The 53,450-nt window shown below is 71.2% G+C and carries 52 protein-coding genes, 4 pseudogenes and 1 riboswitch (1 of these 57 running past the window's edge); of the genes and pseudogenes, 40 read left to right on the top strand and 16 right to left on the bottom strand.

What is annotated here, in order from left to right:
• Nucleotides 1–815, top strand: the 3' portion of a protein-coding gene (locus ACZ6ZQ_RS24335; RefSeq protein ID WP_469770613.1) for an ABC transporter permease. 187 nt of this gene lie to the left of the window's left edge; only the last 815 of its 1,002 coding nucleotides appear in the window; the start codon falls outside the window, past its left edge; the stop codon is at nt 813–815.
• 125 nt (nt 816–940) lie between these two features.
• Here the strand turns inward: ACZ6ZQ_RS24335 and ACZ6ZQ_RS24330 are convergent, their stop codons facing one another.
• Complete coding sequence (locus ACZ6ZQ_RS24330; protein ID WP_469770612.1) at nt 941–1,234, bottom strand: type II toxin-antitoxin system Phd/YefM family antitoxin; 294 nt, start codon at nt 1,232–1,234, stop codon at nt 941–943.
• 112 nt (nt 1,235–1,346) lie between these two features.
• Here ACZ6ZQ_RS24330 and ACZ6ZQ_RS24325 point away from each other — a divergent pair, with 112 nt between their 5' ends.
• From ACZ6ZQ_RS24325 to ACZ6ZQ_RS24310, 4 genes are all read left to right on the top strand, one after another.
• Nucleotides 1,347–1,982: an ATP-dependent Clp protease proteolytic subunit gene (locus ACZ6ZQ_RS24325; protein ID WP_469770611.1), complete on the top strand. Its 636-nt coding sequence runs from the start codon at nt 1,347–1,349 to the stop codon at nt 1,980–1,982.
• A 7-nt stretch (nt 1,983–1,989) separates the two neighbouring features.
• Nucleotides 1,990–2,298 carry a hypothetical protein gene (locus ACZ6ZQ_RS24320; protein WP_469770610.1) on the top strand — a complete coding sequence of 103 codons (309 nt, stop codon included), beginning with the start codon at nt 1,990–1,992 and terminating at the stop codon, nt 2,296–2,298.
• A gap of 363 nt (nt 2,299–2,661) precedes the next feature.
• Nucleotides 2,662–2,813: riboswitch (cyclic di-AMP (ydaO/yuaA leader) on the top strand.
• Between the two features lie 3 nt (nt 2,814–2,816).
• Nucleotides 2,817–3,293, top strand: a complete 477-nt coding sequence (locus ACZ6ZQ_RS24315; protein ID WP_469770609.1) for a C40 family peptidase — start codon at nt 2,817–2,819, stop codon at nt 3,291–3,293.
• Nucleotides 3,294–3,381: 88 nt separating this feature from the next.
• Complete coding sequence (locus ACZ6ZQ_RS24310) at nt 3,382–3,915, top strand: DUF6328 family protein (RefSeq protein ID WP_469770608.1); 534 nt, start codon at nt 3,382–3,384, stop codon at nt 3,913–3,915.
• Between the two features lie 108 nt (nt 3,916–4,023).
• Here ACZ6ZQ_RS24310 and ACZ6ZQ_RS24305 read toward each other — a convergent pair whose 3' ends face one another.
• Entirely contained in the window at nt 4,024–4,467 is a 444-nt protein-coding gene (locus ACZ6ZQ_RS24305; protein WP_469770607.1) for an ATP-binding protein, read from the bottom strand.
• A 244-nt stretch (nt 4,468–4,711) separates the two neighbouring features.
• Here ACZ6ZQ_RS24305 and ACZ6ZQ_RS24300 point away from each other — a divergent pair, with 244 nt between their 5' ends.
• Both ACZ6ZQ_RS24300 and ACZ6ZQ_RS24295 read left to right on the top strand, forming a co-directional pair.
• On the top strand, nt 4,712–5,569 hold the full coding sequence (locus tag ACZ6ZQ_RS24300) for a helix-turn-helix domain-containing protein (RefSeq protein ID WP_469770606.1): 858 nt from the start codon (nt 4,712–4,714) through the stop codon (nt 5,567–5,569).
• Nucleotides 5,570–5,584: 15 nt separating this feature from the next.
• A complete protein-coding gene (locus ACZ6ZQ_RS24295) occupies nt 5,585–5,803 on the top strand; it encodes a DUF397 domain-containing protein (protein WP_469770605.1) in 219 nt (72 codons plus the stop codon).
• A 13-nt stretch (nt 5,804–5,816) separates the two neighbouring features.
• On the opposite strand, the gene ACZ6ZQ_RS24290 is transcribed toward ACZ6ZQ_RS24295, so the two are convergent.
• A complete protein-coding gene (locus ACZ6ZQ_RS24290) occupies nt 5,817–6,974 on the bottom strand; it encodes an 8-amino-7-oxononanoate synthase (protein WP_469770604.1) in 1,158 nt (385 codons plus the stop codon).
• Between the two features lie 145 nt (nt 6,975–7,119).
• Between ACZ6ZQ_RS24290 and bioB the strand changes: the two genes are divergently transcribed.
• The 5 genes from bioB (at nt 7,120) to ACZ6ZQ_RS24265 (ending at nt 11,768) form a co-directional block, all read left to right on the top strand.
• Nucleotides 7,120–8,292 (top strand): biotin synthase BioB, encoded by a 1,173-nt coding sequence (bioB, locus tag ACZ6ZQ_RS24285; protein ID WP_469770603.1) that lies wholly within the window; start codon nt 7,120–7,122, stop codon nt 8,290–8,292.
• Nucleotides 8,285–9,583 carry an adenosylmethionine--8-amino-7-oxononanoate transaminase gene (locus ACZ6ZQ_RS24280; protein WP_469770602.1) on the top strand — a complete coding sequence of 433 codons (1,299 nt, stop codon included), beginning with the start codon at nt 8,285–8,287 and terminating at the stop codon, nt 9,581–9,583. Before bioB ends, ACZ6ZQ_RS24280 begins: the two co-directional genes overlap by 8 nt.
• 252 nt (nt 9,584–9,835) lie before the next feature.
• Complete coding sequence (gene bioD, locus ACZ6ZQ_RS24275) at nt 9,836–10,552, top strand: dethiobiotin synthase (RefSeq protein WP_469770601.1); 717 nt, start codon at nt 9,836–9,838, stop codon at nt 10,550–10,552.
• Nucleotides 10,553–10,557: 5 nt separating this feature from the next.
• Nucleotides 10,558–10,902: a VOC family protein gene (locus tag ACZ6ZQ_RS24270; protein ID WP_469770600.1), complete on the top strand. Its 345-nt coding sequence runs from the start codon at nt 10,558–10,560 to the stop codon at nt 10,900–10,902.
• A 185-nt stretch (nt 10,903–11,087) separates the two neighbouring features.
• Nucleotides 11,088–11,768, top strand: a complete 681-nt coding sequence (locus ACZ6ZQ_RS24265; protein ID WP_469770599.1) for a class I SAM-dependent methyltransferase — start codon at nt 11,088–11,090, stop codon at nt 11,766–11,768.
• Here the strand turns inward: ACZ6ZQ_RS24265 and ACZ6ZQ_RS24260 are convergent.
• Together ACZ6ZQ_RS24260 and ACZ6ZQ_RS24255 are read right to left on the bottom strand one after the other, a co-directional pair.
• Nucleotides 11,762–12,133 carry a fic family toxin-antitoxin system, toxin component gene (locus tag ACZ6ZQ_RS24260; RefSeq protein ID WP_469770693.1) on the bottom strand — a complete coding sequence of 124 codons (372 nt, stop codon included), beginning with the start codon at nt 12,131–12,133 and terminating at the stop codon, nt 11,762–11,764. The two genes, ACZ6ZQ_RS24265 and ACZ6ZQ_RS24260, sit on opposite strands and share 7 nt — an antisense overlap.
• Before the next feature lie 124 nt (nt 12,134–12,257).
• Nucleotides 12,258–12,542, bottom strand: coding sequence for an antitoxin (locus ACZ6ZQ_RS24255; RefSeq protein WP_469770598.1), 285 nt, complete (start codon nt 12,540–12,542; stop codon nt 12,258–12,260).
• A 78-nt stretch (nt 12,543–12,620) separates the two neighbouring features.
• Here ACZ6ZQ_RS24255 and ACZ6ZQ_RS24250 point away from each other — a divergent pair, with 78 nt between their 5' ends.
• From ACZ6ZQ_RS24250 to ACZ6ZQ_RS24235, 4 genes are all read left to right on the top strand, one after another.
• Nucleotides 12,621–12,755 carry a hypothetical protein gene (locus ACZ6ZQ_RS24250; protein WP_469770597.1) on the top strand — a complete coding sequence of 45 codons (135 nt, stop codon included), beginning with the start codon at nt 12,621–12,623 and terminating at the stop codon, nt 12,753–12,755.
• Nucleotides 12,756–12,823: 68 nt separating this feature from the next.
• Nucleotides 12,824–13,249, top strand: a complete 426-nt coding sequence (locus tag ACZ6ZQ_RS24245) for a GNAT family N-acetyltransferase (protein WP_469770596.1) — start codon at nt 12,824–12,826, stop codon at nt 13,247–13,249.
• Between the two features lie 264 nt (nt 13,250–13,513).
• Entirely contained in the window at nt 13,514–14,854 is a 1,341-nt protein-coding gene (locus ACZ6ZQ_RS24240; protein WP_469770595.1) for a hemolysin family protein, read from the top strand.
• A complete protein-coding gene (locus ACZ6ZQ_RS24235; RefSeq protein WP_469770594.1) occupies nt 14,851–15,873 on the top strand; it encodes a hemolysin family protein in 1,023 nt (340 codons plus the stop codon). Before ACZ6ZQ_RS24240 ends, ACZ6ZQ_RS24235 begins: the two co-directional genes overlap by 4 nt.
• Here the strand turns inward: ACZ6ZQ_RS24235 and ACZ6ZQ_RS24230 are convergent.
• A complete protein-coding gene (locus tag ACZ6ZQ_RS24230; RefSeq protein ID WP_469770593.1) occupies nt 15,861–16,142 on the bottom strand; it encodes a holin in 282 nt (93 codons plus the stop codon). The genes ACZ6ZQ_RS24235 and ACZ6ZQ_RS24230 overlap by 13 nt on opposite strands.
• A 100-nt stretch (nt 16,143–16,242) precedes the next feature.
• Here ACZ6ZQ_RS24230 and ACZ6ZQ_RS24225 point away from each other — a divergent pair, with 100 nt between their 5' ends.
• The 4 genes from ACZ6ZQ_RS24225 to ACZ6ZQ_RS24210 all read left to right on the top strand — a co-directional run bounded on the left by ACZ6ZQ_RS24225 (nt 16,243) and on the right by ACZ6ZQ_RS24210 (nt 19,374).
• A complete protein-coding gene (locus ACZ6ZQ_RS24225) occupies nt 16,243–17,046 on the top strand; it encodes an SGNH/GDSL hydrolase family protein (protein WP_469770592.1) in 804 nt (267 codons plus the stop codon).
• 164 nt (nt 17,047–17,210) lie between these two features.
• Entirely contained in the window at nt 17,211–18,644 is a 1,434-nt protein-coding gene (purB, locus tag ACZ6ZQ_RS24220) for an adenylosuccinate lyase (RefSeq protein ID WP_469770591.1), read from the top strand.
• A 13-nt stretch (nt 18,645–18,657) separates the two neighbouring features.
• The gene (gene mug, locus ACZ6ZQ_RS24215) at nt 18,658–19,230 is read left to right on the top strand and encodes a G/U mismatch-specific DNA glycosylase (RefSeq protein WP_469770590.1); all 573 of its coding nucleotides are present in this window, start codon (nt 18,658–18,660) and stop codon (nt 19,228–19,230) included.
• A 21-nt stretch (nt 19,231–19,251) separates the two neighbouring features.
• Nucleotides 19,252–19,374: a hypothetical protein gene (locus tag ACZ6ZQ_RS24210; protein WP_469770589.1), complete on the top strand. Its 123-nt coding sequence runs from the start codon at nt 19,252–19,254 to the stop codon at nt 19,372–19,374.
• A 107-nt stretch (nt 19,375–19,481) separates the two neighbouring features.
• Here ACZ6ZQ_RS24210 and ACZ6ZQ_RS24205 read toward each other — a convergent pair whose 3' ends face one another.
• From ACZ6ZQ_RS24205 to ACZ6ZQ_RS24195, 3 genes are read right to left on the bottom strand one after another with little or no spacing between them, the layout of a single operon-like run.
• Nucleotides 19,482–19,919, bottom strand: coding sequence for a hypothetical protein (locus ACZ6ZQ_RS24205; protein WP_469770588.1), 438 nt, complete (start codon nt 19,917–19,919; stop codon nt 19,482–19,484).
• Nucleotides 19,920–19,959: 40 nt separating this feature from the next.
• A complete protein-coding gene (locus ACZ6ZQ_RS24200) occupies nt 19,960–20,697 on the bottom strand; it encodes an ABC transporter permease (RefSeq protein WP_469770587.1) in 738 nt (245 codons plus the stop codon).
• A gap of 3 nt (nt 20,698–20,700) precedes the next feature.
• On the bottom strand, nt 20,701–21,630 hold the full coding sequence (locus ACZ6ZQ_RS24195) for an ABC transporter ATP-binding protein (protein WP_469770586.1): 930 nt from the start codon (nt 21,628–21,630) through the stop codon (nt 20,701–20,703).
• 108 nt (nt 21,631–21,738) lie between these two features.
• On the opposite strand from ACZ6ZQ_RS24195, the gene ACZ6ZQ_RS24190 reads away from it, so the two are divergent.
• From ACZ6ZQ_RS24190 to ACZ6ZQ_RS24180, 3 genes are all read left to right on the top strand, one after another.
• Nucleotides 21,739–22,956 carry a sensor histidine kinase gene (locus ACZ6ZQ_RS24190; protein WP_469770585.1) on the top strand — a complete coding sequence of 406 codons (1,218 nt, stop codon included), beginning with the start codon at nt 21,739–21,741 and terminating at the stop codon, nt 22,954–22,956.
• Between the two features lie 33 nt (nt 22,957–22,989).
• Nucleotides 22,990–23,643: a response regulator gene (locus tag ACZ6ZQ_RS24185; RefSeq protein WP_469770584.1), complete on the top strand. Its 654-nt coding sequence runs from the start codon at nt 22,990–22,992 to the stop codon at nt 23,641–23,643.
• Between the two features lie 89 nt (nt 23,644–23,732).
• Nucleotides 23,733–24,890, top strand: coding sequence for an ROK family transcriptional regulator (locus ACZ6ZQ_RS24180; protein ID WP_469770583.1), 1,158 nt, complete (start codon nt 23,733–23,735; stop codon nt 24,888–24,890).
• Between the two features lie 30 nt (nt 24,891–24,920).
• On the opposite strand, the gene ACZ6ZQ_RS24175 is transcribed toward ACZ6ZQ_RS24180, so the two are convergent.
• Together ACZ6ZQ_RS24175 and sigJ are read right to left on the bottom strand one after the other, a co-directional pair.
• Nucleotides 24,921–25,685, bottom strand: a complete 765-nt coding sequence (locus ACZ6ZQ_RS24175; RefSeq protein ID WP_469770582.1) for a GntR family transcriptional regulator — start codon at nt 25,683–25,685, stop codon at nt 24,921–24,923.
• A gap of 241 nt (nt 25,686–25,926) precedes the next feature.
• Complete coding sequence (gene sigJ / locus ACZ6ZQ_RS24170; protein WP_469770581.1) at nt 25,927–26,808, bottom strand: RNA polymerase sigma factor SigJ; 882 nt, start codon at nt 26,806–26,808, stop codon at nt 25,927–25,929.
• 187 nt (nt 26,809–26,995) lie between these two features.
• Between sigJ and ACZ6ZQ_RS24165 the strand changes: the two genes are divergently transcribed.
• The 5 genes and pseudogenes from ACZ6ZQ_RS24165 (at nt 26,996) to ACZ6ZQ_RS24145 (ending at nt 35,221) form a co-directional block, all read left to right on the top strand.
• Entirely contained in the window at nt 26,996–27,826 is an 831-nt protein-coding gene (locus ACZ6ZQ_RS24165) for an alpha/beta fold hydrolase (protein ID WP_469770580.1), read from the top strand.
• A 202-nt stretch (nt 27,827–28,028) separates the two neighbouring features.
• Entirely contained in the window at nt 28,029–29,591 is a 1,563-nt protein-coding gene (locus ACZ6ZQ_RS24160) for an alkaline phosphatase D family protein (protein ID WP_469770579.1), read from the top strand.
• Between the two features lie 182 nt (nt 29,592–29,773).
• Nucleotides 29,774–30,928: pseudogene (locus tag ACZ6ZQ_RS24155) on the top strand (SWIM zinc finger family protein); the annotation flags it as partial.
• A complete protein-coding gene (locus ACZ6ZQ_RS24150) occupies nt 30,925–33,696 on the top strand; it encodes a DUF6493 family protein (protein ID WP_469770578.1) in 2,772 nt (923 codons plus the stop codon). The pseudogene ACZ6ZQ_RS24155 and the gene ACZ6ZQ_RS24150, both read left to right, overlap by 4 nt.
• A gap of 76 nt (nt 33,697–33,772) precedes the next feature.
• A complete protein-coding gene (locus ACZ6ZQ_RS24145; RefSeq protein WP_469770577.1) occupies nt 33,773–35,221 on the top strand; it encodes a GNAT family N-acetyltransferase in 1,449 nt (482 codons plus the stop codon).
• Here the strand turns inward: ACZ6ZQ_RS24145 and ACZ6ZQ_RS24140 are convergent.
• A complete protein-coding gene (locus ACZ6ZQ_RS24140; protein WP_469770576.1) occupies nt 35,127–36,362 on the bottom strand; it encodes a trans-sulfuration enzyme family protein in 1,236 nt (411 codons plus the stop codon). The two genes, ACZ6ZQ_RS24145 and ACZ6ZQ_RS24140, sit on opposite strands and share 95 nt — an antisense overlap.
• Before the next feature lie 61 nt (nt 36,363–36,423).
• Here ACZ6ZQ_RS24140 and ACZ6ZQ_RS24135 point away from each other — a divergent pair, with 61 nt between their 5' ends.
• A complete protein-coding gene (locus ACZ6ZQ_RS24135; RefSeq protein WP_469770575.1) occupies nt 36,424–36,933 on the top strand; it encodes an Lrp/AsnC family transcriptional regulator in 510 nt (169 codons plus the stop codon).
• Nucleotides 36,934–36,991: 58 nt separating this feature from the next.
• Nucleotides 36,992–38,686 carry a DUF885 domain-containing protein gene (locus ACZ6ZQ_RS24130; protein ID WP_469770574.1) on the top strand — a complete coding sequence of 565 codons (1,695 nt, stop codon included), beginning with the start codon at nt 36,992–36,994 and terminating at the stop codon, nt 38,684–38,686.
• Between the two features lie 188 nt (nt 38,687–38,874).
• Here ACZ6ZQ_RS24130 and ACZ6ZQ_RS24125 read toward each other — a convergent pair whose 3' ends face one another.
• Nucleotides 38,875–40,059 carry a PucR family transcriptional regulator gene (locus ACZ6ZQ_RS24125; RefSeq protein ID WP_469770573.1) on the bottom strand — a complete coding sequence of 395 codons (1,185 nt, stop codon included), beginning with the start codon at nt 40,057–40,059 and terminating at the stop codon, nt 38,875–38,877.
• Between the two features lie 149 nt (nt 40,060–40,208).
• Here ACZ6ZQ_RS24125 and ACZ6ZQ_RS24120 point away from each other — a divergent pair, with 149 nt between their 5' ends.
• Together ACZ6ZQ_RS24120 and ACZ6ZQ_RS24115 are read left to right on the top strand one after the other, a co-directional pair.
• A complete protein-coding gene (locus tag ACZ6ZQ_RS24120) occupies nt 40,209–41,696 on the top strand; it encodes a long-chain-fatty-acid--CoA ligase (protein WP_469770572.1) in 1,488 nt (495 codons plus the stop codon).
• 469 nt (nt 41,697–42,165) lie between these two features.
• Nucleotides 42,166–42,414 carry a hypothetical protein gene (locus ACZ6ZQ_RS24115; protein WP_469770571.1) on the top strand — a complete coding sequence of 83 codons (249 nt, stop codon included), beginning with the start codon at nt 42,166–42,168 and terminating at the stop codon, nt 42,412–42,414.
• Between the two features lie 334 nt (nt 42,415–42,748).
• Here ACZ6ZQ_RS24115 and ACZ6ZQ_RS24110 read toward each other — a convergent pair whose 3' ends face one another.
• On the bottom strand, nt 42,749–43,441 hold the full coding sequence (locus ACZ6ZQ_RS24110; protein ID WP_469770570.1) for a TetR/AcrR family transcriptional regulator: 693 nt from the start codon (nt 43,439–43,441) through the stop codon (nt 42,749–42,751).
• A 128-nt stretch (nt 43,442–43,569) separates the two neighbouring features.
• Here ACZ6ZQ_RS24110 and ACZ6ZQ_RS24105 point away from each other — a divergent pair, with 128 nt between their 5' ends.
• The 3 genes from ACZ6ZQ_RS24105 to ACZ6ZQ_RS24095 all read left to right on the top strand — a co-directional run bounded on the left by ACZ6ZQ_RS24105 (nt 43,570) and on the right by ACZ6ZQ_RS24095 (nt 45,422).
• The gene (locus ACZ6ZQ_RS24105) at nt 43,570–44,331 is read left to right on the top strand and encodes an SDR family NAD(P)-dependent oxidoreductase (protein WP_469770569.1); all 762 of its coding nucleotides are present in this window, start codon (nt 43,570–43,572) and stop codon (nt 44,329–44,331) included.
• A 40-nt stretch (nt 44,332–44,371) separates the two neighbouring features.
• A complete protein-coding gene (locus tag ACZ6ZQ_RS24100; protein ID WP_469770568.1) occupies nt 44,372–44,788 on the top strand; it encodes a DUF4345 domain-containing protein in 417 nt (138 codons plus the stop codon).
• A gap of 145 nt (nt 44,789–44,933) precedes the next feature.
• Nucleotides 44,934–45,422 (top strand): type 1 glutamine amidotransferase domain-containing protein, encoded by a 489-nt coding sequence (locus tag ACZ6ZQ_RS24095; RefSeq protein ID WP_469770567.1) that lies wholly within the window; start codon nt 44,934–44,936, stop codon nt 45,420–45,422.
• Between the two features lie 475 nt (nt 45,423–45,897).
• On the opposite strand, the gene ACZ6ZQ_RS24090 is transcribed toward ACZ6ZQ_RS24095, so the two are convergent.
• Entirely contained in the window at nt 45,898–46,548 is a 651-nt protein-coding gene (locus ACZ6ZQ_RS24090) for a class I SAM-dependent methyltransferase (protein ID WP_469770566.1), read from the bottom strand.
• 202 nt (nt 46,549–46,750) lie between these two features.
• Between ACZ6ZQ_RS24090 and ACZ6ZQ_RS24085 the strand changes: the two are divergent.
• A pseudogene (locus ACZ6ZQ_RS24085) lies at nt 46,751–47,662 on the top strand (transposase); the annotation flags it as partial.
• Here ACZ6ZQ_RS24085 and ACZ6ZQ_RS24080 read toward each other — a convergent pair.
• On the bottom strand, nt 47,619–48,035 hold the full coding sequence (locus tag ACZ6ZQ_RS24080) for a MarR family winged helix-turn-helix transcriptional regulator (protein ID WP_469770565.1): 417 nt from the start codon (nt 48,033–48,035) through the stop codon (nt 47,619–47,621). The pseudogene ACZ6ZQ_RS24085 and the gene ACZ6ZQ_RS24080 sit on opposite strands and share 44 nt — an antisense overlap.
• A 115-nt stretch (nt 48,036–48,150) precedes the next feature.
• Between ACZ6ZQ_RS24080 and ACZ6ZQ_RS24075 the strand changes: the two genes are divergently transcribed.
• The 4 genes and pseudogenes from ACZ6ZQ_RS24075 (at nt 48,151) to ACZ6ZQ_RS24060 (ending at nt 53,359) form a co-directional block, all read left to right on the top strand.
• Nucleotides 48,151–49,707 (top strand): MFS transporter, encoded by a 1,557-nt coding sequence (locus ACZ6ZQ_RS24075; protein WP_469770564.1) that lies wholly within the window; start codon nt 48,151–48,153, stop codon nt 49,705–49,707.
• A 342-nt stretch (nt 49,708–50,049) separates the two neighbouring features.
• Nucleotides 50,050–51,265, top strand: a pseudogene (locus ACZ6ZQ_RS24070) (aldehyde dehydrogenase family protein); the annotation flags it as partial.
• 94 nt (nt 51,266–51,359) lie between these two features.
• A pseudogene (locus ACZ6ZQ_RS24065) lies at nt 51,360–51,605 on the top strand (Lrp/AsnC ligand binding domain-containing protein); the annotation flags it as partial.
• Between the two features lie 125 nt (nt 51,606–51,730).
• Entirely contained in the window at nt 51,731–53,359 is a 1,629-nt protein-coding gene (locus ACZ6ZQ_RS24060; RefSeq protein ID WP_469770563.1) for a hypothetical protein, read from the top strand.
• The last annotated feature ends 91 nt before the right edge of the window (nt 53,360–53,450 follow it).

The following is a 53,450-nucleotide window of genomic DNA, read 5'->3' as shown; positions in this document are numbered from 1 at the left end:
ACGAGGGGGCTTTCGACGTGCACCGCTACGCCGACGAGGCAGCGGCCCGGGGCGCGATCGAGGACCGGGTCGTATACGGAGCCATGGTCGTGACACCACAGGGCCTGAAGGTGCTCACGGCGTCCGCCGCGAGCCCGGTGGTCGCCCAGCTCCTCAAGGAGTCCGCAACGGCCGGCGCTCCGTCCGGCACCCAGGTGCGGTCCGAGGATGTCGTCGCGGCTCCTGCCGGCGACCCGAGGGGCAGCGCACTGGCCTCCAGCATCCTGCCGCTCGCGCTGGCGGGAGTGGCGGCCGGGGGCGCCGTCACCGTACTGGGTCTGCGCGGGGCGAGGGCCGCGGCCGCGCTGGTGGGAGCGTCGATCCTGGCGGGCATCGCCGCGACGGCCCTCGCGGACAGCTGGCTCGGCGTGCTCACAGGAGACTGGTGGGCCGAGGCGGGGGTGTTCGCCCTGACCGCACTGGCCATCGGTGGCGCTGTCGCGGGGCTGGCCGCGCTGATCGGAACCGCCGGGATCGGTCTGGGCGCACTGCTGGTCGTCCTCATCGGCAACCCGTTCTCGGGCGTGGCCAGTGCCCCGGAGCTGCTCCCCGAACCGGCAGGGCTGATAGGCCAGTGGCTGCCTCCGGGCGCGAGCGGTTCACTGCTGCGGTCGGTGGCGTACTTCGACGGCAGCGCGGCGGGCGGGCCCGCGCTGACGCTGGCTCTGTGGGCAGTGCTGGGCCTGACCGCGGTGCTGATCGGCGGGCGGTCGAGCAGGCCGGTGAGCGCGACCACCACCCGGTCCGCCCCCTCCGAACCGGCCCCGGTCCGCTGATCCGTCAGGACTCCCGGCTCCCCCGGTCTCACGACCGAGCGCCTCGCGAGCGAGCCTCTTGAGCAACCGCGCGTCCCCGCCGTAGCGGGGGGGCGCGCGGTCCTGTCATGACGGGCGAGGATGTCTCACGCGCCGCGGCCGTCCCGGCCCGGGGCGCGGTGTTCCGCCGCGATGCCGAAGCGGCCGCGTTCGCCCGGAGCGGACGGCGACGACGTGCGCAGCGTCGAGACCGAGGTGATCACGGGGTCCTCGGCCGGCTGCTCAAGGCCCTCCAATCGCTCCAGGTCAGCAGCGGATACCAGAGCCACGAGCGGCTTTCCGTGGCGGGTGACGACCACGCGCTCGCCGCCGTACACGACACGGTTGATCAGCTCGGCGAGCTCTGCGCGGGCTTGCGTCACCGGAATCTCATAGGCCATGCTCCCATTCTATCGGTCTGTACGTCCTGTACATTTTTTGCAGAGCCCCGTGCTCCGGAAGACCGTGCAAGCCATGAGATCCACGAGAGCCGCGCACGAGGAGAGGCACGCCATGAACCGTCCTTCCGCCCGCCACGTCCTGCCCGAGTTCACCGAGCGCACCAGCGCCGGGCTCCGCTCCCTCGATCCGTACTCGAAGCTGCTGGACGAGCGGATCATCTTCCTCGGCACACCCGTCGACGACACCTCGGCCAACGACGTCATCGCCCAGTTCCTGCACCTCGAGTACGCGGCCCCTGACCGGGACATCTCGCTCTACATCAACTCCCCCGGGGGCTCGATCAGCGCCAAGTCCGCGATCTACGACACGATGCAGGTGGTGACCTGCGACGTGGCGACGACCTGCCTCGGCCAGGCCGCCTCCACCGCCGCCGTGTTGCTCGCGGCGGGCACGCCCGGCAAGCGAATGGCCCTGCCCGGCGCCCGGGTCGTCGTCCGGCAGCCCGCCCTGCCCGAGCCGCTCCAGGGTCAGCCGACCGATCTGGACATCCAGGCACAGGAGTTGCTCCGGCTGCGCGAGCAGCTGGCCGCCATGCTCGTCCGGCACACCGGTCAGAGTGCCGAGCGCATCGCCGCCGACCTCGAACGCGACACCGTCTTCGACGCGGCAGCGGCCAGGCAGTACGGCCTCGTGGATCACATCATCAAGAACCGCAAGGCGTCCGCGATTTCCACGGGCGTGAGGTGAGCCGGCCATGCTGCCACCGGAGCTCCCGCCCCTGCCCGCACTGACGCGCGCGGAAAGCGAGTTCATCGACTGCTATCTCGAAGTCGTCGACCAGCTGGGACGGATCAACCCGGCCCACGGCACACACACCTATGGCGCGCTCCGCGCCGCGCAGGCACTGGCCGCACGGGCCACGGCCCTCAGGGACTCACTGGCGCTGATGCACGCGCGCGGCGAGAGCGAGCTGCACTCGCCCACACTGACACGCGCCCTGCGGGTGTTGGACGGGGAGCGGAGGGCCTCGCGAATCACCGTGCCGCCCGGGCCGACGAGTTGACGGCCGGCCACACGGCAGCCCGGAAGGCCGCTCACGCCATGCCGGAGGCGTACGAGTGGGTGTCGCCCATCCGGACCAGTCGCAGCTTCAACATAAGTATCGGGCGAGTTGCGCACAGCGTTGAGCCATCTGATCGAATGCGGCGTTCCGTTGCTGGTACGGCGCTCGTCATGCGGCCACCCGAACTCCGCCAAACGGCCCTGTCCACTCCAATGGATCAGTGGTGAGGAGCCTCACAAATCGTCGTTTCAACTCGGAAATCCGACAGAAAGTGCGTCAAGATCCCTGGGACGACAAGCCCCCGCCACCGCGGCGGGGCGGTCCGGGCGGACGCCGAGTCCTGCCGCCGCACCGGATGCCTGGTCGACATGAGGGCTTCGGCAGGAGTGGAGGACCCGAGCAGTACGGGCCGGCCGCATGGCCGGTCCTCGGGGTGAAGCCGCTAGCGCGGCCGGGCGTTCTTCGCCGGTCCGAACCCGACAGGTCATCCTTCACAGGCGGCTGACGAAGGGTTGCGCATGACTGCGCAGACACATGTCCCGTCCCTGTTGTCCCGGACGGGTGCCGTCTCGGCTCTCACACTCGCCGCCGTCGGCGGCTCACTGATCCTGCCGGGCGGCGTCTCCGAGGCCCAGGCGGCCTCGGCACACGCGACGAAGGCCCTCAAGGTGGCTGCGTCGAAGAAGGGAGCGCCGTACAGGTACGGGGCCACAGGTCCGTACCGGTTCGACTGTTCGGGGCTCATTCTCTACTCGTTCAAGAAGGCCGGTAAGCGCCTGCCGCGCACGGCGCAGCAGCAGTACAACCGCACCCGGCACATCTCCGCTCGCCAACGGCAACGCGGTGACCTGGTCTTCTTCCATGCCGGCGGGTATGTGTACCACGTCGGTATCTACGCGGGCGGCGGCAGGATCTGGCACTCACCGAAGACCGGCTCCGTGGTGAAACTGAGCAAGATCTGGTCCAAGAACGTGCGGTACGGGCGCGTGCGCTGACCCTGTGGGATCGCGTCGCGCGACCGGCTGAATGCGCCGATCGGCTCAGCGGTGGCATGTTCCGCGGGGCGCGGGCTACTCGTCAAGCATGCCTGATGACGAAAGCCTCCGCGCCTCGCGGGACGAGACCGAGACGGAGCGGGCCGACCGCAACTTCGTCGAGCTGCTCCAGGAGCTCCGGGTCATCCAGACCGGCGTTCAGATCCTGTTCGCCTTTCTGCTGACGCTGGCCTTCACGGCCCGCTTCCCTTCGCTCGACTCGTTCCAGCGCGGCACGTACGTGACGACGCTGATGCTGGCCGTGGTCGCGGCGGCGCTGTTCACCGCGCCCGCCGCATTGCACCGCGGCCTGTTCCGCCGAGGTGCCAAACGGGAGATCGTCGACATCTCCTCCCGGCTGGCCGGCATCGGCCTGGCGGTGCTCGCCCTGGCGCTGACCTCGGCGGTACTGCTGGTCGTCGACGTCGTGCACGGCACGCCCGAGGGGGTGACCGCGGCGGCTGCGACGCTGCTCGTCTGCGCGGGGCTGTGGGGCCTGCTTCCCTGGCTCGTGGGCCTGCACATCACCTCGCAGGAGGGCTCGCAGGAAGACCCGTCGTCAGCGCCCGACGCAGGGCGGTGAGAGCCCGCGTAACCGGCCTCCCCCACGGTCCGGGCGGTACGCGGCCGGACCGTGGCCACCGGCCGGGCCACCGCGGCGCCGCCGCCCGGCCGGTTGGCCGCCACCCGGTCAGTTGGGGTTCTGCACGGGGGCGGCGGCAGTCCAGGGCAGCACGATCCAGATGGTCTTGCCGCCCTCCGGGGTGGGGCTGACGGACAGCCGCCCGCCGCACTCCGCGGTGAGCCAGCGGATGATCACCATGCCCCGGCCGTTGTCCTGCTGGACGGCCGCGGGCAGCCGCTGCGGCCATCGGGGGTGACTGTCGGTGACGCCGATGCGCAGCTGCTCGTCGCGCTCCAGCCGGACGTCGACCGTGAAGGTCGGCGACTGTCCGAAGGTGTGCTGCACGGCGTTGGTGGCGAGTTCGGAGACGATGAGCCGGACGGTGTCGGCCACTTCGGCCTCCCCCGGCAGTCCCCACTCGGTGAGGATGTCGAAGACGAATCTCCGCGCGGCGGGGACCGAGGCGGGATTGCTCGGCAGAGTGACGGATGCTTCCTGGTGATCTGCCATGGCGGGCTGTCCCTTTCCCACCGGGGCCGGATTGCGGCACGGAGCGGATGAATGTGCCGGAACAGCCTCGGATTGTGCTTCGCGCCAGACTGCCACTCTTGCCGTCGCCGGTGGTGCCGATCCACCAGGATATGCATATATCTGTCGCTCAAAGCGGTGAACTCTGCGACGCGAGACCGTATTTGGGCCCATACTCGGCGCTGCGATTCGCCGGGGTATCCGGCGGCCGAAGGAGGAGACGGGGATGCGGCACGGTCCCGCGGTGCGCCGGCGCAAGCTCGGGGAGGAGTTGCGCGGGCTGCGGCTCGGCGCGGGCCTCACCAGCCGGGAGGCGGCGCGGCTCGTGGGCTGGCACCAGTCAAAGGTGAGCCGGATAGAGACGGGCACGAGCGGGGCGAAGCCGGCGGACGTGGCCCGGCTGCTCGATGCGTACGGGGTCGTCGACCAGCGGCTGCGTGAACTGCTCGGGACGCTGGCCGGTTCGGCGGACGGCGGAGGTACGGGCTGGTGGCACGCCTATCGGGGGGTGATCCCGCCGCAGTACCGGGACTTCATCAGCCTGGAGTCCCAGGCGAGCACGGCCCGGACGCTGGAGACGTCGGTGGTGCCGGGGCTGCTGCAGACCCCCGACTACGCGCGGGCCGTGACCCGTTCCGCGCTCGAAGGGCTGCCGTCGGCCACCGTGGACTCACTGGTGGAGGTGAGGATCGCCCGTCAGCAAGTGCTCCGTGCGGAGCGGCCGCTGGAGTTCAGCGCGGTGCTGGACGAGGCGGTGCTGCGGCGGCAGGTGGGCGGCCCGCGGGTCATGCGCGGTCAGTTGAGGAGGGTGCTGGACATGGCCCGGCTCCCCCATGTCCGGCTGCAGGTGCTGCCGTTCTCGACCGGTGGCTATGCGGGACTCACCGGACCTTTCGTTATCTTCTCCTTTCCGAGCACTTCTGATCTGGATGTGGTTGTTCTTGACCACTTGACGAGTAGTCTCTATCTGGAGCGGAAAGAAGACCTTGATGTGTACGGCGCCGCGTTCCGCACCATGCAGGCGCATGCGCTCTCGCTCCACGACTCGTTGGATCTCATCGCCGGGATCGGTGACGGCGCGTAGGGAAGGCACCCCCCAATGTCTGCTCACGACGCACGCATACACACCCCGCTGCGCACCCCGTGGCAGCGCAGCAGCCGCAGTGTCGGAATGAACAACTGCGTCGAGACCGCCCGCTGCGCCGACGGCGCGCTGGCCGTGCGGGACTCGAAGAACATCCATCTGCCGGTGCTGCTGTTCTCCCCCGCCGCCTGGACCGGCTTCGTGCGCGGGCTGGGAGAGGACTCGGCCGGCTGACGGACCCACCGGCTCAGACGGCGGGCGCGGTCCCCAGGATGGTGGCGACCGCCGACTCGACCTGCTGAGGCGTGAGATCGGCCCGCGCGGTGAGCCTGATCCGGGAGATGCCGTCCGGCACGGACGGCGGCCGGAAGCAGCCGACGGCCAGTCCCTGGGCCCTGCAGTCCGCCGCCCAGCGCACGGCCGACTCCGGCGACGGCGCCTGTACGGAGACCACGGCCGCGTCCGGCCGCGCGGCGGTCAGTCCGGCGCCCGTCAGCCGGTCGTGCAGCGTCGTGGCGACGGCACGGGCCCGGTCCGCGAGGGCGGGTTCACGGCGCAGCAGCCGCAGGCTCGCCAGGGCCGCGCCCGCCGCGGCCGGAGCGAGGCCGGTGTCGAAGATGAAGGTGCGGGCGGCGTTCACCAGATGGTCGATGACCCGCGCCGGGCCCAGGACGGCACCGCCCTGGCTGCCGAGGGACTTGGACAGGGTGAGGGTGGCCACGACGCCCGTGGCGCCCGCGAGTCCCGCCGCGTCCAGGGCACCCCGGCCACCGTCACCGAGGACTCCGAGGCCGTGCGCGTCATCGACGACCAGTGCCGCGCCGTGCGCCCGGCACACGTCCGCGAACCCGGTCAACGGGGCGGCGTCGCCGTCCACGGAGAAGACCGAGTCGGAGACGACCAGGGCGCGCCTTCCCGGGTGCGCGTCGAGCGTCTTGCGCACGGCGTCCGGGTCGGCGTGCGGCACCACAGCGGTCTCGGCCCGCGAGAGCCGGCAGCCGTCGACGATCGAGGCGTGGTTGCCCGCGTCCGAGACGATCAGGGACCCGTGGTCGCTCAGCGCCGTCAGCGCGGCGAGATTGGCCGCGTACCCGGAGGAGAACACGAGCGCGGCCTCGAACCCGCAGAACTCGGCAAGCTCCCGCTCCAGTTCGGCGTGGAGTTCGGTACTGCCGGTGACCAGCCGGGAGCCGGTGGCGCCCGCGCCCCAGCGCCGGGCCGCCTCGGCCGCCGCCGCGGTGATCTCGGGCCTGCGGGTGAGACCGAGGTAGTCGTTGCTCGCGAGATCGAGCAGGGCGGTGTCGGCGGATCGCGGGCGGAGCGTACGTACGAGCCCGGCGTCCGCGCGGCGCCGCGCCGCGCCGTCGGTCCAGTGGAAGGGATCCTGGGGCAAGGCCTGGGACATGAGGCTCCGGTCCTTTTGTAGGCAGCGCACAGACCCTATCCCTGGACAGGCGAGGTCAGAGTGTGGCCATACACACACCTCATTCGGCGTCTGTTGTCGAGTTCCTCCTTGGCCGGGGAGTGTCCGGTAGGCGAGGATCTGCGCCATGGACCTCCTGAACACGCTGGTGGACAAGGGCCTGCGGCGTGAGCTGCCGACCCGCGAAGAAGCGCTCGCCGTGCTGGCGACCTCCGACGACGATCTGCTCGAAGTGGTAGCCGCGGCCGGAAAGGTACGCCGTCAGTGGTTCGGACGGCGGGTGAAACTGAACTATCTCGTCAACCTGAAGTCCGGTCTGTGCCCGGAAGACTGTTCGTACTGCTCCCAGCGACTCGGCTCCAAGGCGGAGATCCTCAAGTACACCTGGCTGAAGCCGGACGAGGCGTCGCAGGCTGCGGCCGCCGGGGTCGCGGGTGGCGCGAAGCGGGTCTGCCTGGTCGCGAGCGGCCGGGGCCCGACGGACCGGGACGTCGACCGGGTCTCGCAGACCATCGAGGCGATCAAGGAGCAGAACGAGGGCGTCGAGGTGTGCGCCTGCCTCGGGCTGCTCTCCGACGGCCAGGCGGAGCGGCTGCGCGCCGCGGGCGCAGACGCCTACAACCACAACCTCAACACGTCCGAGGAGACGTACGGGGACATCACGACCACGCACACGTACGCGGACCGCGTGGACACCGTCCAGAAGGCGCACGCCGCCGGTCTTTCGGCCTGCTCGGGCCTGATCGCGGGTATGGGCGAGAGCGACGAGGACCTGGTCGATGTGGTGTTCGCGCTGCGCGAGCTGGACCCGGACTCGGTGCCGGTGAACTTCCTGATCCCGTTCGAGGGCACGCCGCTCGCCAAGGAGTGGAACCTGACGCCGCAGCGGGCGCTGCGGATCCTCGCCATGGTGCGGTTCGTCTGCCCGGACGTGGAGGTACGGCTCGCGGGCGGCCGCGAGGTCCATCTGCGCACGCTCCAGCCGCTGGCGCTGCACCTCGCCAACTCGATCTTCCTGGGCGACTATCTGACCAGTGAGGGCCAGGCCGGCAAGGCGGACCTCGAGATGATCGCGGACGCGGGCTTCGAGGTGGAGGGCACGGACACCACGACGCTTCCGGAGCACCGGGCGAACGCGGTGGCGGGCGGCTGCGGCTCGCACGGTGGCGGTGGCTGCGCGCCCTGCGGCGACACGCCGCAGGAGACCACGGAGGCTCCCGCGGAAGTGGCGGTGGCCCGCACGGATCTGGTGGCGGTGCGCCGCCGCGGCGCCGGGACGGACCTCGCGCCCAATGCGTAGCTCCGACGCGCGCGAGCTCGTGGCCCTCGACCGGGCCCATGTCTGGCACCCGTACGGCCCGATGCCGGGCCGTACGGACCCGCTGGTCGTGGAGTCCGCGTCGGGAGTACGGCTCCGGCTCGCCGAACCGGCGCACGGCCGCGGCGAGTTGGTCGACGGCATGTCCTCCTGGTGGTCGGCGATCCACGGCTACAACCACCCGGTGCTGAACGAGGCCGCGCGCGGCCAGCTGGACCGCATGAGCCATGTGATGTTCGGCGGGCTCACCCATGAGCCCGCCGTCCGGCTCGCCACCCGGCTGGTGGACATCACCCCGGAGCCGCTCCGGCATGTCTTCCTCTGCGACTCGGGCTCGGTCTCCGTCGAGGTCGCCGTGAAGATGTGTCTGCAGTACTGGCGCTCGGTGGGACAGCCCGCGAAGCGTCGGCTGCTGACCTGGCGCGGTGGGTACCACGGTGACACCTGGCAGCCGATGGCCGTGTGCGACCCGGACGGCGGGATGCACGAACTGTGGTCGGGCGTGCTGCCCCGGCAGGTCTTCGCGGACGCTCCGCCGTCCGGGTACGACTCGTACGAGGAGACGTACGCGGATCACCTGCGGGAGCAGATCGGGCGGCACGCGCACGAGCTGGCCGCGGTGATCGTGGAGCCGGTCGTGCAGGGCGCCGGGGGGATGCGGTTCCACTCCCCCGGGTACCTGCGGGTGCTGCGGAAAGCCTGCGACGAGCACGGCGTACTGCTGATCTTCGACGAGATCGCGACCGGGTTCGGGCGCACCGGCACGCTGTTCGCCGCCGGGCACGCGGGCGTCTCGCCCGATGTCATGTGCCTCGGCAAGGCGTTGACCGGCGGCTATCTGACGATGGCGGCGACGCTGTGCACGGGCAGGGTGGCGGACGGGATCTCGCAGGGCGAGGTTCCCGTTCTGGCCCACGGGCCCACGTTCATGGGAAACCCGCTGGCGGCGGCGGTCGCGTGCGCGTCGATCGACCTGCTGCTCGGCCAGGACTGGGGCCGGGAGGTCAAGCGTCTGGAGGCGGGCCTGCGCGAGGGGCTCGCCGAGGCGGCGTCCCGGACCGGGGTGCGCGACGTCCGCGTCCTCGGCGGAATCGGCGTCGTCCAGCTCGACCACCCCGTGGACATGGCCGCGGCGACGGAGGCGGCCGTTCGCGAAGGCGTGTGGCTCCGGCCGTTCCGCGATCTGATCTATACGATGCCGCCGTACGTGACCGGCGACGAGGACCTCGCCCGCATCACGCGAGCGGTCTGCGCGGCCGCCGCGGCGGGGTGACGGGCTGACGGGGGGCGGCGCCCCCGACCCCGGTACCGCCTGCGGCGGCGCGGCTCCGAATCCGGCCGGCACCGTCCGGTGAGCCGGGGTGTCCGTCCTCGAACGCCGGACGGGCTCGGAACGAGCCCCGCTGGGGGTCCCCCATGCCCCGGGGCGCAGGGGGAGTTCGAGGCGCGGGCGTTCGGGGGCAGCGCCCCCCGATTCCCCCCGGGCGCAGGACATCACGAACTCAACCGCAAGGAGCAGCAGCGCATGGGCGTCATCGTCGTCAGCGGAACCGGGACCGAGATCGGCAAGACCGTGGTCACCGCGGCCCTCGCCGCCGTCGCCGCGGCGCAGGGCCGGACGGTGGCGGTGCTGAAGCCCGCGCAGACCGGGCTCGCGACCGGTGAGGCCGGTGATGCCGAGGAAGCCGCCCGGCTCGCGGGCTCCGGGGTGACCGGCATCGAACTCGCCCGGTTCCCCGAACCGTTGGCACCGGCGACGTCGGCGCGACGGGCGGGCATGACCCCCGTGGGCCCGCGACAAGTCGCCGAGGCCGCCGAGAAGCTCGCCACGGAGCACGATCTCGTGCTCGTCGAGGGCGCCGGCGGTCTGCTCGTCCGGTTCGACGAACAGGGCGGCACGCTCGCCGAGGCAGCCCGGCTGCTGCGCGCCCCCGTGCTGGTCGTGGCCCCCGCCGGGCTCGGCACGCTGAACGCGACCGCGCTCACCACCGAGGCCCTTCGCGCACGCTCGCTGGAGCCGCTGGGGGTCGTGGTGGGCAGCTGGCCCGCCGTGCCTGATCTCGCGGCGCGCTGCAATCTGGCGGATCTGCCGGAGTCGGCGGGCACGGAACTGCTCGGCGTCGTACCCGAGGGCTCGGGCTCGCTGTCGCCGTCGGCGTTCCGCGCGGCGGCGCCGAACTGGCTGGCGCCCGCGCTCGGCGGTGTGTGGGACGCGGCCGCCTTCGGCGCGACCGTACGCTGATCACCATGCGAGCACGAGTGCAGGAGATCGTCTTCGACTGCGCGGAGCCCGCGGCTCTCGCCCGGTTCTGGTCCGCGCTGCTCGGCGGCGAGCCGGTGGTGCGGAACGCGGGCTGGGCGTACGTCGATCCGCCCGGTTTCGTACGCGTCGCCTTCCAGCGCGTGCCGGAGGGCAGGACCGTCAAGAACCGGCTCCACCTGGATCTGGAAGTGGCCGACATCGAGACCGCGGCCGACGAGGCGGTAGGGCTCGGTGGGGCTCCGGTCGGGGACGTGGTCACCGACGCGCAGGGCCGGTTCCAGGTCATGCGGGACCCCGAGGGCAACGAGTTCTGTTTCGTGGCCGAGTGACATGGTGGGGCCCAGTGACATGGTGACGGAGCCGAGTGACATGGTGGCGGGGCACAGTGACGGGGCGCAGTGACGGGGCCTGGTGACACGGCCGGCTGCAGGTGCTGACTGACCCGGGCCGTCCGGGGGGACAATCACCGTATCCGTCCATCCGTACCGGTACACCGGACGTCGGAGGAGGCCCCATGCCGCTGCGCAGCTCCAGAGTTCCCCGGGACGCCGTGCACCATCCCGTCTTCGCGCGTTTCTACGCCCGGTTCAGTGTGTCCGCCGACCTGCGCGGCGGGATCGCCGCACACCGCGACGAGCTGCTGTCAGGTCTGTCCGGCCGGGTCATCGAGATCGGCGCGGGCAACGGGCTGAACTTCACGCACTACCCCGGCGCCGTGTCCGAGGTGGTCGCCCTGGAACCGGAACGCACGCTGCGGCAATTGGCGGTGACGGCGGCCAGGCACGCGGACGTGCCCGTCGATGTGGTGCCGGGCGCCGCGGAGGCGCTTCCGGTGAAGAGCGAGGCGTTCGACGCGGCGGTCGCGTCCCTGGTGCTGTGCAGCGTCCGGGATCTGCCACGCGCTCTCTCAGAGATCAGACGAGTCCTGCGCCCCGGCGGTGAGCTGCGGTTCTTCGAGCACGGGGTGGCGCCGGGCGGAGCGATGGCCAGGGTCCAGCGGGGCCTGGACCGTACGGTGTGGCCACGGCTCTTCGGAGGTTGTCACACGGCCCGCGATCCACTCGCCGCGATCGAGGCGGCCGGGTTCCAGCTGGGTGAGTACCGGCGGCTGCGGGTTCCGGAGAAGGGCCCCCAACTCCCCACGTCCTTCTGTGTGCTCGGTGTCGCGCGCCGGCCGCACGTGGACCGTCACTGACTCCATCGCCGCAGTTCACCGGCGATGTCCCGGACATCGGCCGTGCCTTGTTTCACCAGCCGGGCGAGGTCGCGGACGCGTTCGGGCGACGTGACGACCTTCAGCCCGCACGCGGCGAGATAGCCGTACGCGACCGCCGAGGCGAACATCGCGTTGGAGTGCTCGAGTGCGGGGACGTGCAGAAGGAGCTGCAGCAGGGAGGCGGCGCGGCTGTGCGGATCGTCGTAGACCGGGGTGCCGAATATCTCCGCTTCGTGCCGGCTGACGGCGGCGATCAGTGCGCCCCAGTCGGTGACCTGCGGATCGCCGGGCGTCTTGTGCTCGGCGACCATGAGAAGCCAGGCAAGGTCGATCGACAGGTTGATGTTGCCATGTGACGGTGTATCAGCGGATTCGTCGTTGTCCATGGGTGTCGGCTGTCTCAAGGGTAGGCGGTCGCACAGGGGTTCCGCGAGGCACGGGCGCCCCGGCAGATGAACCTGCGCGCAGTCAACGCTTGCCCTGGCCCCCTCGTTCTGCCTGCCTGCCTTGCTCGTCCGCGCGTTCGGCGCCGGTCGTGCCGCCCGCCGCCCCGAACTCCTCCGCGAACACCGACTCGTACTGCTTCATGAAGTCGGCGGCGGCCTCGACGAAGGTGCGGCCCACCTCGCCCGCGTCCTGCTTGACGAGCTCCTCGATGTAGCGGTTCACGCTCAGACCACGCTGGTGTGCCCGCCGGCGCGCGGCCTCGGCGGTGGTCTCGTCCACGCGCACGTTCAGCTGAGTCTTCGCCACACCCTCAAGCTAGCGCGGCGACGCTAGCACCGACAAGGCCCGGGGGAGCCCGCACGCTCAGGGGAACGGGAGCCGTCGATGCCCACGACCCGGGAGGCAGTCGTGTCCACCGAGCTCAACCTGCTCGTACAAGCCCCGACGATCACCGACGACCGCCGGGCCGCGGCTTCGGAGTTGCTGCCGCGGGTCCTGAGCACGGACCCGTATCGCTGAGCACGGGAACGAACCGCATCGTGGAATCCGGTCGACTGCCGCGCTCCCGCAGTGGTCGGATGGCGGCCATGACTGATCTTCGGATACGGGCCGCGTCGCCGGCCGACCTCGGCACCGTGCTCACCTTCTGGAAGGTGGCCGCGGAGGGCACCAGCATCAGCGACGACCCGGAGGGCGTCGAGCGGCTCGTCGTCCGCGATCCGCAGGCGCTGATCCTCGCGGAGCGCGACGGCGAGCTGGTGGGCACGGTGATCGCGGGGTTCGACGGCTGGCGCTGCCATCTGTACCGGCTCGCGGTCCACCCGGACCACCGGCGGCGCGGCGTCGGCAGGGCGCTCCTCTCGGCGGCCGAGGAGCGTTTCGTACACCTGGGCGGGCGGCGCGGGGACGCGATGGTGCTGGACCGGAACGCGTCGGCGCACCACGCATGGCGGGCGGTCGGCTACGCCCCCGAGCCTCAGTGGAGCCGTTGGGTGAAGCCACTCGCCGAGTGAGGTCCCCCCGCACACGCGGGTGAGCAGCCGGGTATCCGTGCACGGGACGGCCGGCACCATCTGGCGCGATCCGGGACAGCCGGGACAGCCGGGATGATCGGAGCGATTGGGCCACGACTTTGCCCGTCCTTTACCATGGGTGCTCCCCTCGACAGCTTCAGCAGTGAACGAAAGGTGTGAGCGTCCGCCCATGGGCGAGCCTCCCAGTTGCAGATATCGCGCGGTCCTCCTGTCCCTGGCCGACCATGGGACGGAGGTGAACCGATGACCGAGGTGCTGCTTCTCGTCGTTGCGGTGTTGCTCTGCCTCGCCTGCGGGGGCTTCGTCGCGGCGGAGTTCTCGCTCACGACGGTCGAGCGCTCCGACCTCGAACGAGCGGTGGAACGGGGCGAGCGCGGCGCGGCGAGCGCGCTGACGGCGGTCCGGGAACTCACCTTCCAGCTCTCCGGCGCCCAGCTCGGCATCACGGTCACCAATCTGGTCGTCGGCATGCTCGCCGAGCCGTCCATCGCCAAGCTGATCAGCGGGCCGGTCGAGGCGCTCGGCTTCTCACCGTCGGCCGCCTCGTCCCTGGCCCTCGTGATCGGTACGGGTCTGTCGACGATCGCGCTGATGGTCGTCGGCGAGCTCGTCCCCAAGAACTGGGCGATCTCGTCGCCGCTAGCCGTCGCCAAGGTGGTCGCGCCCCCGCAGCGGGTCTTCTCGGCGGCGTTCCGCCCGCTGATCGGCCATCTGAACAACACGGCCAACCGCATCCTGCTCCGGCTCGGCCTGGAGCCGACCGAGGAGCTGGCCTCGGCGCGCAGCCCGCAGGAGCTCGTCGCCCTGGCCCGGCACTCCGCCAAACAGGGCTCGCTGGAGGCGGACACCGCCGAGCTGTTCGTCCGCACCCTGAGTCTGGCCGAGCTGACCGCGGAGAACGTGATGACGCCGCGCGTCCAGGTCACGGCCCTCGAGGTGCAGGCGACCGCCGAGGACGTCGCCAACGCCACGCGAGCCACCGGTCTGTCGCGCTTCCCCGTGTACCAGGGCAGCCTCGACACCGTCGTAGGAATCGCTCACATCAAGGACGTGCTGGCCGTTCCGGCCGAGCGTCGGCCGCGCCACCCGGTGGCCGAGCTGCTGCGCGAGCCGCTGCTCGTACCGGAGACCCTGACGGTGGACCGGCTGCTGGACCGGCTGTCCGGAAAGCGGACGATGGCCGTGGTGATCGACGAGTACGGCGGCACGGCCGGGGTCGTGACGCTGGAGGACATCGTCGAGGAGGTCGTCGGCGAGGTCCGCGACGAGCACGATCCGCATGAGACGCCGGACCTCGCGAGGGCCGGCGAAGACGCGGACGGCCGCGCCCTCTGGTCGGCCGACGGGGCCGCCCGTACCGACCAGCTGGAAGCCATCGGGCTGCGGGTGCCGGAGGGACCGTACGAGACCCTCGCCGGGCTGCTGGCCACCGCACTCGGCCGGATTCCGGCCGTCGGAGACAGCATCGAGCTCTCCGGCTGGCGGCTCGACGTCGTGGACGCCTCCGGGCGGCGCGCGGCGCGGGTGCTGATGCACGCGCCGCTGTCGTCGGACGGCCCCGACGAGGAGAGGACGGCGCGATGACCGCGATCCAGCTCTTCATCGGCTTGCTGACACTCGTCGTCAATGCCTTCTTCGTCGGCGCGGAGTTCGCCCTGATCTCCGTACGGCGCAGCCAGATCGAGCCGGAGGCGGAGGCCGGGAACCGGCGGGCGCGCAGCGTCATCTGGGGTCTGGAACACGTCTCGGCGCTGCTCGCCGCGGCGCAGCTCGGCATCACGCTGTGCACGCTGGTACTGGGTGTGGTCGCGGAACCGGCCATCGCTCATCTGCTGACGCCCGTCTTCGACGCCGTCGGCGTGCCGCACGGCCTGGTCCACCCGATCTCGTTCGTGATCGCGCTCTCCGTGGCCACGTATCTGCACATGCTGCTCGGCGAGATGGTGCCGAAGAACATCGCGCTGGCCGAACCGACGCGGGCCGCGCTGCTGCTGGGTCCGCCGCTGGTGGCGCTGGCCCGGGCACTGCGCCCGGTGATCTTCGCGATCAACGCCTTCGCGAACGCGCTGCTGAAGCTGCTGCGGGTGAAGATCAGGGGCGAGGTGGCGGCGACCTTCTCGGACGACGAACTGGCCCGGATGGTCCGGGACTCCGGAGACGCCGGTCTGCTGGACGACCGGGCGGCCGAGCGGCTGCGCGACGCCCTGGAGCTGGGGCGCCGGCCGGTCGCCGATGTGGTGATGCCGGTGGAGCGGGTGGTGTATGCCCAGGTCGGCACCACGCCCGAGGAGCTGGAGCGGCTGGCGGCGGAGTCCGGCTTCTCCCGTTTCCCCGTCGTCGACAGCAACCGGCAGATCCTCGGCTACCTGCATGTGAAGGATGCCCTGGACGACATTCCGCGCGATATGCCGTTCCCGGTCTCGGCGATGCGGCCCATCGCCCGGGTGCGCGCCGTGACCCTGCTCGACGACGTGCTCACGGCGATGCGGCGCAGCCGCACCCATCTCGCGGCGGTGCTGGACGAGGACGGCGGGCTGGCCGGCCTGGTGACGATGGAGGACGTACTGCGGGAGCTGGTCGGGCCGCCCGGTCAGGGCAGCTGAGGAGACGGCGCCGGCGGCGGCGCCGCCGTGGCCGGCCGGTCGGTGGTCTCGGTGATGCCGGGACCCCGCCGGCCCAGCCCCGAGGCGCCCAGCGCCGTGAGGACGGCGAGGAGGGCGGCAAGGCCCGCCGTCGCGAGGGCCGCGGGCCAGTCGACGTCGAAGAGGCTGGTCGCCCCGGCCACCAGGACCGCGGCGAGCGACTGCGCGAAGGTACGGATGGCACGCTCTGCGGTTGCGGCCCAGAAGGCGCCGCTCCATAGGTTCGTCATGTACTGGACATACCCAGAAACGGCGGCGACGACGAGGGCCGCACCCCCCTGACCACCCGGACGGTCCGGCGTGCATACCGACCGGTATGATCGCACGGTCATGACAACGAATGCCACCTACACCAGCCTCGTCGCGGTCGGCGACTCGTTCACCGAGGGCATGTCCGACCTGCAGCCCGACGGCTCGTACCGGGGCTGGGCCGATGTCCTCGCCGCGAGGCTCGCGGGCCGCACGCCCGGTTTCCGGTACGCCAATCTCGCCGTGCGCGGCAAGCTCATCGGGCAGATCGTCGAGGAGCAGGTGGACCGCGCCGCGGCGATGGAGGCGGACGTGGTGACGCTCGTCGGCGGGCTCAACGACACCCTCCGCCCCAAGTGCGACATGGGCCGGGTACGGGGGCTGCTGGAGGAGGCCGTGGAACGGCTGGCTCCGGCATGCGGACAACTGGTGCTGATGCGCAGCCCCGGGCGCCAGGGTCCGGTCATGGAGCGGTTCCGTCCCCGCATGGAGGAGCTCTTCGACCACATCGACACCCTGGCGGCGCGCCACGGCGCGCTGGTGGTGGACCTGTACGGCGCAGAGGTGCTCGGGGACCAGCGGCTGTGGGACGTGGACCGGCTGCACCTGACCGCCGAGGGGCATCGCAGGGTCGCCGAGGCCGTGTGGCAGACACTCGGCCTCGCCGCCGAGGAGGACTGGCGGGCGCCGCTGCCGCCGGCGGTGCGCCAGGGCTGGGCGGAACGGCGGACGGCCGATGTGCGGTTCGCCCGGCAGCATCTGGTGCCGTGGATCGGGCGGCGGCTCACCGGGCGCTCGTCGGGAGACGGCAGGCCGGCAAAACGGCCCGAACTGCTGCCGTACGAGCCCACGGCCGGGACTCCGCTCGACGGCGCGCCCTCTTAGGGCTCCATCAGGGCTCTCGTAGGACATGTCCGGTGGATCTTGCCGGGTTCGCGACGCCCTACGCCTCCGACGCGGAGGGTCTCGTACGCCGCGCAGGTCTCGTAGCAAGCCACAAATCGGGGCGGGGCGCTGGCCTGCGTAAACCGCCAGTAGAATCCGTACACGTGACTGCAAAGCCTCGCATCCCCAACGTCCTGGCCGGCCGCTACGCCTCCGCGGAGCTCGCCGTCCTGTGGTCTCCCGAGCAGAAGGTGAAGCTGGAGCGTCAGCTCTGGCTGGCCGTGCTGCGTGCCCAGAAGGACCTCGGGATCGAGGTGCCCGACGCCGCCCTCGCCGACTACGAGCGCGTCCTCGACCAGGTCGACCTGACCTCGATCGCGGAGCGCGAGAAGGTCACCCGGCACGATGTGAAGGCGCGTATCGAGGAGTTCAACGCCCTCGCCGGTCATGAGCACGTGCACAAGGGCATGACGTCCCGCGACCTCACCGAGAACGTCGAGCAGTTGCAGATCCGTCTCTCGCTGGAGCTGATGCGGGACCGCACGGTCGCCGTGCTGGCCCGTCTCGGGAAGCTGTCCGGGGAGTACGCGGAGCTGGTGATGGCCGGCCGCTCACACAATGTCGCGGCGCAGGCCACGACGCTCGGCAAGCGGTTCGCGACGGCCGCGGACGAGCTGCTGGTCGCGTACGCCCGGCTGGAGGAGCTGCTCGGCCGCTACCCGCTGCGCGGCATCAAGGGCCCGGTCGGCACCGCCCAGGACATGCTCGACCTGCTCGGCGGGGACGCCGCCAAGCTCGCCGAGCTGGAGCAGCGCATCGCGGGCCACCTGGGCTTCGCGCATGCCTTCACGTCCGTCGGTCAGGTGTACCCGCGCTCGCTGGACTACGACGTCGTCACGGCGCTGGTGCAGCTCGCCGCCGCACCGTCCTCGCTGGCGAAGACGATCCGGCTGATGGCCGGTCACGAGCTGGTCACCGAGGGCTTCAAGCCCGGCCAGGTCGGCTCGTCCGCGATGCCGCACAAGATGAACACCCGCTCCTGCGAGCGCGTCAACGGCCTCATGGTGATTCTGCGCGGCTATGCCTCGATGACCGGTGAGCTGGCGGGCGACCAGTGGAACGAGGGCGACGTCTCCTGCTCGGTCGTGCGCCGGGTCGCGCTCCCGGACGCGTTCTTCGCGTTCGACGGTCTGCTGGAGACGTTCCTGACGGTGCTGGACGAGTTCGGCGCGTTCCCCGCGGTCGTCGCCCGCGAACTCGACCGCTACCTGCCCTTCCTCGCCACCACCAAGGTCCTGATGGGTGCGGTGCGCGCCGGTGTGGGCCGCGAGGTCGCCCACGAGGCCATCAAGGAGAACGCGGTCGCCTCCGCGCTGGCGATGCGGGAGCAGGGCGCCGAGCGCAACGAACTGCTGGACAAGCTCGCCGCCGATGACCGCATTCCGCTGGACCGCGCCCAGCTCGACGGGCTGATGGCGGACAAGCTGTCCTTCACCGGCGCGGCGGGCGAGCAGGTCGCCTCGGTGGTGTCCCGGATCGAGGAGATCGCCAAGCAGCACCCGGAGGCCGCCGCGTACACGCCGGGGTCCATCCTCTGACCGGGGTGATCGGATGGCCCGCTTCACCCCCGCCGAGCTGGAGGCCGCCCGCGATCGCCTCGTCCCCGATGTGATCGCGGACGGTCTGTCCGTCCTGTTCTGCGGCATCAACCCCGGTCTGATGTCGGCGGTGGCGGGCCACCACTTCGCCCGGCCCGGAAACCGCTTCTGGCCGGTGCTGCACCTGTCGGGCTTCACCCCGCGCCAGTTGAGGCCGTCCGAGCAGGACGAACTTCTGACGTACGGGCTCGGCATCACCAATGTCGCGGCCCGTGCGACCGCCCGGGCCGAGGAGCTCAGCGACGAGGAGTTCCACGAGGGCGGCCGGATCCTCACCGAGAAGGTGGAGAGGCTACGGCCGCGCTGGCTCGCTGTCGCCGGGGTCACGGCGTACCGCACGGCGTTCGGCGACCGCTCGGCGCGCATCGGCCCACAGGAGCGGACGATCGGCGGGACCCGGATCTGGGCCCTGCCCAACCCGAGCGGGCTCAATGCCCACTGGACGGCACAGTCGATGGCTGAGGAGTTCGGCCGGCTGAGGGCGGCGGCGGCCGGCGGCGCGGACCGGGGCGCGGGCGCGCCATAGGCTGCGGGTGCGCCCTGGGTGGTGTCCACCGGGACGGGCCAGGACCCGCGTCACGTGGGCACGCTCGAGCCGCTCTGGAACATGCTCGATCTCACGCCGGAAGGGCGTGGCGTCGACCGGCGGGAGCAGCTGAGCTACTCGTAGCGCCCCAGTGCGTGCCGACGGGCCGGCACGGCGGACGGAAGCAGGCCCAGTACGACATGGGCTCCCGCGAGCAGCCCCACGACCAAGGCGAACCCACAGCGCGTTTCCTACGGCGGGTCTATCTCAGTGATCACCGCCACCAGCTGGAACGGCAGCTCGGTGTCCCACTGTGAGACACCGAGCACCACCCACTGGCCGTCCGCCTGCCACAGATGGACATCGGGCACGGAGTTGGAGAGCGAACTCCAGGGCTCCGGTATCTCCTCGCCGTCCTCCGAGGACCTGACGAACACCGAGTTCAGACTGAACACCTGCGGCCGGCCCCAACGCTCGCTCAGCAGTAACGCCAGCGCCTCGCGCTCCGCGTCGTACTGCTCCTCCACGACCTCACGGCGCTCAGGCTCCTCCCAGAAGTCCTCGCTCGTGCTCAGCTCGGCCATGTGGTAGCCGGGACCGCTGCCGCCCACGTCCGACCGGCCGTACTCCGCGGGGAAGGGCCGGGAGCGCAGCTGATCGATGGTCGCCAGATGCCGTGCGATGGTCATGGATTCAGTAAACCCTCTCGCACTGACATGTGGCGGGGCATCAGGCGTCCCGTCGGCGCAGGGCCCACCATCCGGCCAGCAACGCGGCAGCAGCCCACGCCGCCGTCACCGCGAGACCGGTCCACGGACCGATGGCGCCGTCCGGGTGCTGGTGCAGCACCAACTGCCCAGCACGGTCCGGCAGGAAGTCCGCGACGCCGCCCACGACGTCCCCGATGACGAAGGAGACGATGAGGATGAACGGGATGAGCAGGCTCAGGACGGCGACCGCACTGCGCAGCAGTGCCGTCAGGCCCGCGGCGAACAGCGCCATCAGCGCGAGGTAGACACCCCCACCGACGCAGGCACGCAGCGCTCCGGGGTGGCCGAGTCCGATGGCGAACTCCCCCATGAACAGCTGGCCCACGAGGAAGGTGCAGAAGCTGGTGGCCAGCCCCACGAGGAGGGAGGCGGCCGCTACGACAGCTGTCTTCGCGGCGTAGAAGAGGCCTCTGCGCGGCACCGCGGACAGGGAGACGCGCAGGGCACCGTGGGCGAACTCCGAGGACAGGGCAGTGGCGCCGAAGCTGATGGCCGCGACCTGGGCGAAGTTGAGGGCGTAGAAGGCGCCGAAGAGCGTGTCCGCGCCGGGGTTGTCGGCCTCCGCCTGGCCGACCAGGGGGTAGACGAGCAGCGTGATGGCGAGGGTCGTGGCGAGTACGGCGATGAGGGAGCCGTAACTGGCGCGTACGGAACGGATCTTGATCCACTCGGAGTGCAGGACTGCGGGCATGGACATGGTTCAGGCCTCCTGGTGGGTGGCGGCGGCTGCGGCGAACTCGGCGTCGTCCGCGGTGAGGGCGAGGTAGGCCTGCTCCAAGGAGGCCTGCTCGTCGGCGAGTTCGAGGATTGCGATGCCTTCGCGTGCGGCGAGCGCACCGATGTCGGCAGCCTTGGCTCCGTCGACGTTCAGCTTTCCGTCGTCCGCGTACTCGACGGCGTACCCCTGCCTGCTGAGCGTGGCGTGCAGCCGGCTCTGCTCGGTGCTGCGCACGCGCACACGGGGGCGGCTGTGTGCGTCCAGGAACTCCTGCATCGGGGTGTCGGCCAGGAGCCGGCCGCGGCCGAGCACGATCAGGTGGTCGGCGAAGGCGGCGGTCTCGGTCATGAGATGGCTGGAGACGAGCACCGTGCGGCCCTCGCGGGCGAGCCGGCGCAGCAGTTCGCGAATCCAGATGATGCCCTCCGGGTCGAGCCCGTTGGACGGCTCGTCGAGCATGATCACCTGCGGGTCGCCGAGCAGGGCTGCCGCGATGCCCAGGCGCTGGCGCATGCCGAGCGAGTACGTCTTGATGCGGCGGCCCGCGGCCGGGGCGAGCCCGGTCTCCTCGAGGACCTCGTCGACGCGCTGCGCGGGCAGGTTGTTGCTGACTGCGAGGGCGCGCAGATGGTTGCGCCCGGTGCGGGAGGCGTGGGCGTTCTGCGCGTCGAGCAGCGCACCCACGTGCCGCAGGGGTTCGTCGAGTGCGGCGTACGCCTTGCCGCCGATCGTCGCCGTGCCGGCCGTCGGCCGGTCGAGGCCGAGGACGAGACGCATTGTGGTGGACTTGCCGGCGCCGTTCGGGCCGAGGAATCCGGTGACCCGGCCGGGCTCGACCGTGACGGTGAGGCGGTCCACCGCGCGGGCGCTGCCGTACTGCTTGGTGAGTGCTGCGACTTCGATGCTTGTCACGCCTCCACCCTCGCGGCGGGTGGAGGCCCCGCGCCTCCCCCGGCGGTGGAGATCGTCTCCCCCGTGCGGGGGAACCGGCCGGTGCGGGGTCCCTGGCAGGATGGCGGCATGCCCCGATTCCTGCGACCGCTGACCCGCGCGGTGACCTATACGCGCTGGCTCCACCTGATCGTGGGTTCGGTGGTCGCCGTCATCTGCGCTTTCGTCTATCCGGGCATGGAACCCGTGAACTGGTGGGTCATACCGCTGGTCCCGATCCCGCTGCTTCTGGCGGCGGCCACGGTTCCGGCCATGCGCCTGGCCGAGGGTCTGCAGGCCCGTCACATGCTGCTCCCGGGTCAGCACGCGCGCGTGTCGGAGGATGAGCGGCGCGGCGGCGGCGACGATCCGGGCATCGTGGCGCGTCCCTCGGCGACGTGGCGGGACCGGAGCCGTACCGCGGTCTGGCTGGTGCTGCGCCTCGAAGCGGGCTGCGCCATGGCCTTCGTGTCGATCCAGCTGTTCGCGTCCACCCTGGCGTTGACCGGCGCCGCACTCGGCCAGGACCCCGGTGCCGACGCGCTCGTCATGCCGTCGGGTACGCACTGGGCGTACGCCTTCCTTGTGCCGGTGCCGCTGCTCGTCCTCGGGTATGTCGCGGCAGGTGCGGGCGCCCTGATGACCATGGCGGCCCGCCGGTTGCTGGGCCCCTCCCCTGCGGAGCGCCTGGCCGCCCTCGAGGAGCGCACCGAACAGCTCCTCGAGCGCAATCGCATCGCCCGCGAACTCCACGACTCCATCGGCCATGCGCTGACCGTCGCCGTCGTCCAGGCCGGCGCGGCACGGGCCGCGGGCGACGCGGAGTTCACGGACCGCGCGCTCGGGGCCATCGAGGAGACCGGCCGGGCCGCCCTGGAGGATCTGGAGCGGGTGCTGCGAGTACTGCGTGAGCCCGGGCAGCCGACGAACCGGCGCCCCACACTCGCCGAGGCCGACCGCCTCCTCGACTCGGCACGCGCTGCGGGTGCCGAGGTCGACATCGTAGTCTCCGGCCCACTCGAGGCGCTCCCGGGTCCGGTCACGCGCGAGGGCTACCGGATCCTGCAGGAGGCCCTCACCAACGTGCTGCGCCACGCCGGTCCTGTCCCGGTGACCGTGCGCGTCGCGACCACCGACCGGCAGCTTGCCCTCGAGGTACGCAATCCGGTCGACGGAACGCCTCTCGGCCCGGGCGCCGGCAGCGGACTGCGCGGCATACGCGAGCGAGCCGCGCTGCTCGGCGGTCACGCCGAGACGCGGGTGCGGGACGGCGCGTGGCAGGTGCGCGTCGAACTGCCCCTGTCCTGACGACGGTCGGGCTCTCCGCCCTAGACTGGCCGAATGCCGATCACCGTCCTGCTCGTCGACGATGAGCCCCTCGTCCGCGCGGGTCTGCGTGCCGTCCTCGAGGCGCAGGCCGACATCGAGGTGATCGGGGAGGCGGCGGACGGTGCGGCCGTCGTACCGCTGGTGCGGTCGCTGCGGCCCGACGTCGTGGCGATGGACGTGCGGATGCCGCTCCTGGACGGGATCGAGGCCACGCGTGCGGTGCTGCGGACCGTGTCGGAGCCGCCGAAGATCCTCGTGGTGACGACGTTCGAGAACGACGAGTACGTGTACGAGGCACTGCGGGCGGGTGCCGACGGGTTCCTGCTGAAGCGGTCCCGGCCCGCCGAGATCGTGAACGCGGTGCGCACCGTGGCCGAGGGAGAGTCGCTGCTCTTCCCGGCCGCGCTGCGTTCGCTCGTCGCGGGGCAGGCCGCCGCCCGCCCCACGCCCACCGCCGTGGAGCGGGCGGCGCTCACCGAGCGGGAGTCGGCAGTGCTGCGGCTGATGGCGAAGGGCCTGTCCAACGCGGAGATCGCCGCGGAGCTGATCGTCGGTACGGAGACGGTGAAGTCCCATGTCAGCGCCGTGCTGGCGAAGTTGGGCGCCCGGGACCGCACACAAGCGGTGATCGCCGCGTACGAGTCCGGTTTCGTGGCTCCCGCCTGACCACGGGGCCCGGCCGGTCGGCGCTCGCCGCGCCCCGCCGCCATTGAGTACGATCCGCCCGACACGTGGACGAGCGGGAAGGACACACCGTGGGGCGGCTGACCGGCGGGGACCCGTCGCTTCTGCGGCGGATCAATTCCGCGGTGGTACTCCATGCGCTGCGGGGCGCCGATTCCCCCACGCTCACCGATCTGACCCGGGTCACCGGATTGTCCCGGCCGACCGTCGAGGGCGTGCTGGAAGGGCTCATCGCCTCCGGGCTGGTCGTGGAGACCGGCCCCGAGGAGGGCGAGACCCGGCGGCAGGGGCGGCCGGCGCGCCGGTTCCGGTTCCGTGCCGAGGCCGGGCATCTGCTGGGAGTGGAGATCGGCCCGCACCGGGTCGCCGCGCTGCTGTCGGGCCTCGACGGCCGGATCATCGGCGCGGGATCCCGTGAGGTGGACGAGGCGGCGCCCGCGGACGAGCGGCTGGAGCGGGTCCGTACCGTCGTCGCCGATGTCCTGCGGCGTGCCGGAGTCGCCCGCAGCTCGCTGCGCGCCGTCGGAGTCGGTACGCCGGGCATCGTCGAGGCCGACGGCACGGTACGCCTGGGCACTGCGCTGCCGGGCTGGACGGGGCTGGCCCTGGGTGAGCGGCTGAGGCGCTCGTTCCGCTGTCCGGTGCTCGTGGAGAACGACGCGAACGCGGCGGCGGTCGCAGAGCACTGGAAGGGTACGGCGACGGACTCGGACGACATCGTCTTCGTCCTGGCGGGGCTCAGTCCCGGCGCGGGCTCGCTGATCGGCGGGCGTCTGCACCGGGGCTACGGCGGGGCGGCGGGCGAGATCGGCGCACTGCATCTGCTGGGCCGGGAGGTCACTCCGGAGACGCTGCTGTCGACCACGGACGAGCCGCTGCATCCGCTGGACGAGCAGGCGGTCGCGGGGGTGTTCGCACATGCCCGGCAGGGTGACGAGCGGGCGCGCGCCGCGGTCGACCGGTTCATCCAGCGGCTGGTGCACGACGTGGCGGCACTGGTGCTGGCGCTCGACCCGGAGCTGGTGGTCATCGGCGGCTGGGCGGCCGGGCTGGACGGCGTCCTCGATCCGCTGCGCGACGAGCTGTCCCGCTACTGCCTGCGGCCGCCCCGGGTGGCGCTGTCGATGCTCGGTGAGGCCGCGGTGGCGACCGGGGCGCTGCGGCTGGCGCTTGACCATGTCGAGGAGCAACTGTTCGCCGTCGAGGGAACGGTGACGGCCCGCCGCTGAACGCGACGGGCCGTACGGCGGAGCAGGCGCTCAGGAGGCGCGGCGCTGCTGGGTGTCGTGGCGGATCTCCAGATCGCCGGAGTCGCCGAAGGTCAGTCGGCAGGTGTCCGCGCGGTACGTCGCCACCGAGACGACGGCGGTGCGGCCCTGCGCGAAGTACCGGGTGGTGACGACGAGGACGGGGGCGCCCGGGAGGCGGTCCAGTTCCTTCGCGTCGTCGACGCGCGCGGAGCCGAGCTCCACAGCGCGGTCCTGGCCCTCCAGAGCCGGACGCTGCAGCTCACGCAGGACTCCGCGGGCGCGAGCCGCGCCGGCGGGGGCATCGATGGCGGACAGCTCGGGCACGGAGCCGGACGGGATGTAGAGCAGCTCGGTGGCGACCGGCTGGCCGTGGGTCACCAGCATCCGGCGCACGATGTGGACTTCCTCGTCGCCGTCGGTGTCCAGCACGCGGCCCACGGCGGCGGGCGGGACGCCGGTCGTGCAGTCGAGAGCCTGCCAGGCGTCCCCGGGGCTACCGGGCCAGTCCTGCGGGGAGGTGGAGACGTCGACGCCCATGCGGGGCGGCGCGACGGTGGTGCCGACACCGCGGCGGCGCTGCAACCGGCCCTCCAGCTCCAGCTGTTCGAGCGCCTGGCGGAGAGTGGCCCGGGCGACTCCGAAGCGGGCGGCCAGCTCGCGCTCGTTGGGCAGGATCTCCCCGACCGAGAAGTCGGAGTCGAGCGCCTCGCCGATCACGGTCTTGAGGTGCCAGTACTTCGGCTCCGGCACCGTCTCCAGTTGCGTGGTCCCCACCCTGTCCTCCGCAATCACCGTGGCCCCGGCGGCTTTCCGTGCCCTTGTTTATTAAAGGTTCCTGCACTAACGCTGTGACCATAGGACGGCGCTCAGGCTTGGTCAAGACCAATCCTCCTGCCCCGAGCCATGGAATCACCCTCTGCCACAGAGCGTTCACGGAAGGTTCGTGCTCTGGCGAAAAACAGCGGCCCCGCGTCCGGACCGGACGCGGGGCCACGTGCGGGCGCGGAAACCGCAGCTACCTCTCCAGGGCGCCGAGCTTGTCGGGATTCCGTACGAGGTAGATGCACTGGATCCTGCCGTCCCTGACCTCGACCTGAATGACGGTGTCCGGGTGTCCGCCCGAGAGCACCAGTAGCCCGGGCGCTCCGTTGAGCTCCAGGAGCCGGAACTCGGAGGCGGGCAGGGGCTCCTTGGCCACGGCGTGCAGGAAGCGGCCCACCTTGTCCGCGGTCTCGATGATCCGCAGCGGCGCCTTCGACTTGCCTCCGCTGTCGCTGACCAGCCGGACATCGGGGGCGAGCAGGTCGAGGAGCGCGTCGAGGTCACCGCCCGAGGCCGCGGCGAGGAACCGCTCCGTCAGGTCGCGGCGTTCGGCCGGATCGACGTCGTATCGCGGCTTGCGCTCCTCGACGTGGCGGCGGGCCCGCCCGGCGAGCTGCCGCACGGCCGCCTCGCTGCGGTCCAGGGTCGTCGCGATGTCGCCGTACGGGAATCCGAAGGCCTCCCGCAGTACGAACACCGCGCGCTCCAGTGGAGAGAGCGACTCGAGGACGACGAGGACGGCGAGCGACACGGACTCCATGAGCACAGCGCGCTCGGCGGTGTCGGACGTGGTGTGGTCGAAGTCGGTCGCGATGGGTTCGGGCAGCCAGGGCCCCACGTACGCCTCGCGGCGCGACTGCACGTGCCTCAGCCGGTCGATCGCGAGCCTGGTGGTGATGCGTACGAGGTAGCCGCGGGGCTCGCGGACGTCGCCGCGGTCCTCGGCGGACCAGCGCAGCCAGGTTTCCTGGACCACGTCCTCGGCATCGGCGATCCGGCCGAGCATGCGGTAGGCCACCCCGGTCAGCACAGAGCGGTGGGCTTCGAAGACGTCCGTCGCGGTATCGGTTGCCACGTCACCATCCCAGCCGACAGGGGCGGTGATGTCCAGGCGGTTCCTGTGCGTCGCTCGGCACACCCACCGGTGGACCGGGCGCGTGTCGATGCGCGTCCCGCGCTCATCGGTGTTCCCCCCTTGAATCGGGGGCTACCGAGCGGTAATTGTTGCTGACAAGGTGTCTACAGGGTCAGGGAGCGGCAGCATGACCTCGAAGGTCTCGTTCACGATCGATTCCGCCGGCGGAATCCGCACGCTGTCCGTGGTGTACGAACGCCTCGGCACCGGGGAACCGTTGCTGCTGCTCCACGGCATCGGGCACCACTGGCAGGCCTGGGAACCGGTCCTTCCCGCCCTCGCCGCCGAGCGCGAGGTCATCGCCGTCGATCTGCCCGGTTTCGGCATGTCACCCGCACTGCCCGACGGGGTCTCCTACGACCTCTCGACCGTGGTCCCGGTGCTGGGCGCGTTCTGTGCGGCGCTCGGCATCGACCGGCCTCACGTAGCGGGCAACTCACTCGGCGGGCTGCTCGCCCTCGAACTGGGCCGCGAGAAGCTCGTACGCTCGGTCACCGCCCTCTCCCCCGCCGGATTCTGGACGGAGAGCGAGCGCCGCTACGCGTTCGGGACGCTGCTCGCGATGCGCCGGGGCGCCCGGATGATGCCCGCGCCGATGATCGACCGGCTGTCCCGTACGGCCGCCGGACGCGCGGCGCTGACCAGCACCATCTATGCCCGTCCCGGGCGCCGTTCACCCGAGGCGGTCGTGGCGGAGACGCTCGCCCTGCGGGACGCCACCGGCTTCCGCCGGACGCTTGACGCGGGTCGCGACGTGCTGTTCACGGACGATGTGCCGGGTCTCCCGGTCACCGTGGCGTGGGGCACCCGCGACCGGCTGCTCCTGCGCCGCCAGGGCGTCCGCGCCAAGCACGCCATCCCCGGCGCCCGGCTGGTGCGGCTTCCCGGCTGCGGCCATGTACCCATGAACGACGACCCCGCGCTCGTCGCGCGGGTGATCCTCGACGGCAGCCGCTGAGTCCTTGTGACCACGGGTCCGTGCTGCGTCCGCGGCCGAAGCCGTTCATGACTCCTCGGAGTTGGACCAGCCGCGGACACGGAGAACCAGTCCCTGTCCGGGCGCGGCCGGTTGTTCACGTGGGGTTCGTGTGTCCGCCTCCGCCGGGCGCTAGGCATGGGCACGGCAAGCCCTCGCCCACTCCCTCTCAGGAGGCGTACCGATGTCGTACAACCGCCGTACCGTCCTACGCGGTTCGCTCGCCGCGTCGGCGGCGCTCACGCTCGGGGCCGCCGCCCCGGCCCAGGCTCTGCGCGGCAGGCCGGGCGCCGCCTGGGGCGTTCAGACGGGCGACGTCACGTCGTCGTCAGGGCTGGTGTGGGTACGGTCCGACCGGCCCGCCCGAATGATCGTGGAGACGTCGGCGACCGAGTCGTTCCGCCGGGCGCACACCTGGCACGGCCCGCTCCTGGGCCCGGGAACCGATTTCACCGGGACGACTGCGCTGCGCGGTCTGCCGCCGGGCGAGCAGATCCACTACCGCGTGACGCTCGCGGACCCCGACGACCCGCGCCGCACGGGCGAGCCGGTGTACGGGACGTTCCGCACGGCCCCCGCGCGGCGCCGGTCGTCCGGGGTGCGCTTCCTGTGGTCGGGCGACATCGCCGGGCAGGGCTGGGGCATCAACCCCGACATCGGCGGGTTCCGGGCGTACGAGGAGATGCGGCGCCTCGACCCGGACTTCTTCCTGTGCAGCGGGGACACGGTGTACGCGGACGGGCCGATCGCCCCGAGCGTGACGCTGCCCGACGGGCGGGTGTGGCGCAACATCACGACCGAGGAGAAGTCGAAGGTCGCGGAGACGCTCGCCGAGTACCGCGGCAACTTCCGCTACAACCTCCTGGACGAGAACGTCCGCCGGTTCAACGCGCAGGTGCCGACGGTGGTGCAGTGGGACGACCACGAGGTGCGCAACAACTGGTACCCCGGCCAGATCCTCGACGACGCGCGCTACACCGAGAAGAACGTGGACGTGCTGGCCGCCCGCGCGATGCAGGCGTTCGGTGAGTACTTCCCGGTCTCCACGCTGCCGGCTCGCGGGCGTGAGGGGCGGATGCACCGGGTGGTGCGGTACGGACCGCTGCTCGACGTATTCGTGCTCGACATGCGCTCCTACCGGAACGCCAACTCCCCCGGGCGGCAGGCGGACGACACGACCGGGATTCTCGGTGCGGAGCAGCTGACCTGGCTCAAGCGCGAGCTGTCGCGGTCGCGTGCGGTGTGGAAGGTGCTCGCGGCGGACATGCCGCTGGGGCTCGTCGTGGCGGACGGTTCCGCGAACTTCGAGGCGGTCGCTCAGGGAGATCCGGGTGTACCGCTCGGGCGCGAGCTGCAGATCGCGGAGCTGCTGCGGTTCATCAAGCACCGTCGGATCACGGGCACGCTGTGGCTGACGGCGGACGTGCACTACACCTCGGCACAGCACTACGCCCCGGAGCGGGCCGCGTTCAAGGACTTCGCTCCCTTCTGGGAGTTCGTGTCCGGCCCGCTGGCGGCAGGGGGGTTCCCGGCGAACACGCTGGACGGGACGTTCGGGCCCGACCGCGTCTACGTGCGGGCGCCGGAGCGGGCCAATGTGTCGCCGATGGAGTCGCCGCAGTACTTCGGCGAGGTCGACATCGACGGCGGCAGCGGCGAGTTGACGGTCCGCCTGCGGGCCGAGGGCGGAGCGGTTCTCTTCAGCAAGGTGCTGCAGCCCGGGCGGGTGGGGCAGGACCGCGGATGAATCGCCGACCGCCCGGTCCGGTGCCGGCGCCGACCGCGGACGCCCGCGATGTGCCGCGCCGTCATCCGGACGCGCCGCGGGCGATCGCGGGCACCTGACGACGCATCCGGGGCAGCCCGGGCAGGTCTGTGCATGACCGCCCGGGCAGGCCCGTGGCTGGGTGCGCGGGCAGCTCTTGTGAGTTGCGTGCCTCGCTCGACCCGGTGGTCACGGGCAACGGAGACCGGCTGAGATGTGAGTCGTTCTCCGGATGCTGTGGGGTGTACGCACGCCTCGACGTGCTCCAGGAAGGCCTGGACGGTGCCGAGACCGGGCACGGCACGACGAACGTCGATGTCAACAACCCGTTGCGGGAGGCACTTTCGCGGTTCGCGGGGGACGATCCACTGCATCTGCGGGTCGGGCCCGACGAGTTCGCCGTGACCACGCTGGACGGGCCCGTGGTGGAGAAGAAGGTTCCGCTGCCGGACCGCTGGCTCCGCGGGTTCGCGGAGGCGCAGGTGGTCTCCACCGGCTTCGACCTGCGCGCCGAGCTGAGCGCCGCCGAGGCCGTGCGCTTCCTCCGCTCGCTGCCTCGCTCCTCGGGCAGCGCGTCACGCGGCGCGATGTGGGTCGTCCCGGCGGGCCGGACACTGCGGCCGACGACGCGGCCGGGGCCCGGGGCCGTCTGCCTGCCCGGGCCGGAGCGTCTGACGGCGTTGCAGCGGGTGCTGCGTCAGGCGACGGGCCTGCGGGTGTACGGGCCGCCGGCGGCCGGCGGTGCGGCCACGTCGAGTGCGTGGGAGGTGACGCTGCCCGGTATGAGGCTCACGCTCACCCTGTCGCCGGACGCGGCCAGAGGGTTCTCGGGCGAGGGCGGCGTGCTGGAAGCACTGGCCACGGACGAGGCCGCGGAGGACGCGGAGCTGATTTCGGTCCTGCTGGCCTGGGAGCCCCGGATCGACCCGGCGGACCTCGCCGAGCAGTCGGGGCTCAGCGTGGCGCGTGTACGTGCCGCCCTCATCCGGCTCGGCACCGCGGGCCGGGTGGGGTACGACCTCGCGGACGCGGCGTACTTCCACCGGGAGCTGCCGTACGACGCGGACCGCGCCGAGCGGCACAATCCGCGACTGGTCGCGGCCCGGGCCCTGGTCTCGGCGGGCGCGGTACGGATCGCGGGCGCGACGGCGACCGTGGCCTCGGGCGACCGGCGCTACCAGCTGCGGGACTCGGACGGCGTGCTCAGCTGCACGTGCACGTGGTGGGCCGACCACCGGGGCAGCCGCGGCCCGTGCAAACACGCCCTGGCCGTACGCATGACGAAGCGCGGCGCGCAGACCGCGGGAGGTGCGCGATGAAGGAGCTCCTGGACGCCGTCCGGAAGGGCCGGAAGCAGGACGTGCCGGGACTGGTGAAGACGATGACGGCGGCGGAACGCCGGGCGGCTGCCGTCGAGTTGAAGGACCTGCGCCGAGAGGTGCGTGGGTGGAACGGGGACTTGGACCGCTGGCGACAGCGTGACGCCGCCCAGTACGCCCTGCTCGTCGCGGGCGCCGGATGCCACACAGGCGCATCGGCCGCTGCCGCGTGGCTGGGTGCGCGGGAGCTCCGCAACTGGAGGCCGCTGCCGACCACTGTTCTGCTCGATATCCTCGCCGACCGGGATCCCGCCTGGCTCGGGGATCTGGCTCACCGGCTCGCGGACCGGGCGTCCACCCCAGGGGAGGACTATCCGCTGATCTCGGAGCTGGTCCGGATCGCGCAGTGTCCCGTGCCGACGACGGACGCTTTCGTGCACGGCTGGGCGGAGTCCCTGATATCGGCCCGGCCTTCGCACGCCTCACGGGCCACGCTCCCGCTGGCGTTGCGCAACGATCCGCATGCGCGGGTGCTGGTGCCCCGTCTGTTCGAGACGGTGGAGCCGACTCCGGTTCTCTCCTGGTACGAAGACCCGGAGGCACCGAACCACTGGCCGTCGGCGCTCGCACGGCTGGCGGAGGAAGGCGTGCTGGAACGCTCCGTGCTCGTCGACGGGTGCGTGGCGCGGCTGCTGCGCGGTGGCAGGCCGGGTCAGTTGCGGTTCTTCCTGATCCTGCTGAAGCGACTGGCGCTGACTCCGCAGGAGGAACTGGACCGTACGGCCGACTGGATCGCCATGGCCGCGGACGGGCCGTCGCCGCTTGCCGGTCATGCCCAGGAAGTCCTCGCCCGGCAGGCCGAGTCCGGTGAACTGCCGGTCGGGCAGCTCGCGGAGATGTCCGGCGCGGTGCTGTTCCGCACCGAGAAGAAGCTGGTCCGCGCCCAGCTGGTGCTGATCGGCAAGGTGCTGCGGCGCGAGCCGGCGGCAGCTGGTGAACTGCTGCCGGTGGTGGCCGAGGCGTTCGGGCACGAGGACACCGGAGTCCAGGAGCGTGCGCTCAAGCTGGTGGCCCGTCATCTGTCGAGCGGCGCGCGGAAGCGGGCGCGCGGCCGCCGGGCGGAGGACATGGACAACAGTCTGCGCAAGGAACTGGCCGACTACGCGGACCGGTTGAGTCCGGTGCACCGGACGCTCGCCGCCGAAGTGTTCGGCCAAGAGCTCCTGGGTGCCGAGGCCGTTCCGTACTACGAGGAGACCCTGCCACCGGCACCGGTCCCCCTGCGGATGGCTCCCGCGCCCGACACCGTCGCCGAGACCGTCGAGCTCGTGGCGGCGCTCCTCAAGTCGCGCTCCCTGTCCGTGCCGGAGTTCGAGCGGGCGCTCGACGGCCTCGTGCGGCATTCCTACCGGGACAGGGAAGCCCTGGCCGACGCGCTGCGCGCCGCGCTCGCCGGCAGCTGGTGGCCGGCGGACGCATCGGACAGGGACGCCTCGCCGCTGCCCTCCGCAGAGCAGCTCCACGGAATGGAGGTCGTCGCGGCCGCCGTGCTGGAGCGGGTGTCACTGCCGAGCCTGCGCGACGGGAGGGTCCGAGGCGGTTCCACCGCGGACTGCGCCCACCTCGCTCTGGATGCCGTGGTCCACGACCGGCTGTGGGAGGCCGCCCACCGGATCAGGCCCCGGCCGTTGCCGTTCCTCCTCGCCACACCGACCGAGGAGAACGGGACGCAGGACGCGGGCGAGCTCGTGGAGCGGCTGCTGTCGTATCAGCGGCTGTGCGCGGACCCGGCGTCCGGCGACTTCGCCCAGGCGCTGCTGCGCGTCCGCCGGGACGGAAGCGGCAGGGACGCCACCGCGGTTGCCGCGGCGGCGCTGGGCACCCGGGAGGGGGAGCGGCTCGCCGCCTGGCTCCGGGCGGACGGCGACGCGGCTCCGCTGCTGCGCCGTGTCCATGAGCCCGGACCGTCGTCCCAGCACCACTGGTGGGACCGCGCACGGGCCGCCGTACGGCACATCGTGCTGGAGACCCGGGAGCGGCTGGTTCTCCAGCACGAATTCCCGCAGCCGTTCCACCGGCTGGGGCGCCCTCACTCCGGGCAGGGCCGCTGCTGTCACTGGTCGGCGCTGGAATCCCAGTGGCTTGCGGTCATGCCCGAGGACCGCGACACGCTGGCCGCCTGGCTGCTGCCCGAGGTGACGGATTGCGCCACCTCCGAAGCGCGCGGCAATGCCCTGGTGTTGCCGCGGCTGGCCGAGTCCGGCGGCCCTGCCGGTGAGGCCCTGCACCTGGCGGTGGCCTGCGGGCTCGGGGCACGGCACGCCGAGGACCGGCTCTCTGCGGTGGACGCGTTGCTCGTGCTCGCGGCACGGGGCCAACTGGACGGCGGACGGCTGGGACGTGACGTTGCCGAGCTCGTCTCGCTGGGTACGGTCAAGCCCAACCGGCTGGCGGACGCGGTCCGTACGGCCGCCGCGACCGGTGCGTACGCGACGACGTGGTCGGTGCTGGGCGCGGCGCTTCCCGGTCTGCTGGAGGCGGGTCACCCACCGCGTGGCACCGGGGAGATACTGTCCGTGGCCGCCGACTGCCTGGAGCGGTGCAGGGCAGCCGAGGAGCCGGGCGGCGTACCGGAGCCGCGCGGGCTCGCCGCGCTGGCCGCGCGAGGCGGCTCCTCGCAGCTGGTCAACCAGGCCAACCGGCTGCTGACCGCGTTGCGTCACAGCCATGATCAATCCAGGACACAAATTGCAGAAAACAGCCGATAACCTGCTAGATCCACGCTTAACCAGTCAGTCACAAAGCGTTCGTGATCACGCAACACCCTTCGGTCACAGTGATTGCATGACTGAAGTGACTTCCGCGAAGAAGGCCCGCCGTCAGCACCACTGGCGGCGGGATCTGATCGAGCTGGCCGCCCTGTTCACCGCCGTCGCCGTCGCAGACGCCGTGGCGAACATGATCGCCCACGGTCCCGACGGCCCCTATCTGCTCGTCGTCTCCGCCGTCGCACTCATCGCCACGGCCACGTTCCACACATGGTGGGCGCGACGCCACAGCCATGCGCCCCCGACCGTCGATACCGGCGGTCCCGGAGCAGCCCGCTCCGGGACCGTCCCTACGTCAGGTGCCTCCGACCGGTCCGCCGCGGACGAGCCCGGCGCGCGCGAGAGCGCGACACTGTGGCGGATGCGCACGACCGTGCGGGACGCGCCCGGCAGTCTCGCGGCGCTGTGCACGGCCCTCGCCCGCCACCACGTCGACATCCTCACGCTCCAGACCCACCCCCTCGCGGACGGGACGGTCGACGAGTTCCTGCTGCGGGCACCCGCCACGCTGCAGGCGCAGCAGATCAGCCGGGAGGTGGCCGCCGCGGGCGGCAGCAGTACCTGGATCGAGCGCGCCGACGCGCATGACCTGGTGGACACCCCGACGCGCCTGCTCGGCCTCGCCACGCGGACCGCCCTGGACACGGCCGAACTTCCCCTCGCACTGCGCCAGTTGCTCGGCCGCTGCAGGATCCGTTCCCTGCCCGCCGAAACCCTCACGGGCCGGCCGACCGCTGGGCACGCGCCCGTCGAAGGTGTGCTCGACGAGACGGTGATACGGCTGCGCGACCCGAACGGCGGAACGATCACGGTCGAGCGGCCCTATCTGCCGTTCACACCGACCGAGTTCGCCCGGGCGCGCGCCCTGGTCGAGCTGGACGCCCGCCTCGGCCCGCGCATCCCGCGCAGCCAGGATGTGCTGACGCTCCCGGAGGGCAACGAGATCACCGTGCGCCGGGCCGACCCGAGCGACCTCGCCGCCGCCCGGGCGATGCACGACCGGTGCTCCGCACGCACCGTGGGCCTGCGCTACCACGGCCCGGTGGGTGACGCGGACCGCTATCTGAACCATCTGCTCAGCCCGCGGTTCGGCCGCACGCTCGCCGTTCAGACGGCCTCCGGCCGGATCGTCGCCCTCGGTCACCTGCTCTGGGACGGCGACGAGACCGAGGTGGCGCTCCTCATCGAGGACGAATGGCAGCGCCGCGGCATCGGCTCCGAGCTGCTGGGCCGGCTGGTCGGGATGGCCGTCGAGGCGGGATGCGAGAGCGTGTACGCCGTGACGCAGGCGTCCAACACGGGCATGGTCGCGGCCATGCGCGGGCTCGGCCTCCCGCTCGACTACCAGATAGAGGAAGGGACGCTCGTGATCACCGCCCGGCTGGACGCGACGCCCGTGCGCTCCCGGCTTCCGTACGAGCTGCCGCAGGCACTCCCCCACGAGCGGGGGCGCGGCGAGCACTGAGGGCTTCGCACAGATCGGCCCACAGATCCTCGACGTCCTCCAGCCCGACCGACATCCGCAGCAGCCTGTCGCTGACGCCCGCGGCGTGCCGGTCTCCTTCGGCCACGATCCGGTGGCTGATGGAGGCCGGGTGCTGGATGAGCGTGTCGACGCTGCCGAGGCTCACCGCGGGCGTGATCAGCCGGACACGGCCGATCACGTCGCGCGGGTCCCCGTGCACCTCGAAGGAGACCATCGCGCCGCCCACCGCCGGGTAGTGGACCTGGGCGACACGGGGGTCGGCGGCGAGCCGGCGGGCCAGCTCGGCGGCGGTCGTCGACGCGGCCCGTACCCGGACCGGGAGCGTGGACAGACCCCGCAGCAGGAGATAGCCGGCCATGGGGTGCAGCACTCCGCCGGTGGCGAAGCGCACCTGCCGCAGCGCGGCGGCGAACTCCTCGTCACAGGCGACGACGCCGCCCATCACATCGCCGTGCCCGCCCAGGTACTTGGTGGCGCTGTGCAGCACGATCCGCGCGCCCTGCTCCACGGGCCGCTGCAGGACGGGGGTGGCGAAGGTGTTGTCGACGAGGAGCGGCACGGAGCCGCAGGAGTGGGCGAGCGCCCTGATGTCGGTCTCGGACAGCGTCGGGTTGGCGGGTGTCTCGACCATGACCAGCCCGGTGTCCGGCCGGATCGCGGCCGCCACTCCCGCCGGGTCGGTCCAGGTCACCTCGGTGCCGAGCAGCCCGCCGTCCAGGAGGTGGTCGCTGCATCCGTACAGCGGCCGGACCGCCACCACGTGGCGCAGCCCCATCGAGGCCCTGACCAGGAGCACCGCGGTGAGGGCCGCCATGCCGCTGGCGAAGGCCACGGCGCTCGCGGTCCCTTCGAGCCGGGCCAGCGCCGTCTCGAAGCGGGCCGTCGTGGGATTGTCGAGCCGGGCGTAGACCGGCGGACCCTCCAGCCGGCCGCCGGTCGCGGCGAAGGCGTCGATGCGCGCGGCCTCCGCCGCGACGTCGTGCGACGGGTAGGTGGTCGACAGGTCGATCGGTACGGCATGCAGGCCGAGCTCCACGAGATCCTCGCGGCCGGCGTGCACGGCTTCGGTGGCAAGCGCCCTGGTTGCGGGCATGGGGGCGATCGAGGCGGGGTAGTCCATGGCCCGGCACTCTGAACAATTACCGGCGAGTAGCGAGATTGCACCGTGTTACGTTCGGGCCATGGCTGAATCTGTCGCTCTTGACCCGGTGGATTTGCACATACTGCGCGTTCTGCAGAACGACGCCCGGACGACCTACCGGGAGGTTGCCGCGGAGGTGGGTGTCGCTCCGTCGACGTGTCTGGACCGGGTGGCCCGGATGCGCCGCAGTGGCGTGATCCTCGGCCATCAGCTCCGACTGGATCCAGCCAAACTTGGCAGGGGTCTTGAAGCGCTGCTCTCGGTCCAGGTACGCCCGCACCGCAGGGAGCTGATCGGGCCGTTCGTGGAGCGGGTGCGGGCACTGCCCGAGTCACGTGCGCTGTTCCATCTGACGGGCCCCGACGACTATCTGGTGCATGTGGCCGTGGCTGACACGGCGGATCTGCAGCGGCTGGTGCTGGACGAGTTCACCTCGCGGCGCGAAGTCGCCCGTGTGGAGACCCGGCTGATCTTCCAGCACTGGGACTGCGGTCCGTTGCTGCCACCGCGTCAGGAGCCCGCCGGGCATGCTCATTTGTCAGCCGACTGACGCCATCTGAGATCGTTCGGTGGTGACGGCGGCACCTCGGTCGTATCAGGATGAGCACATGCCAGAGACACCGAGCAGCGCGCTGCCCCGCCAGGTCGCCGACGCCTACGTCGACGCACTCATCGACCTCGATCCGATCACCGGTACCTACCTGGGAGTCCCGGCGAGCGCGAGCCGCCTCCCCGACTTCTCCCCGGCCGGCCAGGAGGCCGTGGCCGATCTCGCCCGTGCGACGCTCGTACAGCTCGACAAGGCAGAGAAGCAGCCCGGCGCCGGGTCGGACGCGGAGCGGCGCTGCGGGCGCCTCCTGCGCGAGCGGCTCACGGCCGAACTGGCCGTGCACGAGGCCGAGGAGGGGCTGCGCACCGTCAGCAATCTGCGCTCCCCCGCCCACGCTGTGCGCACTGTGTTCACCGTGATGCCCACCGGGTCGAAGGAGGATTGGGCGGCGGTCGCGGAGCGGCTGCGTGCGGTCCCGGCCGCTCTGGAGGGCTACCGCGCGTCGCTGGCGCTGGGTCTTGAACGCAAGCTGGCGGCCGGTCCGCGAGCCACGGCGTCGTTCATCACCCAGCTCGGCGACTGGTCGGGCGCGACGGCCGCGGACGGACGCGCCTGGTTCGAGGAGTTCGTCACGGCAGGGCCGGACGAACTGCGCGCCGAACTCGACAACGCCGCACACGTGGCCACGGAGTCCGTCGTCGCACTCCGCGACTGGATGAGCGAGGTCTACGCGCCGGCGGTGGAGGGCGCCCCCGACACGGTGGGCCGCGAGCGGTACGCCCGCTGGGTGCGCTACTTCAACGGTACGGAGCTCGACCTCGACGAGGCGTATGCCTACGGCTGGGCCGAATACCACCGGCTGCTCGGTGAGATGAAGGCCGAAGCGGACAAGATCCTTCCCGGCTCCGGGCCCTGGGAGGCGCTGGCCCACCTCGACGAGCACGGCACCCACATCGAGGGCGTCGAAGAAGTCCGTGTGTGGCTGCAGAAGTTGATGGACGAGGCGATCGAGGCGATCGACGGCACCCACTTCGAACTCGCCGAGCGGGTCCGCGTGGTCGAGTCCCGTATCGCCCCTCCCGGCGGCGCCGCCGCCCCGTACTACACCGGCCCCTCCGAAGACTTCTCGCGGCCCGGCCGGACCTGGCTGCCGACCATGGGCGAGACCCGCTTCCCGGTGTACGACCTGGTCTCCACCTGGTACCACGAGGGTGTGCCGGGCCACCATCTGCAGATCGCGCAGTGGGCGCACGTCGCCGACCAGCTCTCCCGTTACCAGGCGACCGTCGGCGGAGTCAGCGCCAACGCGGAGGGCTGGGCGCTGTACGCGGAGCGGCTCATGGACGAACTGGGCTTCCTGCCCGACCCGGAGCGCCGGCTCGGCTATCTGGACGCACAGATGATGCGGGCCTGCCGGGTCATCGTGGACATCGGCATGCACCTGGAGCTGGAGATCCCGGCCGACTCCCCGTTCCACCCCGGGGAGCGATGGACCCCGGATCTGGCCGAGGAGTTCTTCGGCCGGCACAGCGGACGGCCCGCGGACTTCGTCGAGAGCGAACTGACCCGCTATCTGTCCATGCCCGCCCAGGCCATCGGCTACAAGCTGGGCGAGCGGGCCTGGCTGCTGGGCCGCGAGAACGCGCGGGCGGCGCACGGTGACGCCTTCGACGCGAAGGCCTGGCACATGGCGGCGCTGTCGCAGGGGCCGCTGGGCCTCGACGATCTCGTGGACGAGCTGTCCAAGCTCTGAGGTTCCTCGTTCCGCGGCGTGTCCTCAGGCACGCCGCGGTTCCGGCTCTCGCACGCGCCGCGGGTGCTCAGCTCGTGCGAGCCGGGACATGAGCGCGCTGCCCCGTGCGCGGCAGCGCTGCTCATGAACGCCTGAAGCCGCCCCTGGGTCGATGACCTGGCCCGTGATCCACTCGGCCCGCAGTCGAGTTACTGCGTGACGTCGCTGAATGACGCGCCCACCCGGCGGACTGCCAGGAGCGCCGCGCCGATGTCCGCCACCGCTCGCGGATCGGACAGGGAGCGGCCCGCCAACTCCTCGACGCGGCGCAGCCGGTAGCGGACGGTGTTGGGGTGGACGAAGAGACTCCGCGCCGCGTCCGTGGCGGAGCCGGCGGCGGCGTACCAGTGCTCCAGGGTCTCCAGGAGACGGGAACGCTCCGCGGCCGGGAGATCGAGCAGGGGCTGGAGGACCACCTCCACGAGGTGCGCCGCCTCGGCCGGGGCGGCGGCGACGACCATGGCCAGCGGATTGTCGTCGAACCGCGCGACGCCGGGGCCGGTGCCCTGGAGGCCGGCCAGAGCCAGCCGGGCGAAGCGCAGCGCCTGGGGGGTGTCCCGCAGCGAGTGAAAGCACGGACTGACACCTACGCGGGCGCCCGCGCGGCGCAGGATGCGCAGGCAGGTGCTCTCCGCCGTCGCCGTGGGCAGGGCGGCCAGACCGATCTGCTGGTCGGGCAGCAGCCGCCAGGCGAAATGAACCTGGGCCTGACGCAACGCCGCTTCCGTCCCCGCCAGCGGCTCCTCACCGGGAGCGTCGGCCGCCGCCGCGGCGACCACGTAGGGCCCGCGGTCGGGCAGCCCCAGCTCGCGGGCGGCCTCCCACAGCGTGCGGTCGGCGATGACGCCGGTGAACAGCGCCTCCACCAGTGCCGAGCGGCGCGCCTGACGCCGCGAGGTCAGCTCGGCGGTCGTCTCCCGGTAGGCCGCCGCCACCGCCTCCGCGTAGCGGCCGAACAGGGCCCAGAACTCCGCGGACCGGGACACCAGTTGGGTGTCGGTGACCTCGGGATGGGTGCGTGCCTCGGCGAGGATGTCCGTCCACAGGAGTTCGAAGCCGATCCGGTACGCGTGCAGGGTGTCCGCCAGCGGCACGCCCTGCTCGGCGCGGAGGCGGCCGGTCTCCCGGGCCGGGCTCGGGTCCTGCGCGCGCGCACGGCTGAGCTGGTGCAGGAGCAGGTCCGCGTTGGCGGTGCACGAGCGGCGCAGCGAGTCGAAGGGGATCAGCGATTCGTCCTTGTAGGCATCGACGTCCGAGCGGATGCGCTGCGCCATCCGCTCGCCCAGTTCCGGCAGCCTCGCCTGAAGCGCCGAGACCACCCCTGAAAAGTTCATTCCCGCAGCGTAACGCCCCTGTTTTGTCCCCGGTAACAATCCGGGAGGGCAGACGCTGTCATGCCACACATAGGCCGTCGCCGCGGAGATCTGCACGATGTCGTCAACGTGAACAGCGGATTTCGACGGCGACGTTCGTGGAGGCGGCCATGGCCAATCTGGCGGAGTTCCTGGTGGAGACGGCACGGCGACAGCCGGAACGCCCCGCGCTGCGACTGGGGGGCCAGGTCATCAGTTACGCGGAGCTCGACGAGCGCAGCGCCCGCGCCGCCGCGCTGCTGCGGGCTGAGGGCGTACGGCCGGGAGACCGGGTCGCACTGATGCTGCCCAACGTTCCCGAGTTCGTCGTCCTGTACTACGGCGTGCTGCGCGCCGGAGCGGTCGTCGTGCCGATGAACCCGCTGCTGAAGACCCGGGAGACCGAGTACCACCTGCGCGACTCGGGCGCCAAGACGCTCTTCGAGTGGTACCAGGCCCCCGGCGAGGGCGCGCAGGGCGCGGCCGCCGCCGGAGTGCGGCACATGGCCGTCGAGCCCGCCGGCTTCGCGGGCCTGCTGGCCGGTCACGAGCCGCTGTCGGAGGTGAGCCAGCCGGACGGCGAGGACGTGGCCGTGCTGCTGTACACCTCCGGCACCACCGGCCGCCCCAAGGGCGCCACGCTCACCCACGCCGGGCTGCGGCACAACACCGAGGTCAACGCGGTCGATGTGCAGCGGATGACGGCGCAGGACGTGGTCGTGGGCTGTCTGCCGCTGTTCCACATCTTCGGCCAGATCTGCACGATGAGCGTGACCGTCCGCGCCGGTGCCTCGCTCACCCTGATCCCCCGCTTCGACCCGCAAACCGTGCTGGACGCCATCGCCCGCGACCGGGCGACGATCTTCGAGGGCGTACCGACCATGTACGCGGCGCTGCTCCAGCACCCGTCGGAGGCCGACGTGTCCACGCTGCGGATGTGCGTCTCCGGCGGAGCCTCGCTGCCGGTGGAGATCCTGCACGGCTTCGAGCGGCGCTTCGGCTGTGTGGTGCTGGAGGGCTTCGGCATGTCCGAGACGAGTCCGGTGGTCACCTTCAACCACCCTGACCGGCCGCGCAAGGCCGGGTCCATCGGCACCCCGATCAAGGACGTGGAGGTGCGACTCCTCGACGACCAGGGCCAGGACGTGGCTCCCGGCGAGATCGGCGAACTGGCCGTCCGCGGGCCGAACGTGATGAAGGGGTACTGGAACCGCCCGGAGGAGACGGCGGCCGCCATCCCGGATGGCTGGCTGCGCAGCGGCGACCTCGCGCGCCAGGACGAGGACGGCTACCTGTACATCGTCGACCGCAAGAAGGACATGATCATCCGCGGCGGCTACAACGTCTACCCGCGCGAGATCGAGGAGGTGCTCCACGAGCACCCGGCCGTTGCGCTGGCCGCGGTGGTGGGCGTGGCCGACGCGCATCTGGGCGAGGAGATCGCGGCCGCGGTGGTGCTGCGCCCGACGGCACAGGCCACGCCCGACGAGCTCCGGCAGTTCGTCAAGGAGCGGGTGGCGGCGTACAAGTACCCGCGCGAGGTGTGGCTCGTGGACACGCTGCCGACCGGCCCCAGCGGCAAGATCCTCAAAAGGGAGATCAGCGCGCCGGCCGGGTGAGTCGAAGTGGGTGACTCAGCCGGGTGACGAGCAGCAACGCCGACGCGTTCCCGGGTTCTCGACGGCTCCCCGGCATACGGCGGCAACAGGCAACTGGGCAGAGCCGTTACGCCTGTTCGGGTACCAGTGCCCTCCCCTGACCACATCGTACTGCTCCCTTCGCCGGCAGCAGCAGCTAAGAGAGGACCCGCGCCTCACCGAGCCGTCCGCGCACGACGACGACCTGCGCGTGATCGCCTAGGTCCTGTCCGGGCGATCTTCGAGGACCAGGCCGCGGCGTCAGATGCATGGGGTCTCCCCAGGCCCGGAGGGCCGAGGGGACGCATCGCAAGGCGGTGGGGGCACCTCCCAGCGGTAGCTGGGGGAGATCGCCCTCGTACGGGACGTACTTGGGCGACTCCGACAACGCAGCGAGGTGCCGTAGCCGGCGTCGCGGCCCCGACAAGATCGCCCGGACAGGGCCTAGCTGATGGACGAGGACCTCATCAGCGCCGACCAGGTCTCCGAGCAGATCAGCCTCCATGACGTCCGCGAGGCCCGTCCGGGAGCCGAAACGGCCATCGACCGCGGCCGCGACAGGTTCGGGCCCGGGCGGCATCGGACCCGCCGCCGTCTTCCGCCGCGTCTGCCGGCCGCCGGCCGCTCGTGGAGGTGGAACTCCTTGACTCTTGATCCGCCCGGGATGCTCCTGGTGTGGCCGCAAGGGCTGCCGCACTGACCGTATCTCCAGGCCGTTGACGAGGTCCGGGTCCGCCGCGGTATCCCGCCGGGAACTGTCCGCTGCGACTACGCCTGGCCTTCCGGGCCGGGACGCGGGCAGGAGAACGGGCATGCTCCCAGCGGATCCGGGCAGGGTTGTGCCCCTGTTTCTCAGCCCGTGAGGGATCCCACACACGGGCCACCCGCTGGCGCGTGGACGCCAGGAGAGTTATCGTCGAGAGGTAGAATGACCGGTCTTCCTACCTCTGGTGCAATGGCCTCTCGGCCGTCACGGTCGGGACTGCCTCCATGCAGAGAACTGCTGGTAGGCCCCGGCGCACGTCGAAGAGAGATCAAAAAGTTCCCATGAAAGCAACCCGCGCCCCGGCTTGGCCGGGGCCTCGCACAGGGCCACTGTTTCGCGCGGTCCTGCTGGGATCAGCCGTCCGATCGGATGACCGGACCGCGTTCAGCAGGGTCTTGTGGGCGGCCGTCGAGTCGTCCAGGTAGCCGGCGGCCATCGCGCCGTCGTACAGCATCAGCAGCGCACCGGCGGCCGACTCCGGGTCGGCGTGGCCAAGCCGGGTGAGCAGATCCTGGAAAAGGGCGCGGATCCAGTCCCGGTGGGACGCCACCAGGCCACGGACAGGATGGTCGGCGTCCGGGTATTCGGCGGCCGCGTTCAGGAACGGCGAGCCGCGAAATCCGCGCTCGCGGGCGTGCTCGGCGATCGCCTCGAAGATCAGGTCGATCGCTTCCGCGGGCGGGTGCCCTGCGGCCAGTGGTTCGGCCACCTCCTTGTAGTAGGCGTCCTTGGTCAGCAGGTAGGCCACGACCAGGTCGTCCTTGGAGGCGAAGTGACGGTAGAAGGTCGCCTTCGTCACCCCGGCCTCGGCGATAAGCCGCTCCACGCCGATCGCGCGGACGCCCTCGTAGTAAAACAGCCGGGACGCGGCCCGGACCAGGCGTTCGCGGGGCGGTAGTTCTCCCTCGGTCTTGGTCTCTTGACGCATGGCGTCGGTGCTCTTCTGCCCAGTGCTGCTCACTTCCCCATTGTGCCCTCGGCCCTGCCTTGAGCGGCCTCCACCCCCGTACGGCCCCACCCATAGGGCTTTCCTCCCCCTGCCCCGTACGGCCCGCAGCAGCGTGGCCGTTCATCGAAAGGTTTGAACCCATGAATCGTCGTCTTGAAGGAACCGTCGCCCTGGTCACCGGAGCCTCCAGCGGTATCGGCCACGCCACCGCGTTGGAGCTTGCCCGCGAGGGCGCCTCCGTGGCCCTGGTCGGCCGGCGTGAGGACCGGCTCACCGACCTCGCCGCCGAAATCTCCAACGCCGGCGGCAAGGCCCTGGTCGTGCCCGCCGACATCACCACCGCCCAGGCCGCCACGGAAGCGGTCGAGCGGACCGTCGAGAACCTGGGCCGCCTGGACACGCTGGTCAACAACGCCGGCCTCATGCTGCTCGGGCCCGCCCCCGGTGCGGACCTGAACGACTGGCGGCGCATGATCGACATCAACCTCATGGGCCTGATGTACACCGCCCACGCGGCCGTCCCCCACCTGATCAAGGCCGCCGCCGAACAGCCGCGTCAGGTCGCCGACATCGTCAACATCGGCTCGCTCGCCGGCCGCAACGCCTACGCCATGTCCGCCGTGTACAGCGCCACCAAGTTCGGCGTCGGTGCCTTCAGCGAGGCCCTGCGTCAGGAACTGGCACGCCAGCACGTCCGCGTGTCCGTCATCGAGCCCGGCAGCGTCGACACCGAACTGCGCACGCACAACCCCGACGTCATCCAGCAGCACATCGTCGCCGCCCTCGGCGACATCGAGCGGCTGCAGAGCCAGGACATCGCCGACACCGTCGGATACATCGTCACCCGCCCCCGGCACATGGCCGTCGCCGAGCTGCTCGTACGCCCCACCGAGCAGGCCTGAACACCAAGCCCGTGGCCAACTCCGAGACAAGCAGGGAGTCATGATGACGGTCGGCACCCCTGTCGCAGCAGCCAACACCATCGTCCGTGTCTGCCTGCTGCTGGCCACTGCCATCGCGCTCGGAGACGGCCTGCAGCAACTGGCGCAGGGAGGCCCAGCGGGCGCGGCGGACGCGGACAACACGCGCCGCTTCCTGGCAGGCGTCTACATCGGCTGGGCACCCCTGTTCGCCTGGGCGGCGGCAACGATCCGCCGGCAGGGAGTACTCGTCTACTTCCTGGCAGTCCCGATCCTCCTCGGAGGCGTCGGGCGGCTGGTCTCCTTCGCCCAGGACGGCATGCCCAGCCCGGCGGGAGGCTTCCTCGCCTCCGCCTTCCTGGAGTTCATCCTCCCGATCGTCATCCTCTGGGCGCACTCCACCGCACTCAGATCCAGACGAGTGCCGGTCGCCGCCTGAGGCACCGATCCCGGGCGGCAGATCGGTATGAGGCAAGGTGCGTCGAAGTGGGCCTCGGGCCGCTGGGGCGGCTCAACAGGTCGCCCCTCAGCGGCCCTGCAGACGGACGCTGCACGCCGTACTCCTCGCCGACGAGGAGTTCGTCTTGGTCGCCCCCGACCCGAATGCGCAGTTGGCCGACAAAGGAGACGTGGGGAAACGTGAGACAGAAGAAGATTCTGGCGGTGGTGACCAATCCATGTGGGACTTTCCCGACAGTGCTGACTTGCAGCGAACGGCCCAGGCCATCTACGCCGGCGGCGGCATCGTCTCCTCCGTCTGCCATGGCGCCTGCGCCCTCATCAACCTCCAAGACGCCGACGGGAACCCGCTCGTACAGAACCGCACCGTCACAGGCTTCGCGACGGTCGAGGAAAGACTGGCCGGCGTGAAGAGCAGGGTGCCGTTCCTTCTGGAGGACGAATTGCGCGCGAAGGGAGCCAAGTATCTGCGCTCCACTGTCCCGATGATGCCGCATGCCGTGCGTGACGGCCGCCTGATCACGGGCCAGAACCCGGTGTCCACCAAGGCCGTCAGCGACTTGGTTCTCGGTGCCTTGTATCTGCGGGCCGCCGCCCGATCAACCGGGCTCTAGGAGACCGCGGCATGTGGCTGCCGAGGCGCACCGGATCCTGGACGCCCACCACATCGGCAGAATCGTCCTGTTCAACCCCGACACCGCGTAACGCCGACGCGCCGTCGCGCACGAAGTGACGCCTGAGTGGTGCGCGCCGGAAGCGGCCCGAGAAGCACAGTCGGCGCGCTCGTCCCGAAGACGCCGACGAGCAGGTTGGCAAGCAGCAGTCCGCCGACGTCGTGCGCGGAGCCTTGGATTCCGGGGCCGAGCTGTGTCTCCGGCGCTGAACGCCGCGATGGCGAACTTGCCCCGGTTCCGGCGGCATTGGCACATCATCATCGTGATCCCAAGTGGCATCCCGCCCGCCATTGATCGCCTCAGTCTCGGCCTCGCCGGAGGCACGCCGTGGAAGCGTAACGAGGCCGAGCACTCCCTCGACTCGGCTGAACCACCCCGTTCCCCCAGAGGGCTTCGACCACGAGGGAAGAGGGGGTCATGGGCGCGGTCTGCGGGCGTGGAGGACGAAGGCCGGGGGTGTGTTGCGCCATATGGTGCGGCTGGGGACGACTTCTTCGAAGCGGTTGGCCAGCAGCTCGCGGAACCGACGGGCGGGGGTGAGGGGAACGGCGTGGAGGTAGGTGAACGCGGTGAAGGCACCCGCCGGGGCGAGCACCGCGGCTGCCGCGTCCATGAGCTGGTGTCGGGTGGCGGAGGGAAAGAGTGCCCAAGGCAGGCCGCTGACCACAACGTCGGCGCTCTCGATGCCGCGCTCATCCAGCAGGTGGCGCAGGTGCACGGCGTCGCGCTGGATCACCTCCGCCCCCGGGTGGCGGTGGCGCAGGCGCTGGGCGAGGACTGGATCGATCTCGACGGCCAGGTGGCGGCCGCGGCCGCCGAGCCGGCGCTGGATCTCGGCGGTGAACGGTCCGGTGCCGGCACCTAGTTCCACCACGACGGGCTCGCCGCGTTCGGGCACCGGGGCGCAGACCGCCTCGGCCAGGTGCCGCGAGCTGGGCGCGATGGCCCCCATGCGGGCCGGTGAGCGCACCCACTGCCGCAGGAACAGGGTGTAGTCGCTGGGCTCCTGCGAAGGCTTGCAGAGACGGCAGTGCCGGGCTGTGCGGTGCGCGGTGCTGGTGGTCATGTAGATGCCCTTGTCGGGGAGTGCGGAGGGTCGATCGTGTCGGCGTGAAGGGGCAATGTGCGGTGGGGTCCCGTGGGCGCGGGCTGACAGAAAGACCGGTCGTTCTACCTTCCGAACGATAGCTCCCCCCGGCGCCCTCGCGCCACTCGTCAACCCGATTGAGAGGTCCCTCACCCGTCCACCACCGGCGCAGAAGACCCAGTGGTGCCGCAAGCCCGAAGAACAGCGCGACGCTGCCGCTGCTCTATGTGCGCGACCCGCCCTCCGGCAGCTTTGTGCCCGCGCTGGAGCAGTTTCCTGGCGGTTCGGCCGGGCTGTCGCCGGCCGAGGTCGCCCTTCTGACGACGAGCAGCGGAAGGCCGACCAAGCCGCGCTCTTGACCGCGACCTCACGGAGGTCGACTACGTGTGTGGGTCGCCGACATGCACCTCAACGTCCACCTGGAAGAGGCCAAAGCCTGCGTACTCGTCCTTGTCGGCGTACGCGCGCGGACGGCACCAAGGAGCTGGTCGCGCTCAGGAACGGCTACCGCGAATCGGGCGAGTCCTGGGCAGAGGGCGGACTTGCTGCGCGACTGTGCCCGCCGGGCATGCAGGCCCCGGTCCTCGCAGTCGGCGATGAGGCTCTCGGCTTCTGGAAGGCCCTGGGCGAGGTCTTCCTCCCGACATCAAAGGTGCTGGGTTCGAAAGACAGCCAACGTGCTCAACACTTCACCGAAGTCGGCCCGGCCCGGCACTCGCAATGCGCTTCACGGCATCCACAACGCCGAGGGCCGCGACGTTGCGCACCAGGCGATCAAGACGTTCGCCTGGCTCTACGGCGCGAAGTCCCCCAGGGCGGTCAAGAAGATCACCGACGACGAGGCCGAGCTGCCGGCGCTCTACAGCTTCCCCGCCGAACACTGATCCGTCTGCGGACGGCCAACCGCATCGAGTCCACCTTCACCACCGTCCGCCTGCGTACGAAGGCCACTCGGGGGAGGCCTGGTCGGCGCGTCAGTCACAGCTCGACCGCTCGACTGCTCGACTGCTCGACTGCTCGACTGCTCGACAGAACAACACCTGCGCACATCAGCGCGGGAATACGACCGTCAGCAGGCGGAAGAGCTCGGCGCGCTCTTCGTCGGACAGTTTGTCCAGGCCTGTCTGCGTCTGCTCCATCCGCTCGCGGATCGTGTCGATCGCCTTCTGGCCCGCCTCAGTGAGGGCGACGTTCTTCACGCGACGGTCGGTGGTGCTGACTTCGCGGTGGACCAGGTCGCGCTTTTCGAGTCGGTCGATGATCCCGGTCATGTTCGACGCGTCACAGGCGAGGGTGGTCGCGAGCGAGCGCATCGAGGCAGGCGCGCGTCGCAGCACCGTGAGGGTCTTTGCCTGGCTGGAGGTAAGGCCCATGTCGGCGGCCGCGGCCGTGAAGTCGGCGTAGTGCGTACTGACCGAATGAGCGAGCAGCTCCATGAGCTGCGTCTTGGACGGGATGGGTGGCATGCGTCGAGAGTACCGCCCAAAGCTTGAGCACCTCAACCTTTGACATCTACCGGCGCCATATTGTTTGATGCCTTCAAGCATCGAGTACCTCAATGGTTTGACTCCTCCACCATCGATGCTTCCGCCCTTCGGGCAACCACAGCCTTCCACCGGAAAGAAGACCGTGAAGTCCTCCCTTGCCACCGCGCCGGAACGCCGCACCGGCAGCCTCAGCCTCGTCCTGGTGCTGGGCCTCGCCGCCATGGTCGTGTCGATGATGCAGACCCTGGTCATCCCGATCCTCGGCATCATCCAGAACGACCTCGGCGCCACCACAGCCCAGGTCAGCTGGGTCACCACCGCCACGCTGCTGTCAGCCGCGGTCTTCACGCCGCTGCTGGGCCGCCTCGGCGACCAGCGCGGCACGAAGCCGACTCTGCTCGGCGTGCTGGTGGTGATGGTCGCCGGATCCGTGCTTGCCGCGACCACGAGTTCGATGCCGTGGCTCATCGTGGCCCGCGTGATGCAGGGCGCCGCCACCGCGATCTTCCCGCTCGCGCTGTCCGTGCTGCGCCAGGAGGTCGCACCTGCGCGGCTGCCCGGCGCAATGGCCCTGGTCAGCGGGACGCTCGGGTTCGGCAGCGGCCTCGCCCTGGTGAGCGCCGGCCTGCTGACCACCGGTGCCAACCCCGACTATCACCAGGTCTTCTGGCTGGCCGCCGTGCTCGCCGTCGCCGCCCTGATCGCGGTTGCGGTCGTCGTCCCCGCGCCGCGCACCCGGACGGGCGGGCGCACCGACTGGCCCGGCGCCGCAGGCCTCGCCCTGCTGCTCGTGCTGATCCTGCTGCCCATCTCGCAGGGTCACGCCTGGGGCTGGACCTCGGCCCGCACCCTCGCCCTGTTCGCCGGCGCCGCCGTCACGGCGGTCCTCTGGGTCGCCGTCGAACGCAGGGTCCGCGACCCCCTGGTCGACATGAAGATGTTCGTCCACCGGCCGGTGCTGTTGACCAACGTCGCCGGACTGCTCGTCGGATTCGCCATGTTCGCGCAGTTCATCGGCGTCTCCTACCTCGTCCAGACGCCCTCCGAGATCGCCGGCTACGGCTTCGGCGCCTCCGTCCTGCGCGCCTCCGTCGTCTACCTGCTGCCCTCCGCCCTCGTCTCGCTTGTGGCCGCCCAGTTCGGAGGCATGCTGGTACGCCGCATCGGTGCGCGTCTCACCCTCGCCGCCGGCGCCGTCTTCGGCGTCGTCGGGTTCGCCTGGCTGACCCTCGCCCACGACACCACCGCATCGGTGATCCTGGCCGGCATGGTCGTCGGCGTTGCCATCAGCTTCGGCTACGCCGCGATGCCCGCCCTGATCGTGGCCGGCGTTCCCCACCAGCAGACCGGCATCGCCAACGGCATCAACTCCATCTCCCGCTCCACCGGCAGCGCGATCGGCAGCGCGGTCGTCACCTCGCTGCTCGCCTCCCAGACGATCGACAACCTGCCCCCCGGGGTACCCGCGCTGCCCGCCGAAAGCCAGTACACCCTGAGCTTCGCCCTCGCCGGTATGGCGTTCGTGCTGGTCATCGGCGTGGCCATGGTCGGCCTGGCGATCCGCCGCGGGTCCCCCTCGCCCGCCACCGGCACCCCCGCCCCGTCGGGCGACGGCGAAACCACGCCCCGACGCACGGCCGTCACGGTCTGACCGCACCACCTGCACGGCCGCGGCTTTCCTTCCCTCGGCTGCCGACCGGCTTTCCCTCCCAACCGAACAGGACACGACTGTGACCGACACCAAGGCAGCCTTCACCCTCGACGACACCTTCACCACCGCCGAAGCCACCGCGCTAGGGCGTGTTGCGAAAGTAGCGCCGTCCGCCCGGAGGGCGGGGTCCGCGGCGTCCGGTGCGTGCGATCGCAAGGCGGTGGGGGCACCTCCCAGGCGCAGCTCTGGGGGAGATCGTCCTCGTGCTGGACGTACGTGGATGAGTCCGACAACGCAGCGTGGGGGCACACCTCCCGTGCCCGAAGGGCTACGGGGGAGTGCGTGCCAGGCGTCGCGGGCCAGGCGGGACTTTCGCAACACGCCCTAGTGGACCGGCTGCACGCCACGTTCCGCACCGGCCGCACCGAGCCCCTGGCCTGGCGCCGGAAACAACTCACCCGCCTGCGCGACCTGCTCACCGACAACCGCGCGGCGATAGCCGACGCCCTCTACGCCGACTTGCGCGAGAACCGCGCCGAGGCCGACGCCATGGAGATCGAAACCACGATCGTCGAGATCGACGACTATCTGGAGCACCTGGAGGAGTGGACCGCCCCGCAGCCCGCCCCCGTGACAATGCGCGGAGTCCCTGGCAGCACCGCCCGCACCCAGTTCGACCCCCTGGGTGTCGCCCTCGTCATCTCGGCGTGGAACTACCCGATCAATCTGCTCCTGGTGCCCGTCGCGGGCGCGCTCGCCGCCGGGAACGCGGTCGTCATCAAGCCCGCCGAATACGCCGTCCACACCTCGGCACTGCTGGCCGAGCTCCTGCCCGCGTATCTCGACACCGACGCGACCGCGGTCGTCGAGGGCGGCGCTCCGGAGACCACCGTGCTGCTGGAGCAGCACTTCGACCACATCTTCTACACCGGCAACGGCACCGTCGGCCGCATCGTGATGACCGCCGCCGCGAAGAACCTCACCCCCCTCGTCCTCGAACTCGGCGGCAAGTCACCGGTGTTCGTGGACCGGGACACCGACATCACCACGGTCGCGCAGCGCCTGGCGCAGACGAAGTTCGCCAACGCCGGACAGACCTGCGTCGCCCCCGACTACGTCCTGACCGACCCGGACACCGCTACCGAACTGCAGGCGGCCCTGGTCGTCGCGATCAAGGGGCTGTTCGGTGAGGACCCGCAGACCTCCGACGCCTACGGACGGATCGTCAACGAGCGGCACTTCGACCGGCTGACCGCGCTGCTGGGCTCCGGCCGCACCGTCACCGGCGGGCAGACCGACGGCGCGGACACGTACGTCGCCCCGACCGTGCTGGCCGATGTCCGGCCCGACGAGCCCGTGATGCAGGAGGAGATCTTCGGCCCCATCCTGCCGATCATGACCGTGGCGGACCTGGACGAGGCGATCACGTTCATCACCGAGCGCGACACCGCTCGCCCTGTACGCCTTCACCGAGAACAACACCACCAAGCCCCGCCTCGCCACCGAGACCTCCTCGGGCGGCCTCAACTTCGGCCTGCCGATGCCCCACCTCGCCGTGCGCCTCGTCGTGGACCGGCGTCGACATCACGCCCCAACGGCGGGGCCAGTTCCCTGCTGGTCTCCATGCTCTGGACGGGCGTGATCGCTGCGACATCTCGGGGGTCGTACGCCTCCGCTATCCGAACGGCAACTACAAGCCGTTCCACGATCTGCTCGCCACGACGCCCGAGATCCTCGAGGCCCACCATGTGACCGGCGACGACTGCTTCGTGCTGAAGGTCGCCGCCCGGTCGATGAGGCATCTGGAAGAGGTCTCCGGGAAGGTCGGCGCGCTCGGTTCGGTGACGACGAGCGTCGTGTACTCGTCGCCTCTGCCGCGGCGGGCCGTCACCCGCTGATGCCCGGCCCACCCCGCGGGCGCGACGCGGGCCGGCAGGGCGGTGCTCACCGCCACCGGGCCGCCCGGCAGGCCGTCTCCTGGCACACTGTGCCCACCGAAGATGCCCGTGGGGGAGGGGACGTCATGACGATTCCGCTGGTCGTCAGCCGGATACTCGGGGACCAGCCCTTCGCGGAGATCGGCAGGCCCGAGTGGGCGGTGGCCGACATGACGCACGGTTGCGTGATCGCGGCGGGCGCTCTCGGCCATGTCGACTGGCGCGGCCGCGGCTCGTGGAAGAGCTACCGGATCGGGGTGTACGAGGCGACGGACCTGCGCCCCCGTCACATCATTGCCTCCCGGTACTCGGTGTGCGCGATCGCCGTCCACCCGTCGCTGCCGCTCGCGGCGATCGGGACCGGACGGTACGACGGGACCTGGGACTACGAGGGGCAACTCCTCCTGCTGAATCTGGAGACCGGCCAGGTCACCGACCTGCTGAGCAAGTCCCGTCAGGTGCGGCATCTGCGCTGGCTGGACGACGGCAGGCTGGCGATGCTGATCTCGCCCGAGGACAAGGACGGGGGTTTCCGCAAGGGCTTCGAGTTGGCCGTCGACGCGGCGGACTGGCTGTCCGCCCCCGCCGGCCTGGTCGACCCCTCGGCCGTACGCCATCCCAGGGTCGAGAGCGGCCTGCTCCACGATCCGCACGCGGAGGAGATCCTGCGGGACCTCGCCGGAACCGTGGGGGCGGGCTGGGAGCGACGGGAGGGCGTCCGCGCCGTCGCCGCGCTGCGGGACGGCCGGGTGCTCTCGACCGGCCGGTTCACGGACCTCGAATGCCGGCTTCCCTCCGGTGCGTTGCAGTGGTCGCTGCCCGCCGAGGGAGAGGGGAGCGTACAGCTCGAGGTGTCCCCCGGCGAGGAGTCGGCCTGGGTGAGCCACCGGGGATTTCGTCGCGATCCCGCGACCGGTGAGCTTCACGCCCGCGCGCCGCTGGTCCACCGGGTGGCCACGGCGACGGGCGACCGCGTCGGCACCGTCGAGCTCGGGTTCGGGGCCGTGTTGGCGTCGAACGCGGAGGGCTGGGTTGCGCTTCGGGACCCGGGAACGCCACCGGAGCGGGAGGAATGGCCGATCGTGCTGCTGGCGCCCACCCACCAGGAGCAGGCTCGTCTGATGCTCCCCTGGCGGAGGTCGGGCGCCCCGGCGCTGCGCATCCGTCACAGTGAGCGGCTGATCTACCTCGACTGTCGGCGGCCGCCGGACGACGGCGAGTGGATCTGCGCGATCGAGCCTCCGGGCGCCCACGGCCCGGCGCGCCTCATTCCGCTGTTCCCGCTGCGGTGGGACCCAGCTTCGGACATCAACCCCTGGTCGGGTCCGGGAATCGAGCTGACGGACGAATCGGGCACTGCTCTGGTCCACGCGGGACGGACTGTCAAGAAGGACGCGACGTACCGTGACTCCCGCGAGGGCACCTGCGTCGTACGCCGCCACATCCCGGACGGAACGGCCGCCTGGGTGCACACCTCGGACCTCCCCCTGGCCGACCTGGACGGCGACCGGGAGACGGTCTACGTCGCCTACCGCACCGGCGAGGTCGAAGCCCTCGACCCGGCGACGGGCACCGTGCGCTGGCGGCACCAACTGCTCGCGCACGGCCACGCGGTGACACCGCTGTGCGTCACCTACGACGCGGAACGGCGAAGACTGCTCGTGGGGACGGTGGACGGGCGGATCCTGGACTGCTTGGTGGAAGACGGCAGCTAGTGCCGCGACCGGCAATGTTTGCCCGTCGAGGAGCGTCGTCCGGTGCGTGCCATCGCAAGGCGGCCGGAAGTCCTTGTAGCGGAGCTACCAG

The sequence above is a fragment of the Streptomyces sp. NPDC053673 genome, assembly GCF_055585225.1.
Note: the sequence above shows the minus strand (reverse complement) of the source record. Positions and strands in the feature narration are given on the sequence as shown.

Coding starts and splice junctions, on each gene's coding strand:
- ACZ6ZQ_RS24330 (WP_469770612.1), bottom strand. CDS start 1,234: ATGGCCTATGAGATTCCGGTGACGCAAGCCCGCGCAGAGCTCGCCGAG.
- ACZ6ZQ_RS24325 (WP_469770611.1), top strand. CDS start 1,347: ATGAACCGTCCTTCCGCCCGCCACGTCCTGCCCGAGTTCACCGAGCGC.
- ACZ6ZQ_RS24320 (WP_469770610.1), top strand. CDS start 1,990: ATGCTGCCACCGGAGCTCCCGCCCCTGCCCGCACTGACGCGCGCGGAA.
- ACZ6ZQ_RS24315 (WP_469770609.1), top strand. CDS start 2,817: ATGACTGCGCAGACACATGTCCCGTCCCTGTTGTCCCGGACGGGTGCC.
- ACZ6ZQ_RS24310 (WP_469770608.1), top strand. CDS start 3,382: ATGCCTGATGACGAAAGCCTCCGCGCCTCGCGGGACGAGACCGAGACG.
- ACZ6ZQ_RS24305 (WP_469770607.1), bottom strand. CDS start 4,467: ATGGCAGATCACCAGGAAGCATCCGTCACTCTGCCGAGCAATCCCGCC.
- ACZ6ZQ_RS24300 (WP_469770606.1), top strand. CDS start 4,712: ATGCGGCACGGTCCCGCGGTGCGCCGGCGCAAGCTCGGGGAGGAGTTG.
- ACZ6ZQ_RS24295 (WP_469770605.1), top strand. CDS start 5,585: ATGTCTGCTCACGACGCACGCATACACACCCCGCTGCGCACCCCGTGG.
- ACZ6ZQ_RS24290 (WP_469770604.1), bottom strand. CDS start 6,974: ATGTCCCAGGCCTTGCCCCAGGATCCCTTCCACTGGACCGACGGCGCG.
- bioB (WP_469770603.1), top strand. CDS start 7,120: ATGGACCTCCTGAACACGCTGGTGGACAAGGGCCTGCGGCGTGAGCTG.
- ACZ6ZQ_RS24280 (WP_469770602.1), top strand. CDS start 8,285: ATGCGTAGCTCCGACGCGCGCGAGCTCGTGGCCCTCGACCGGGCCCAT.
- bioD (WP_469770601.1), top strand. CDS start 9,836: ATGGGCGTCATCGTCGTCAGCGGAACCGGGACCGAGATCGGCAAGACC.
- ACZ6ZQ_RS24270 (WP_469770600.1), top strand. CDS start 10,558: ATGCGAGCACGAGTGCAGGAGATCGTCTTCGACTGCGCGGAGCCCGCG.
- ACZ6ZQ_RS24265 (WP_469770599.1), top strand. CDS start 11,088: ATGCCGCTGCGCAGCTCCAGAGTTCCCCGGGACGCCGTGCACCATCCC.
- ACZ6ZQ_RS24250 (WP_469770597.1), top strand. CDS start 12,621: ATGCCCACGACCCGGGAGGCAGTCGTGTCCACCGAGCTCAACCTGCTC.
- ACZ6ZQ_RS24245 (WP_469770596.1), top strand. CDS start 12,824: ATGACTGATCTTCGGATACGGGCCGCGTCGCCGGCCGACCTCGGCACC.
- ACZ6ZQ_RS24240 (WP_469770595.1), top strand. CDS start 13,514: ATGACCGAGGTGCTGCTTCTCGTCGTTGCGGTGTTGCTCTGCCTCGCC.
- ACZ6ZQ_RS24235 (WP_469770594.1), top strand. CDS start 14,851: ATGACCGCGATCCAGCTCTTCATCGGCTTGCTGACACTCGTCGTCAAT.
- ACZ6ZQ_RS24230 (WP_469770593.1), bottom strand. CDS start 16,142: ATGACGAACCTATGGAGCGGCGCCTTCTGGGCCGCAACCGCAGAGCGT.
- ACZ6ZQ_RS24225 (WP_469770592.1), top strand. CDS start 16,243: ATGACAACGAATGCCACCTACACCAGCCTCGTCGCGGTCGGCGACTCG.
- mug (WP_469770590.1), top strand. CDS start 18,658: ATGGCCCGCTTCACCCCCGCCGAGCTGGAGGCCGCCCGCGATCGCCTC.
- ACZ6ZQ_RS24205 (WP_469770588.1), bottom strand. CDS start 19,919: ATGACCATCGCACGGCATCTGGCGACCATCGATCAGCTGCGCTCCCGG.
- ACZ6ZQ_RS24200 (WP_469770587.1), bottom strand. CDS start 20,697: ATGTCCATGCCCGCAGTCCTGCACTCCGAGTGGATCAAGATCCGTTCC.
- ACZ6ZQ_RS24190 (WP_469770585.1), top strand. CDS start 21,739: ATGCCCCGATTCCTGCGACCGCTGACCCGCGCGGTGACCTATACGCGC.
- ACZ6ZQ_RS24185 (WP_469770584.1), top strand. CDS start 22,990: ATGCCGATCACCGTCCTGCTCGTCGACGATGAGCCCCTCGTCCGCGCG.
- ACZ6ZQ_RS24165 (WP_469770580.1), top strand. CDS start 26,996: ATGACCTCGAAGGTCTCGTTCACGATCGATTCCGCCGGCGGAATCCGC.
- ACZ6ZQ_RS24160 (WP_469770579.1), top strand. CDS start 28,029: ATGTCGTACAACCGCCGTACCGTCCTACGCGGTTCGCTCGCCGCGTCG.
- ACZ6ZQ_RS24150 (WP_469770578.1), top strand. CDS start 30,925: ATGAAGGAGCTCCTGGACGCCGTCCGGAAGGGCCGGAAGCAGGACGTG.
- ACZ6ZQ_RS24145 (WP_469770577.1), top strand. CDS start 33,773: ATGACTGAAGTGACTTCCGCGAAGAAGGCCCGCCGTCAGCACCACTGG.
- ACZ6ZQ_RS24140 (WP_469770576.1), bottom strand. CDS start 36,362: ATGGACTACCCCGCCTCGATCGCCCCCATGCCCGCAACCAGGGCGCTT.
- ACZ6ZQ_RS24135 (WP_469770575.1), top strand. CDS start 36,424: ATGGCTGAATCTGTCGCTCTTGACCCGGTGGATTTGCACATACTGCGC.
- ACZ6ZQ_RS24130 (WP_469770574.1), top strand. CDS start 36,992: ATGCCAGAGACACCGAGCAGCGCGCTGCCCCGCCAGGTCGCCGACGCC.
- ACZ6ZQ_RS24125 (WP_469770573.1), bottom strand. CDS start 40,059: ATGAACTTTTCAGGGGTGGTCTCGGCGCTTCAGGCGAGGCTGCCGGAA.
- ACZ6ZQ_RS24120 (WP_469770572.1), top strand. CDS start 40,209: ATGGCCAATCTGGCGGAGTTCCTGGTGGAGACGGCACGGCGACAGCCG.
- ACZ6ZQ_RS24115 (WP_469770571.1), top strand. CDS start 42,166: ATGGACGAGGACCTCATCAGCGCCGACCAGGTCTCCGAGCAGATCAGC.
- ACZ6ZQ_RS24105 (WP_469770569.1), top strand. CDS start 43,570: ATGAATCGTCGTCTTGAAGGAACCGTCGCCCTGGTCACCGGAGCCTCC.
- ACZ6ZQ_RS24100 (WP_469770568.1), top strand. CDS start 44,372: ATGATGACGGTCGGCACCCCTGTCGCAGCAGCCAACACCATCGTCCGT.
- ACZ6ZQ_RS24090 (WP_469770566.1), bottom strand. CDS start 46,548: ATGACCACCAGCACCGCGCACCGCACAGCCCGGCACTGCCGTCTCTGC.
- ACZ6ZQ_RS24080 (WP_469770565.1), bottom strand. CDS start 48,035: ATGCCACCCATCCCGTCCAAGACGCAGCTCATGGAGCTGCTCGCTCAT.
- ACZ6ZQ_RS24075 (WP_469770564.1), top strand. CDS start 48,151: ATGCTTCCGCCCTTCGGGCAACCACAGCCTTCCACCGGAAAGAAGACC.
- ACZ6ZQ_RS24060 (WP_469770563.1), top strand. CDS start 51,731: ATGACGATTCCGCTGGTCGTCAGCCGGATACTCGGGGACCAGCCCTTC.